General features: G+C 60.2%; 37 protein-coding genes (1 of these 37 only partly in view). 20 read left to right on the forward strand and 17 right to left on the reverse strand.

Going from position 1 to position 45,359, the window contains the following annotated elements; translation table 11 throughout:
• The 4 genes from ACIQ3Q_RS04670 to ACIQ3Q_RS04685 form a co-directional block, all read right to left on the reverse strand.
• Positions 1-636, reverse strand: partial view of an AraC family transcriptional regulator gene (locus tag ACIQ3Q_RS04670; RefSeq protein WP_396267826.1) — the 5' portion only. The gene continues 423 nt to the left of window position 1, outside the view; 636 of the gene's 1,059 nt are visible here — the first part of the coding sequence; it begins with the start codon at positions 634-636; its stop codon lies off the left edge, out of view.
• Between the two features lie 192 nt (positions 637-828).
• The gene (locus ACIQ3Q_RS04675) at positions 829-1,311 is read right to left on the reverse strand and encodes a DUF333 domain-containing protein (RefSeq protein ID WP_396267827.1); all 483 of its coding nucleotides are present in this window, start codon (positions 1,309-1,311) and stop codon (positions 829-831) included.
• Positions 1,312-1,532: 221 nt separating this feature from the next.
• Positions 1,533-2,570, reverse strand: coding sequence for a peptide-N-glycosidase F-related protein (locus ACIQ3Q_RS04680; protein ID WP_396267828.1), 1,038 nt, complete (start codon positions 2,568-2,570; stop codon positions 1,533-1,535).
• Positions 2,571-2,663: 93 nt separating this feature from the next.
• The gene (locus ACIQ3Q_RS04685) at positions 2,664-3,281 is read right to left on the reverse strand and encodes a hypothetical protein (protein WP_396267829.1); all 618 of its coding nucleotides are present in this window, start codon (positions 3,279-3,281) and stop codon (positions 2,664-2,666) included.
• A 158-nt stretch (positions 3,282-3,439) separates the two neighbouring features.
• On the opposite strand from ACIQ3Q_RS04685, the gene ACIQ3Q_RS04690 reads away from it, so the two are divergent.
• Entirely contained in the window at positions 3,440-5,500 is a 2,061-nt protein-coding gene (locus ACIQ3Q_RS04690) for an ATP-dependent helicase (RefSeq protein WP_396267831.1), read from the forward strand.
• Positions 5,501-5,513: 13 nt separating this feature from the next.
• Here ACIQ3Q_RS04690 and ACIQ3Q_RS04695 read toward each other — a convergent pair whose 3' ends face one another.
• The gene (locus tag ACIQ3Q_RS04695) at positions 5,514-6,074 is read right to left on the reverse strand and encodes a superoxide dismutase family protein (protein ID WP_396267832.1); all 561 of its coding nucleotides are present in this window, start codon (positions 6,072-6,074) and stop codon (positions 5,514-5,516) included.
• 261 nt (positions 6,075-6,335) lie between these two features.
• Here ACIQ3Q_RS04695 and ACIQ3Q_RS04700 point away from each other — a divergent pair, with 261 nt between their 5' ends.
• From ACIQ3Q_RS04700 to ACIQ3Q_RS04715, 4 genes are read left to right on the forward strand one after another with little or no spacing between them, the layout of a single operon-like run.
• The gene (locus ACIQ3Q_RS04700; RefSeq protein WP_396267833.1) at positions 6,336-7,097 is read left to right on the forward strand and encodes a hypothetical protein; all 762 of its coding nucleotides are present in this window, start codon (positions 6,336-6,338) and stop codon (positions 7,095-7,097) included.
• Positions 7,098-7,123: 26 nt separating this feature from the next.
• Positions 7,124-7,750 (forward strand): hypothetical protein, encoded by a 627-nt coding sequence (locus tag ACIQ3Q_RS04705; protein ID WP_396267834.1) that lies wholly within the window; start codon positions 7,124-7,126, stop codon positions 7,748-7,750.
• Complete coding sequence (locus ACIQ3Q_RS04710) at positions 7,747-10,542, forward strand: YjbH domain-containing protein (protein ID WP_396267835.1); 2,796 nt, start codon at positions 7,747-7,749, stop codon at positions 10,540-10,542. Before ACIQ3Q_RS04705 ends, ACIQ3Q_RS04710 begins: the two co-directional genes overlap by 4 nt.
• Positions 10,543-10,591: 49 nt before the next feature.
• On the forward strand, positions 10,592-11,236 hold the full coding sequence (locus ACIQ3Q_RS04715) for a DsbA family oxidoreductase (protein ID WP_396267836.1): 645 nt from the start codon (positions 10,592-10,594) through the stop codon (positions 11,234-11,236).
• A 58-nt stretch (positions 11,237-11,294) separates the two neighbouring features.
• Here ACIQ3Q_RS04715 and ACIQ3Q_RS04720 read toward each other — a convergent pair whose 3' ends face one another.
• From ACIQ3Q_RS04720 to ACIQ3Q_RS04740, 5 genes are all read right to left on the reverse strand, one after another.
• Positions 11,295-11,969, reverse strand: a complete 675-nt coding sequence (locus tag ACIQ3Q_RS04720) for a VOC family protein (RefSeq protein WP_396267837.1) — start codon at positions 11,967-11,969, stop codon at positions 11,295-11,297.
• 22 nt (positions 11,970-11,991) lie between these two features.
• Positions 11,992-13,287 carry a glutamate--cysteine ligase gene (gshA, locus tag ACIQ3Q_RS04725; protein ID WP_396267838.1) on the reverse strand — a complete coding sequence of 432 codons (1,296 nt, stop codon included), beginning with the start codon at positions 13,285-13,287 and terminating at the stop codon, positions 11,992-11,994.
• Positions 13,288-13,436: 149 nt separating this feature from the next.
• Positions 13,437-14,975, reverse strand: coding sequence for an ammonium transporter (gene amt, locus ACIQ3Q_RS04730; protein ID WP_396267839.1), 1,539 nt, complete (start codon positions 14,973-14,975; stop codon positions 13,437-13,439).
• Positions 14,976-15,013: 38 nt separating this feature from the next.
• Positions 15,014-15,352, reverse strand: a complete 339-nt coding sequence (gene glnK, locus ACIQ3Q_RS04735; protein WP_396267840.1) for a P-II family nitrogen regulator — start codon at positions 15,350-15,352, stop codon at positions 15,014-15,016.
• Positions 15,353-15,376: 24 nt separating this feature from the next.
• Positions 15,377-16,099 carry a TorF family putative porin gene (locus ACIQ3Q_RS04740; RefSeq protein WP_396267841.1) on the reverse strand — a complete coding sequence of 241 codons (723 nt, stop codon included), beginning with the start codon at positions 16,097-16,099 and terminating at the stop codon, positions 15,377-15,379.
• A gap of 371 nt (positions 16,100-16,470) precedes the next feature.
• On the opposite strand from ACIQ3Q_RS04740, the gene ACIQ3Q_RS04745 reads away from it, so the two are divergent.
• Positions 16,471-18,027 carry a YifB family Mg chelatase-like AAA ATPase gene (locus tag ACIQ3Q_RS04745; protein ID WP_396267843.1) on the forward strand — a complete coding sequence of 519 codons (1,557 nt, stop codon included), beginning with the start codon at positions 16,471-16,473 and terminating at the stop codon, positions 18,025-18,027.
• A 48-nt stretch (positions 18,028-18,075) separates the two neighbouring features.
• On the opposite strand, the gene ACIQ3Q_RS04750 is transcribed toward ACIQ3Q_RS04745, so the two are convergent.
• Both ACIQ3Q_RS04750 and ACIQ3Q_RS04755 read right to left on the reverse strand, forming a co-directional pair.
• The gene (locus ACIQ3Q_RS04750) at positions 18,076-19,086 is read right to left on the reverse strand and encodes a hypothetical protein (protein WP_396267844.1); all 1,011 of its coding nucleotides are present in this window, start codon (positions 19,084-19,086) and stop codon (positions 18,076-18,078) included.
• The gene (locus tag ACIQ3Q_RS04755; RefSeq protein ID WP_396267845.1) at positions 19,083-20,315 is read right to left on the reverse strand and encodes a glycosyltransferase; all 1,233 of its coding nucleotides are present in this window, start codon (positions 20,313-20,315) and stop codon (positions 19,083-19,085) included. Before ACIQ3Q_RS04755 ends, ACIQ3Q_RS04750 begins: the two co-directional genes overlap by 4 nt.
• Before the next feature lie 191 nt (positions 20,316-20,506).
• On the opposite strand from ACIQ3Q_RS04755, the gene ACIQ3Q_RS04760 reads away from it, so the two are divergent.
• From ACIQ3Q_RS04760 to ACIQ3Q_RS04800, 9 genes are all read left to right on the forward strand, one after another.
• A complete protein-coding gene (locus tag ACIQ3Q_RS04760; protein WP_396267846.1) occupies positions 20,507-21,352 on the forward strand; it encodes an ABC transporter permease in 846 nt (281 codons plus the stop codon).
• Positions 21,353-21,362: 10 nt separating this feature from the next.
• Entirely contained in the window at positions 21,363-22,037 is a 675-nt protein-coding gene (locus ACIQ3Q_RS04765) for an ABC transporter ATP-binding protein (protein WP_396267847.1), read from the forward strand.
• Positions 22,034-23,128, forward strand: a complete 1,095-nt coding sequence (locus tag ACIQ3Q_RS04770) for a capsular biosynthesis protein (RefSeq protein ID WP_396267848.1) — start codon at positions 22,034-22,036, stop codon at positions 23,126-23,128. Before ACIQ3Q_RS04765 ends, ACIQ3Q_RS04770 begins: the two co-directional genes overlap by 4 nt.
• A gap of 4 nt (positions 23,129-23,132) precedes the next feature.
• Positions 23,133-24,836 (forward strand): polysaccharide biosynthesis/export family protein, encoded by a 1,704-nt coding sequence (locus tag ACIQ3Q_RS04775; RefSeq protein WP_396267849.1) that lies wholly within the window; start codon positions 23,133-23,135, stop codon positions 24,834-24,836.
• Between the two features lie 172 nt (positions 24,837-25,008).
• Positions 25,009-27,537, forward strand: a complete 2,529-nt coding sequence (locus ACIQ3Q_RS04780) for a glycosyltransferase (protein WP_396267850.1) — start codon at positions 25,009-25,011, stop codon at positions 27,535-27,537.
• A gap of 48 nt (positions 27,538-27,585) precedes the next feature.
• Positions 27,586-31,209, forward strand: coding sequence for a glycosyltransferase family 2 protein (locus ACIQ3Q_RS04785; RefSeq protein ID WP_396267852.1), 3,624 nt, complete (start codon positions 27,586-27,588; stop codon positions 31,207-31,209).
• Positions 31,210-31,327: 118 nt separating this feature from the next.
• The gene (locus tag ACIQ3Q_RS04790; protein ID WP_396267854.1) at positions 31,328-32,176 is read left to right on the forward strand and encodes a glycosyltransferase family 2 protein; all 849 of its coding nucleotides are present in this window, start codon (positions 31,328-31,330) and stop codon (positions 32,174-32,176) included.
• A 2-nt stretch (positions 32,177-32,178) separates the two neighbouring features.
• Positions 32,179-33,870 carry a beta-1,6-N-acetylglucosaminyltransferase gene (locus tag ACIQ3Q_RS04795; RefSeq protein WP_396267855.1) on the forward strand — a complete coding sequence of 564 codons (1,692 nt, stop codon included), beginning with the start codon at positions 32,179-32,181 and terminating at the stop codon, positions 33,868-33,870.
• A gap of 4 nt (positions 33,871-33,874) precedes the next feature.
• Positions 33,875-34,651, forward strand: a complete 777-nt coding sequence (locus tag ACIQ3Q_RS04800) for a sulfotransferase family protein (RefSeq protein WP_396267856.1) — start codon at positions 33,875-33,877, stop codon at positions 34,649-34,651.
• Between the two features lie 262 nt (positions 34,652-34,913).
• Here the strand turns inward: ACIQ3Q_RS04800 and ACIQ3Q_RS04805 are convergent, their stop codons facing one another.
• From ACIQ3Q_RS04805 to ACIQ3Q_RS04825, 5 genes are all read right to left on the reverse strand, one after another.
• The gene (locus tag ACIQ3Q_RS04805) at positions 34,914-36,056 is read right to left on the reverse strand and encodes a glycosyltransferase (RefSeq protein ID WP_396267857.1); all 1,143 of its coding nucleotides are present in this window, start codon (positions 36,054-36,056) and stop codon (positions 34,914-34,916) included.
• Positions 36,053-36,646 (reverse strand): hypothetical protein, encoded by a 594-nt coding sequence (locus ACIQ3Q_RS04810; protein WP_396267858.1) that lies wholly within the window; start codon positions 36,644-36,646, stop codon positions 36,053-36,055. Before ACIQ3Q_RS04810 ends, ACIQ3Q_RS04805 begins: the two co-directional genes overlap by 4 nt.
• A 377-nt stretch (positions 36,647-37,023) precedes the next feature.
• A complete protein-coding gene (locus ACIQ3Q_RS04815; protein ID WP_396267859.1) occupies positions 37,024-38,283 on the reverse strand; it encodes a hypothetical protein in 1,260 nt (419 codons plus the stop codon).
• Between the two features lie 38 nt (positions 38,284-38,321).
• Entirely contained in the window at positions 38,322-39,050 is a 729-nt protein-coding gene (locus ACIQ3Q_RS04820) for a hypothetical protein (protein ID WP_396267861.1), read from the reverse strand.
• A gap of 235 nt (positions 39,051-39,285) precedes the next feature.
• Positions 39,286-39,957, reverse strand: coding sequence for a hypothetical protein (locus tag ACIQ3Q_RS04825; protein WP_396267862.1), 672 nt, complete (start codon positions 39,955-39,957; stop codon positions 39,286-39,288).
• 507 nt (positions 39,958-40,464) lie between these two features.
• Between ACIQ3Q_RS04825 and ACIQ3Q_RS04830 the strand changes: the two genes are divergently transcribed.
• From ACIQ3Q_RS04830 to ACIQ3Q_RS04850, 5 genes are all read left to right on the forward strand, one after another.
• Positions 40,465-41,340, forward strand: a complete 876-nt coding sequence (locus tag ACIQ3Q_RS04830; RefSeq protein WP_396267863.1) for a sulfotransferase family protein — start codon at positions 40,465-40,467, stop codon at positions 41,338-41,340.
• Between the two features lie 39 nt (positions 41,341-41,379).
• Complete coding sequence (locus ACIQ3Q_RS04835) at positions 41,380-42,156, forward strand: sulfotransferase family 2 domain-containing protein (protein WP_396267864.1); 777 nt, start codon at positions 41,380-41,382, stop codon at positions 42,154-42,156.
• A gap of 15 nt (positions 42,157-42,171) precedes the next feature.
• Positions 42,172-42,861 (forward strand): sulfotransferase family 2 domain-containing protein, encoded by a 690-nt coding sequence (locus ACIQ3Q_RS04840; protein WP_396267865.1) that lies wholly within the window; start codon positions 42,172-42,174, stop codon positions 42,859-42,861.
• A 32-nt stretch (positions 42,862-42,893) separates the two neighbouring features.
• On the forward strand, positions 42,894-43,961 hold the full coding sequence (locus tag ACIQ3Q_RS04845) for a hypothetical protein (RefSeq protein ID WP_396267866.1): 1,068 nt from the start codon (positions 42,894-42,896) through the stop codon (positions 43,959-43,961).
• Between the two features lie 146 nt (positions 43,962-44,107).
• Positions 44,108-45,097, forward strand: coding sequence for an alpha/beta hydrolase family protein (locus ACIQ3Q_RS04850; RefSeq protein ID WP_396267867.1), 990 nt, complete (start codon positions 44,108-44,110; stop codon positions 45,095-45,097).
• Positions 45,098-45,359 lie beyond the last annotated feature (262 nt).

Raw genomic sequence — 45,359 nt, forward strand, 5'->3', positions numbered from 1 at the left:
CCCGGGTGTGCCTGCGGCGGACTCCAGCAAGGCTGCGGCCTGCGTGGCCATGAACAACACGCGGCGGGCTAACGACGGCGCCAGCAAAGGCTCAAAGCGCAGATGGCGCCCATCCAGGCCAGGCTGCCACTCCGCCGCCAGACGAGCCATGTCGCTCTTCAGCAAAAAGACCTCCACCATATGGAAGCCTGCGGGCAAGCGGCTGTGCTCCAAATGCGCGGGGTCAACCAAGGCCCCTGCACCGGCGGGAATGGTCAAGGTCTGCCCCTGCAAACGCATGGTGATATCGCCTGCGAGGGGCAAACCGATGGAGTAGCTCAGCGGTGCAGCTTCCGGTCGCTCAAAGTCGATGATCAGCTCGAAATCCGAAGATCGACTCTCCCCCACAAAACACTGCGGAAACCTGGAAGAGGGATGCTCGCTGTAGGGCAGACCGTGACTGTCTCGGTGGACCACCACCGTCTGTGTCAACGCAGCATGGCCACCGCGTTGGACCTGCACCTCTCGCCGGGACACGGGGGCCAGTGCATTGAGTCGCTCAAAGTAGGACTCCACGCCGTCCGCCGAGCCCCAGGCGCGCTCGAATCCACAGGGCAAGAAGGCCCGCGACGCGCTACGCCAAGAAGTCAGCTGCACTGAGCCCATGTGATCCAAGGTTCCCAAATCCACCGAGACGGTGCGCCCCACCTCGGGGTGGGGGCATGTCAGGTGTGATTGTGAGGGCAGCGACCGCATGGGACCAGCGCAGGAAGGGGAATCACCACACAGTTCTGATCCAGACTTTCCCGAACTGCGCCCCCTCAAGGCGGGGCGGGGCGGGGTCACCCGTCAGCGGAGATTGGGCTTGAAGCGCATCACCGTGGTTAGGTCCACCCCGCGTGGCGTGCCCGCTTGGTTGTAAAACAGCGTCCACTCTTCCATGAACGAACCATCTTCAAACATGCACATGCCCGACTGGCCGCCACCGGGCTTCAGGCTCCAGCTGCCATGGAAGGCGGGCGCCGCGCCCAACTGCAGGCAATAGTCCTTGGCCGGGGTGGAGTTGAACTTGCCATCCCAGGCTGGCTTGGCATAGTAGGCCAGGGCCGCCAGCGTGGGCTTGGCCGCATAGAGCGTGGCGAGATCCACCAAGGCGTGACCAAAGGGGTCCGACCCAGAGGCATCGGGGTAGTTGCAGACATGGGCCCGCTTGGCAAACTCGTGGCCCCCACTGTCGTAGAAGCGATAGGTTTCAACCTTGCCGCCCGTGGATTTGCAATAAGCCACTGCCGTTTCACTGACAGCCTGCGCTTGCGCGGACAGCGGGACCATGCCTGCAGCGCAGATCACCCCCAAGGACATCAAGCCAGCCCACAGAAGGGACTTGCGCGGCTGATGAGAGCACCCAACGACGTCATGTGACACAAGAACTCCAAAGGTGAATGTTCAGTGCTTGCAATTTAGGGCATGCGCACCACCGGGACTGCTCCACGCGCAGCAGCGCTGCTCCAAAAGCGGCAATCCGCATTCGGCGCTGCCGCAGGCTCGGGCCCTCAGTGGGGCAACAAGGTGATGGAGGTCCGGTAGTAAGACCCCTCAGGTACCCGCGCGTCACCCATGCCCAGGCTCACAGTGTTCTCGGGCAACAAGCTCACCTTGAAGGCTCTTGCAGCCACGAGGGCACCAGGGCACCAATTGCGCGGATTGCTCGTCTTGTTGTTCAAGAAAATGAAGGGATTGCCATCCGGGCTGTACTGGCGATAGCGCTTGCAGTCCACCATCGTGCTGAAGCTACCGACCACATTGCCGTTGAGGGTCAGCGTGTCGTTCGTGTGCTTGTACTCGTCACCGCCATTGGCGGCACCATGCCCACTGACAATCACCACGGCAGTGCCCGCACTCGCTTGCGCCAAGCGGGCGGCGCCGGCCACCGGCACGGCCGTGTAATCTCCAAATGGAACGGGCATGGCTGCCGTGCTCTTGAGCTTGGGCGTGCCACGCGTCGACGCCAGATCCAAGGAGTAACGGAAGCCCACAGCACGGAACTCCGGTGTCACATCACGGTTTGTGCAGGGGTCACCGGTATAGGGATTAGATCCGCCGTCAATGCCAACCCAGACATCGAGGTTGGGGTTGCGCATCAGGCCCGCAAACGCCGACAGATCGGCATCCGGGAAGGTGTAGGTGGCCTTGACGCCATTCCAGTAATTGCTGAAGGGTGTGATCCAGCGCGCCACCTCGGTGATCGGATCACCGTCCGACAAAGGCACCCCCACTGGCTTGACAATGAGGAACATCGCCCCCAGGCGGTCATAGTTGTCGCATTGGGCGTGATAGGTCACCCGCGCTTTGAGGTCGCTGCCGATCAAGGCACGTTGCGCACTGGTGAGTTGGGTGACAAACCGTGTGCCGTTTCTTTGCATGACCACCCCTGGTGGTGGGGTGTAAGCGGGCGGTGTGCTGACGTAAATGCCGAACATGGGCAGGTCAGAAAACACATTGAAGGTGCCGGGGGCGGCCATCGCACCGCCGACGGACAAGCCCAGCAGCGCTGTCGCTGCCAAACGCTGCATGCAAGAAGATGGGGTCATGACAAACACCTCGAGAAGGGCAGAGGGCAGGCTGCGCCTCATGCGGCGCGGAAAGCGGCTTTGAGGGCCCTCACCATCAAAGCCACTGTCGCTTTAGCGGCGTGTCGTGGGGAACGGGTTCTTCCACTGCAGCACTGTACCGAGGTCAATGCCACGCAGTGCCCCATTTTGCATATAGGTCAGTCCCCAAGCGTCAATGACCGAACGGTCCGAGAAGACACACATGGGTCCATACCAATCTTCCACGGGCTTGACCTGCCACTGCATACCGCGGCCATCTAACTCGCCCGCCTGATCCGTCGTACCCCCCAACTGCTGGCAGTAGACCTTGGCTGGGTTCATGCCCGGCTGCATCTTCGTGGTGTCGAAGGGCACACGTTTGTAGTAGGCCAAAGCGGCCAGCGTGGCGCGTGTGCTGGCCAAGGTTTCAAGGTCAACAGTGATGCTGCTGTTGTAGCCATCACCACCGGGGTCGCCCCGGTATTGGCAACTGCGCAGTGCAGCGCCGAACTGTTCGCTCCCCGCCCAATAGTGCCAGGTCAGCACCTTGCCCCCGGTCGATTTGCAATAAGACGCCGCCGACTCGCTGGCGGATTGCGCCTGTGCGGGCTGCGAGAGCAAGCTCGCCGCCAACAGGGTGCCAACGGACATCAGGCTGGCGCACGCCAACGAGGCCAGGGGGCGAAAAGGCTTGGTCTGGTTCCGAATCATGTTTGTCTCCGAATAGGGTTGGAACAAGCCGCAAAGTCTAGAAAGGCCCGGGTTCACGCAGTGCCCTAAAAAGTGCAGCGCTGCTCCTAAATCCGCAATCGGAGCCGATGGAGGGCCTATCATCCGCCACCCTCCGTTCCCGATCTCGCGTTTTCCCTATGTCCGCTGCCACCCTGAACCCCGCCCAAATGGAAGCCGTGCATTACTTGGGTGGCCCCTGCTTGGTGCTGGCGGGTGCCGGCTCGGGCAAGACGCGGGTGATCACCCACAAGATCGCGCGGCTGCTGCAAACCGGGCTGCATCCCAAACGCATTGCCGCCATCACCTTCACCAACAAAGCGGCGCTGGAAATGCGAGAGCGGGCCAAGTCCCTCGTCGGCCCCAAGGCCGCTAAAGACCTGGCCATCAGCACCTTCCACTCCTTGGGCGTGCGCATGCTGCGCGAGGACGGCGAGAAGCTCGGGCTGAAGCCCAAGTACTCGATCTTGGATGCCGACGATGTGTTGGGCGTGCTGCGCGATGCCGGCTCTTGCACCGACAACGCGCTGGCCCGCCAATGGCAATGGACCATCAGTCTCTGGAAGAACCAGGGCTTGAACAGCAGCACCGCCATGGCCGCAGCCCAGAATGCGGATGAAGAGTTGGCCGCCAAAGTGATGGCGCTGTATGAAGAGCGCTTGGTGGCCTATCAGGCGGTGGACTTTGACGACCTGATCAGCCTGCCGCTCAAGCTGCTGCGCAATAACGAAGAAGCCCGCCGCAAGTGGCAAGACCTGTTTGCCCATGTGCTGGTGGATGAATACCAGGACACCAACGTCGTGCAGTACGAGCTGCTCAAGGCCTTGGTGGACCACCCGGATGAAGACCGGCGCGGCCGCTTTACCGCCGTGGGTGACGATGACCAGAGTATTTATGGCTGGCGCGGCGCGACCATCGAGAACCTGAAGAAACTGCCCGAAGATTTTCCGGCGCTGAAGGTCATCCCACTGGAGCAAAACTACCGCTCCACCAGCTCGATCTTACGGGCCGCCAATGCAGTGATCGCGGGCAACCCCAAGCTGTTCGAGAAGAAGCTGTGGAGTGACTTAGGCGACGGCGAGCCGGTGCGCGTCTCGGAGTGCGACACCGACGAGCACGAGGCCGAGCGCGCGGTGTCCTTCATCCAAGGCCTGCGGGGCAATGATGGCCGCATCAAGTTCAGTGACTTCGCCATCCTCTATCGCACCAACTTCCAGGCGCGGACCTTCGAGAACAAACTGCGCGCCGCCCAAATCCCCTACAAAGTCTCGGGCGGCCAGAGCTTTTTTGACCGCGCCGAGATCAAAGACCTCTGCTCTTGGCTACGCCTGCTGGTGAACCAAGACGACGACCCCGCGTTCTTGCGGGCCGTCACCACGCCCAAGCGCGGCATTGGCCACCAAACCTTGGGCGCCTTGGGTGAGTTCTCGGCCAAGTGGAAGGTCAGCATGTTCGAGGCCCTGTTCTCGCAGAGCCTGGCCACTTCCTTGAGCAAGAAGGCCATCGACTCGCTGCATGAATTTGGCCGTTATGTGAACGACCTCGAATACAAAGCCCGCCACACCGTGGGCTCCGAAGACGCCCGCGCGGTGCTCACCACCTGGCTCACCGAGATCGACTACGAAAAGCATCTCTATGACAGCGAGGACAGCGAGAAGCTGGCCGCCTCACGCTGGGGCAATGTGATGGACTTTGTGGACTGGGTCGCCAAGCGCTGTGGCGGCGAGATCACCGCCGAAGGTGGCGCCACCATCGAGAGTGAGAAGAAAAGCCTGCTGGATGTCGCTCAGACCATCAGCGTAATCTTGAGCTTGGCCGAGCGCGGCGACGCCGAGCAAGACATGGTCACCCTGACCACGCTGCATGCCTCCAAAGGGCTGGAGTGGCCGCATGTGGTGCTGGCCGGCGTGAACGAGGGCATCTTGCCCTTCAAGAGCGACACCGACGAGATGACGCCCGAGCGCTTAGAGGAAGAGCGGCGGCTGATGTATGTGGGCATCACCCGCGCGCAGCGGACTTTGGTGGTCAGCACCGTGCGGCGCCGCAAAAAGGGCCGCGAGATGGTGCCCGGCATTCCCAGCCGCTTCATCAAGGAGATGAAGCTGGATGAAGTGGGCCTCAAAGAAGACCCCAAGGACCGGCTCAAGCGCATCCGCGCTGAGCTGGCCGCTAAGGCGGCAGGAGCCCTGCCGCCCGCCTGAAGGGCGCCCGTGTTCAGTGCGCGGCGATGACGCCGCAGGCGATGCGCGCGCCCGAATTGCCGGTGGGCTGGGTCTTGTAGTCATCCGGCCCAATGTGCACGATGAGGCTGCGGCCATTGATGCTGGTAGGGCCGGCCGCAAGGGTGGGGCCATGCAGCATGAACTTTTGGTCGGCCATGCCTTTGCTGTCGGACTTCAGCGAGGGCATATCCCCCACATGGCGAGCGCCGTCTTGCGGGCCGTGGGGCTTGCCATCCGGGTTGAAGTGGCCGCCAGCGCTGGTGCCATCTGCCGACGCGCAGTCGCCCTTTTCATGGATATGGAAGCCATGCTCGGCATTGGGCTTGAGGCCGCTGACCTTGGCGTGCACCATCAAGTGGCCATCCATCTCGTGGAACATGACCAAACCGGTGACCGCGCTGCCTTGAGTCGGGCCGAGAGAGGCCGTCGCCATGGCCCCCTTACCCATGGCATGTGAGCCATGACCACCCTCGCCGCCCTTAGAGGCACAGCCTCCCAAGACAGCCATCGAGACCACGGTCACAACCAACCCTGCTTTGCTCATGATGGACATGCTCACTCCTTGTGTAGAGGTCAAAAACGCCGACTGTAGCCTTTGCGTGCAGGGCTGACCAGATCGACCTGTCCCGCACGCTACTGTGAATAGTCCGCAAATCTGTCGCTCAGGGGCCTCAGAGGGAGCCCAGGTTGAACACTTCTCCGTTGCCCGGCGTACAGAAACAAAGCCCGCGCGGTGGCATGGTGCGTCCGCTCACTATGCTGGTTGGCATTGCGGTGCCTCGTGCCGCTGTTATTCCTTTGGAGGAACTTCATCTTGACAAGCAAAACTCTGACGCTGTGCGCCTTGAGCGCCACCTTGCTGGCCTGCGGCGCTGCCAGCGCGGCCATGGTCACCGACAGCCACGGCAACGTCGGCTACGACACCGCCGCTGAATGCGATGCGGCTGTCGCCGCTGGCACCGCCAAGTTCTACACCTCCTTCACCCACAAGCCGCCGCTCAGGCGCGCCGGCGAAGCCAGCGTGAAGGCCATGCCCCTGAAAGAGCTGGGCTTGCCCGCCGATGCGGCCATGGCCCTGAACTACACCGGTAAGGATTACACCCGCGGTGCGTGCGACATCGGCGCAGGCCGCTCCGGCGGGCGTGACGGCGTGGCCAAAGAGCTGCAAGGCAAGTACGTGCCCTACAGCCCAGACATGATGGTCAATGTGTACTACAACAAGCAGGGCGTGCCGGTGCGTGCCTCGATGCAGCAGTGCGACAACTGGTTCGGTGCCCGCCTGCCCCGCCCCATCCCCGCGCCAGTGCCCGTGGCCAAGCCGGCGCCTGCGCCCGCACCCGCCCCCGTGGTGACCGCACCGCCCGCGCCGCCGGCACCGCCCGTGGTCCAAGCCCCGGTGGTGCCAAAGCCTGTCGCACCAGCCCCCGTGAAGGCGGCCGTCACCGCCGCCAAGGGGGGCATAGGCTGGACCGAAGTGCTGGGCGCGGCCGCCGTGATCGGCGTGGGTGCCGTGCTGCTGAACAGCGATGGTGACACCGGCACGACGGGCACCACAGGCACCACCGGCACCAACTGACGCAAGCGCCTGCGGCGAGATCGCCAGTGAGCAGTCGAGCACTGGCCACCGCCGTGGCCTGCGTGAGCCTGGGCTTGACGGCTTGCAGCCCCACCATGCGTGCGGGCTGGCAAACCGTGGAGCAAGCGTGGGGTACACCCGCGCCGGTGCGCCACACCGCCCTGAGCCCGGCCTTGCGCTACCTCTTGGTGCAGCAGCAAGGCCGCGAGGCTTTGTTGGTCTGGGTGGGCGATGAGCCCGGCCCCTTAGGCACCACCAGCGTGTGGGTGGGCGCCGACGGGGTGGTGCTGCGCACCGCACAAGGCCGTTTGGTGGGCGTGGCCGAGCCCACGCGCAACTGGCGCTTGATCCGCCAAGCGGCCACAGGCTCTAGCACCGTGACCGACATCGTGGATGTTCAACCCGGCCACCGGATCGGCTTGCGCCAGACCGGGCAGCGAGAAGCGCTGAGTACGGCCCCCACCGCTCACCGATTTGTAGGCGATACAAGGGGCTTGCGCTGGGAGGAAGATCGATGGGCAGACGCCTCCCTGCCACCCGGTCATGTGGCGCTGAATGCCCAAAATCAAGTGGTGTATGGCCAGCGCTGCTTGGCGGCCGACTGGTGCTTGAGCTGGCAAGCCTGGCCCGCCGACCCCAAGATTTCTCCATGAGCGCACTGCTGCAAAAGAGCCTGACGGCACTGGCCTTGGCCGCCGCCCAGGCCGTTCAAGGGCAAGACGCGCCCGCCGCGCTGACCGTGTCACCGCCGCCTGGGCAGCGCCTGGGGGCTTGGCTGACCCAGCATCACGCTGAGGCTGCCGCGCAGTTCTATGAGCCGGGCTTGATGTGGCAGTCCACCGCGGCACGCCAAGCACAGCGTCAAGCGCGCCAAGCCCTGCTGCGCGACATCAGCGCTTGGGCCGCCGACGATGCGCTGCGCAGGGCGCAGACCGCAGCACTGCTGGCCCTGCTGCGCGAGTTACCCATCACCGGCCGCCTGCCTCTGGCCAGCACCGACCCCTGGCGCATGCAAACCGCCTCTGCGCTGGAGCCTTTGACCGCCGACGGCGATGTACTGGTCTTGCCACGCCGCCCCGAGCGTGTTCGCGTCCTGTCGGCAAAGGGTCCGTCGTGCGATGTGGTGGCCGAGCCCGAGCGTATCGCCGCTGATGTGCTGCACGCTTGCGGCAGGAGTGCCGACTGGGTGTGGCTGGTACAAGCCGATGGCAGCACACAGCGACTTGGTGTGGCCGAATGGAATGGCCAGCGCCAGCAAGCCCCTGGCCCCGGCGCTTGGCTGTGGGTGCCCCCAGACACTCAAGACTGGCCCGAACACTTCAACCCACGCATCGCCCAAGTGCTGGCCGAGCAAGGTGTGGCTGAGGGTGCCAATCCCCCCCGGCCCTTGGACAAGCCCCCCAGCCCGCCCCCGCGTGATCTGCCACTCAGCGCCAACGATTGGGGCATGACGGGCCTGTTGCAAACACCCTCGGCGCGCACGCCAGAGGCTGGCCGGGTGGCGCTCACCGTGAGCCGCGCCTGGCCCTACACACAAACCAGCGCCACGCTCAGCCCTTTTGACGGGCTGGAGCTGGCCGTTCGCTACACACACGTCAGCAACAAGCTCTATGGCCCCAGCATCGCGGGTGACCAAGGCTACAAAGACAAGTCCTCCGAGATCAAGCTGAGGCTGTTGGAAGAAGGCCGCTGGCAGCCCGCCTTGGCGCTGGGCTTGCGCGACCCCGGCGGCACGGGCCTGTTTGCAGGCGAGTACCTGGTGGCGTCCAAGCGCTGGGGCGCTCTGGAAGCGAGCTTGGGGCTGGGTTGGGGCTACCTGGGCGCGCGTGGCAACTTGCCCAACCCCTTGGGTGTGCTGGGCGAGCGCTTCAAGCAACGCGCCAATGCGGACGCGGGCAGCGGTGGCACGGCTAACCTCAAGAGCCTGTTCACCGGCCGCACCGCGCTCTTCGGCGGCCTGCAATGGCACACGCCCTGGGAAGGCCTGAGCCTGAAGGCCGAGCTGGACGGCAATGACTACCGACACGAACCCCTCAACAACAACGTTGAAGGCGCGAGCAGCCCCGTGAACGTGGGGCTGGTCTGGCAGCGCGGCCCCTTGGCACTGAGCTTGGGGCTGGAGCGCGGCCGCCAGTGGATGCTGGGCCTGAGTCTGCACACCAACGTGGCCCAGATGTCGCGTATCAAGAGCAGTGAGCCCACGCCCTGGCCGGTCAGCCGCCCCGCTCCAGTGCCAGGCCATCCCGCAGCGAGCCTCACGACAGGCCCCAGCGCCGACACGCTGCAAGCCCTGGCCGCACAGACCGGCTGGCTCGTGGCACGTACTTGGCAAGAAGGTGGCACCTGGGTGGTCGAACTGGACAACAGCCTCGGCCACAGCCTGGACGAGCGTCTAGATCGCGGCGTCGCCGTCTTGCACGAGCATGCCCCGGATGAGATTGAGCAGTTCCAGTTCATCCTGATGCAGCAAGGCGTGGCCATCAGCAGCCGTTCGGTGGCACGCCAAGCCTGGGCCGCACCACGCTGGTCTTGGGCCGGCCATGCGCCAGTGCTGCAGAGCAGGTCAGAGACCGTTCAGCGCCCTGGCCCCGACAGCGCTGACGCGACCCGCCAAGCTCGGCCACGCAGTGGCGGCTTCAGCCTGGGCGTCCAGCAGCACTTGGGCGGCCCCGATGGCTACCTCTATGCACTGAGCGCCCGCGCGCAAGGCCAAATGCCTTTGTGGGCCGGCGCCTGGGCGCAGGGCACGCTGCAAGCCCGCCTGCTGGACAACTACGAGCGCTACCGCTACACCGCACCCAGTGCCTTGCCACGCGTTCGCACCTTGGTGCGGGAATACCTGACCCAGGCCCGCGTGACCCTGCCCTATGCGCAAGCGACCCAGTTGAACCGCTGGGGTGAGGAGGTCTTTAGCTTGGCCTATGTAGGCGCCTTGGAGCCCATGTTTGCCGGAGCCGGGGCCGAGGTGTTGTGGCGGCCCCAAGGTGGGCGGTGGGCGCTGGGGCTGGATGTGAACCGCGTGGCCCAGCGTGACTTTGAGCAGCGGCTGGCCGTGCGCGACTACCGCGTGACCACCGGACACGCCAGCGCCTATTGGGACACCGGCTGGCAGGGCCTGGAGGCCAAGGTCTCGGTGGGCCAATACCTGGCCGGTGACCGAGGCGCCACCGTCGAGATCTCGCGGCGCTTTGCCAACGGGGCGCGCATCGGCGCCTGGGTCACCAAGACCAATGTGTCCTCGGCGGCGTTTGGGGAGGGCAGCTTTGACAAGGCCGTCTATGTGTCCATCCCCTTCGATGCCTTCCTGTCCGCCTGGTCGACGCAAACCATGAGCATGGCCTGGCAGCCGCTGATCCGCGATGGCGGCGCGCGGCTCAACAAGCTGCACACGCTCTGGAGCTTGACCGGCAGCCGTGACCCGCGTGCTTGGCGCCAGCCCGAGTGAGAATCCCTGCGCGAGCAAGCCTCGGCAAGATCGGCTGACAATCGGCGGCATGAAAATCGATCTCGTCTCCGATGTGGTCTGCCCCTGGTGCGTGGTGGGCTTGAAGTCTTTGGACATCGCCTTGCAGCGCTTGGGCCCCAGCTTTGAACCCGTTGAGCTGAGCTTCCAGCCCTTTGAGCTGAACCCGCAGATGCCGCCCGAGGGCGAGGACATCACCGAACACTTGTCGCGCAAATATGGCTTGACGCCCGAACAGGTCAAGACCAACCAGCAAGCCATCCGCGAGCGTGCGGCGGCCGTGGGCTTTGACTTCCGCATGGACAAGCGCAGCCGCACCTGGAACACCTTTGACACCCACCGCCTGCTGCACTGGGCGCACGAGGTGAACCCCACCCAGCAGCGGGCCTTGAAAGAAGCCTTGTTCAGCGCCTACTTCACAGAAGGACTGAACCCCGGCAGCCACGAGGTGCTGCTGCGCCTGTGCGGCGAGGTGGGGCTGGACGGCGACACCGCACAAGCCATTTTGAACAGCGAGCGCTATGCCGCCGAGGTGCGCGAGGCCGAGGCCTTCTGGCAGCAAGCCGGCATCCGCTCGGTGCCGGCCTTCATCATCAATGACAAGCACCTGATCTCTGGCGGGCAGCCGCCGGAGGTGTTTGAGCAAGCGCTGCGGCAGATTGCCGCGCAGGGCTGAGGAGCGCCGCCGCGCAAGGGCGGCGAGGCCGCGGCCAACTCAAACCCTTGGCGCGGCCTTAAGCGGGGACATGACTCGACAAGCTCACCTCACCCTGGGGCGTTGCCAGCGTCACGCTGAGCGCAGCACCGGGCAGAGGCTCTCGCTGTAAGGGCCGCAGGCGCAGCACTTGGGCGGTTTGGTCGGGCATGCCGCGCACGGTGAGTTGCACCAGGCGCACGCCGCTGTCGGGCATGGCCGAGGTGGGATGCGGGCCGCTCCACTGGATGAGCGTGGGCACAGCGCCCCCGGCCAGGGGCAAGCCATCGTCCGGCACCACGATCTGCCACTCCAGCAAGCCCTGCGCCGTTTGGCGGCTGGCCCTGAGCGTGGGGCCAGGCTGAAAGCGGCTGTTGATCAAGCCCCAGCGGTGCATGTCCACCATGGCGGAACGCGCCACATAGCCCACCAACTCAGGCCCTTGCTCGCGCAGCCGCTGCTGCAAAGCGGGCTGGTCCAAACCGAACCAGCGGGCACGGCCCGGATCGGGCGCGGCCGGGTTGATGGCGATGATCTCCAGATAGCACTGCGGCAGCGCAGGGCTGCTGAGATTGAGCAGGCGGTTGTGCGTGCCCATCAACGCATGCTCGCCCCCAGGCAAGCTGGCCACCCCCAACGTGGCCTCGCACCAGGCGGCGCCTTGGGCCAGGCTGTCAGCGGCAATGACCAGATGGTCGATCTCGGTGTGTTGCATCAGACCTCAGGCCACTGTTCGTTCACTCGTAGATTTCGGCATCAGGATCCGTAGCTTCCAGTTCGTAGGCCGCCGCCAACATGGCCAAGCGGCCGATGACACCGTACATGTAAAAGCGATTGGGAGCGCTCGCCCCCGGCCGCTCACCCGGCTTGGGCAATTGGTGGCTGTTGGCAAAGGCCAGGGGCACAAAGCTGGCGCCGGGGGCGTTGAGGTTCTCGTCAATACCCCGGTCCGCATGCACCCGGTAGAAGCCGCCCACCACATAGCGGTCGATCATGTAGACCACCGGTTCGGCCACTGCTTCATTCACGCGCTCATAGGTCGGCACCCCTTCTTGGATGATGACCTCGGTCACGGCTTGGCCGTCCTTCACCACGCCCATTTTGTTGCGGGTGCGGCGGCTGACTTCGTCCAGCTCTTTGGCGTCGCGCACCGTCATGATGCCCATGCCGTAGGTGCCATTGTTGGCCTTGACCACCACAAAGGGCTTGTCGGCAATGCCGTACTCTTTGTGCTTGCGGCGGATCTTGGTGAGCAAGGCATCGACCTGGGTCTGCACGCATTCCATGCCCGTTCCGTCTTCCCAATTCACTTCGCCGCAGTGCGCGTACATGGGGTTGATCAACCACGGATCCATCCCCAAGAGCTTGGCAAATTTCTTGGCCACTTCTTCGTAGCTGCGGAAGTGGTTGGTCTTGCGCCGCGTGGCCCAACCGGCATGCAGCGGCGGCAGCAGGTATTGCTCGTGCAGGTTTTCCAAGACCTTGGGCACACCGGCTGAGAGGTCGTTGTTGAGCAGAATAGTGCAGGGGTCAAAGTGCTTGAGCCCCAGGCGGTGCTTGGTACGCACCAAGGGCTCCAGCGTCAGGCTGGAGCCATCGGGCAGGTCCAGCGCGGTGGGCTCGGTGATGGACTCGTCCAAGGTGCCCAGCCGCACATGCAAACCCGCTTGCCCAAAGAGCTGCATCAGCCGCTGCACGTTCATCAGATAGAACATATTGCGGGTGTGTCGCTCAGGGATCAGCAGCAGGTTCTTGGCCTCAGGGCAGATTTTTTCAATCGCTGCCATGGCCGCCTGCACCGCCAGCGGCAGCATCTCGGGGGTCAGGTTGTTGAAGCCGCCCGGGAAGAGGTTGGTGTCCACCGGAGCCAGGCGATAGCCCGCATTGCGGATGTCCACCGAGCTGTAGAACGGCGGTGTGTGCTCCATCCACTCCAGCCGGAACCAGCGCTCGATGGCGGGCATGGACTCCAGAATGCGCTGCTCCAGCTCGTTGATGGGGCCAGTGAGTGCGGTGACGAGGTGAGGAACCATGATGGCAAGCCGAAGAAGGTGAGCACAGAAGCGCGATTCTTGCAGATCGGTCCGGGAAGCACAGGATTCAAGTCGCCCGCACAAAAAAAACGGGGGAGGCCCTTGCAGGCACTCCCCCGAACTCGCTTTGGAATGTTAATCCGAGATGCTCAGCGGCCGTAGGCCGTTTCGCCGTGAGAGCTGATGTCCAGGCCTTCGCGCTCTTCTTCTTCAGAGACACGCAGACCCAAGGTCATGTCGACCAGCTTGAAGGCGATGACCGAGACCACGGCCGACCACACCACGGTGATCAGCACAGCCTTGGCTTGCACCCAGACTTGTCCCGCAATGTTGTAGGCATCCGGCGCGATCATGGTGACCGTGGTCCAGTCCGCGACGGCGCTGGGGCCGCCCAGGTTGGGGCTGTTGAAGATGCCAGTCAACAGGGCACCGACGATGCCGCAGACGCCGTGCACGCCGAAGACATCCAGGGAGTCGTCCGCCTTCAAGATGCGCTTGAGACCCGACACGCCCCACAGGCCCGCAAAGCCTGCAATCGCGCCGATGATCAAAGCACCACCCACACCCACATTGCCAGCCGCCGGCGTGATGGCCACCAAGCCTGCCACAGCACCTGAGGCCGCACCCAACATGGAGGCCTTGCCCTTGTGCAGGGCTTCGCCGATGGACCAGGTCAGCACCGCAGCGGCGGTGGCGATGAAGGTGTTGACGAAGGCCAGTGCAGCAAAACCGTTGGCTTCCAGCGCCGAGCCAGCGTTGAAGCCGAACCAGCCCACCCACAGCAGCGAGGCGCCGACCATGGTCAAGGTCAGGCTGTGCGGTGCCATGGCTTCTTTGCCGTAGCCCACGCGTTTGCCCACCATATAAGCACCCACCAAGCCCGCTACCGCAGCGTTGATGTGCACCACCGTGCCACCGGCAAAGTCCAGCGCACCCATCTGCCAGATGTAGCCGGCCTTGGCCGTCATGGCATCGGCCACTTCAGCGCTGGTGTAGGCGTCGGGGCCCATCCAGAACCAGACCATGTGGGCAATCGGCAAGTAGCTGAAAGTGAACCAAAGCGCAGTGAACAGCAGCACGGCCGAGAACTTGATGCGCTCGGCAAAGGCACCGACGATCAGGGCGCAGGTGATGCCGGCAAAGGTGGCTTGGAAGGCCACGAACACGATCTCCGGAATGACCACGCCCTTGCTGAAGGTGGCGGCGTTGGTAAAAGTGCCAGCGACGTTGTCCCAGGTGCCCTTCAGGAAGAGGCGATCAAAGCCCCCGATGAAGGCGTTGTTCTCGGTGAAGGCCAGGCTGTAGCCGTAAATGGCCCAGAGCACGACGATCATGGAGAAGGTCACCAGCACCTGCATCAGCACGGACAGCATGTTCTTGCTGCGCACCAGGCCGCCGTAGAACAGGGCCAAGCCGGGCACGGTCATCAAGATGACGAGCAAGGTGGCCACCATCATCCAAGCGGTGTCACCCTTGTTGGGGGTGGGCGCAGCGGCAGCCGGGGCTGCGGCGGCCTCGGCCACAGCGGCTGAAGCGACGGCGGCTGGTGCGGAGGCAGCCTCCACCACAGCAGCCACCACAGGGGCGGCCGCTGACGCGGCGGAAGCGGCGGCGTCTTGCGCCGACGAGGTCATCGCGAATCCCAGGGCCGCCAGCCCGAGCGCGATGTGAGCGATCAGAGTTCTCATAGCAAAGTTCTCACGTCTAGGTTCAATGGGGGTCGCGGTCAGAGGGCGTCTTTGCCGGTCTCGCCGGTGCGGATGCGCAGCACTTGCTCCAGAGAGGCGACGAAGATCTTGCCGTCGCCGATCTTGCCGGTGCGGGCGGCGCCTTCGATGGCCTCGATAACCTGATCGACCACGTCGTCAGCGACGGCGGCCTCGACCTTCACCTTGGGCAAAAAATCGACCACGTACTCGGCGCCGCGATACAACTCGGTGTGGCCCTTTTGGCGCCCGAAGCCTTTGACTTCGGTGACGGTGATGCCCTGCACGCCAATGGCGCTGAGGGCTTCGCGAACTTCGTCAAGCTTGAAGGGCTTGACGATGGCGGTGACCATTTTCATGAGATGTCTCCAGTGTTGTCGAAATCAGAACGCATACTTCACAGCCAAGACCGCGCCGGTCTTGCCCAGGTTCTTGGCATTGGCACCCACATAGGCGTCCGTGTTGGTGCTCACCACCGTCAGGCTCGGCACCCAGCCCGAGAAATCCTTGCTCAAGGAGACCGAGTAGTCGGTGTAGCTGGCCGCACTGTTGTTCTTGACGCTTTGACGCCCGATGTGCGGTGCCAGCATCAGGCCCCCACCAAGGTCAAAGCTGGCGCTCAGGTCCAGATAGCCGCTTTGCTTGCTGTCGGCAAAGCCAAACAGATTGGTCAGGCTGTGCGAGTACTTGAGGGTGAACATCTCGTAGCTCAGCGCGCCGTAGATCTCCCCCGTGTTCGGGCTCACCGCCAGGTCGTGACTCGGGTACACATAGGCCAAGGCGCCCACATCCAAGGTCAGGCCCTTGGCGACTTCCCCCTTCCATCCGCCATACAGATCGACCTCGACATTGGCGCCACCGCCGCTGTCCTTGACCCACTTGATCGTCGAGGCCCAAGCGCCGGCGTACAGGCCATTGGGGCCAGCCAGGTCGACACCGCCTTGCAACGCGGGCTTCAAGCGCGACTGCGAAATGCCGCGATAGCGGTAGTCGGTGGTGGCGCTGAGGTTGTAGCTCAGCGCGAAGTCATCGGCAGCCATAGCGGGCGCGGCAGAGGCACCGAGAGCGGCCACAAGACTGAGGGAGAGCATGGAAGGCTTGAACATGGTGGACTCCGGGAGTTGATGGCAAAAACAGGGTTTGCCCGGAGAAAAGCAGCTTCCGTGCCAGCGATCTCCGCACCACCCAGCCCCCCATCAAGGTGGCAATCAGCCCACTGCGGCTGTGGGCCTGCGCGCTCTTGGAAGATCCCCAAGACCGTGCGCGCTCGTGGTGCATAGCCCTGCACGCCCGTCCGAGTGCACACCGATGGTGCATTTCTGGTTTACCCGTTCCCCCAAAATCCCCCATTTGGGGGGAGTTGCGAGCAAGACCACCCCGACCACAATGGATCTCGCAGTTGAGGAGCACGTGCGGGAAGGCACAGCCTCCGAATAACAGGGAGCCGGGCAAACGCCCAGGCCGGGAGGAGGCAGCGATGTCGCTGGCGGTGGTCAGGAGCAGGGCACTCGATGGGTTGTCCGCACCTGAGGTGCAAGTGGAGGTGCACCTGGCCAATGGTCTACCCAGCTTTACGCTGGTAGGCTTGGCCGACACCGAAGTCAAAGAGGCCCGAGAGCGCGTTCGAGCTGCCCTGTCCGAAAGTGGTTTTGCCTTTCCGCACAATCGCCGGATCACCGTGAATCTGGCCCCGGCCGACCTGCCCAAAGAGTCCGGCCGCTTCGATCTGCCCATTGCGCTGGGCATCTTGGCCGCCCAAGAGTTGCTGGACAACTCACTGCTGGCCCAATGCGAGTTTGCAGGCGAGCTCTCCTTGGCCGGCGAGCTGCGCCCCATTCGAGGTGCGCTCCCCCTGGCTTTGGCTTCTCGGCAAGCGGCTGCAGGGCGCATCCTGGTGCTGCCCCAAGCCAGCGCTGTAGAGGCCGCCCGCGTGGAGGGCGTGGATGTGCGCGGCGCACGTCATTTGACCGATGTCGTGGAAGCGCTGCTGCCCAGACCACCGGAAGAAAACTCCAGCGGCAAGGCCACCGAGCTGCGCTTACCCCGCCCCGCGGCGTCCCCACGCCGCACCCGCCGCGACGCGCTGGACCTGGCGGATGTGCGCGGCCAAGCCCAGGCCAAGCGCGCCCTTGAGATTGCCGCCGCCGGGGGCCACAGCCTGTTGCTGGTCGGCCCGCCGGGCTCGGGCAAGTCCATGTTGGCGCAGCGGCTGGTGGGCCTGCTGCCCGACATGGCCGACGATGAGGCCCTGGCCAGCGCCGCCTTGGCCAGTGTGTCGGCCAGCGGCTTTGACCCGGCGCAGTTCGGGCAGCGGCCTTTTCGCAGCCCGCACCACAGTGCCAGCGCGGTGGCCTTGGTGGGCGGGGGCTCACCACCGCGCCCCGGTGAAATCTCCCTGGCGCACGGCGGCGTATTGTTCTTGGACGAGCTACCCGAGTTCCCCCGCCAAGCCTTAGAGGCGCTGCGAGAACCCCTGGAGACCGGCCATGTCACCATCTCGCGCGCGGCACGCCAGGCGCATTTTCCGGCCCGCTTTCAATTGATTGCCGCGATGAACCCCTGCCCTTGCGGTTGGCTCGGTGCAGGCAGCCACGCGGCCAAGGCTTGCCGCTGCAGCCCAGATGTCGTGGCCCGCTACCAAGGCCGGCTCTCAGGCCCCCTGCTGGATCGCATTGACATGCAGGTGGAGGTGCCGGCCGTGTCGGCCAAAGAACTGCTGAGCGCAGCCCCTGCCGACGAGCCCAGTGCGGTGGTGATGGCACGCGTGGCCCACGCCAGAGGCTTGCAGCAGGCCCGCCAAGCGTGCACCAACAGCCTGCTCGCCCCCGCCGACTTGGAGCAGCACAGCAGCCTACACCCCAGCGCGCGCAGCTTGTTGGAAGCGGCCGCCATGCGCCTGGGCTGGTCGGGCCGCAGCCTGCACCGCGTCATCCGCCTCGCCCGCACCATTGCAGACTTGGGTCAGAGCGCGGCCGTGGAAACGCCGCACATTGCAGAGGCCATTCAGTACCGGCGCGCGCTGCCGGGGGGATGACTGGAGCGGCCCAGCGCGGGCCTCCAGCGCAGCCAGTGCCGACAGTGGTCAGCCCGCCCCACGCTGCGCCCGGGCTTGCGCCCCCTGTGCCAAGCGCTGACGCAGATCAGCGTCTTGACTCAGCTGCAACAAGGTTTGCACCCACACCTCGGCGTCCATGGGCAGCAGCAGTCCGTCTTGGCCATGCTGCACAAAGCCCCGGTAAGGCGGCACATCGGCATAGACGCCAAAGGCGCCCATGCGCGCGTAGTCGTAGAACTTCACCGCCCCACGCCCCTGGTTGAAGGCCGTGGGCTGCAGAGGCGCCAGGCCAATGTCCAGCCGATGGCTGGCGGTGTAGTGCTGGTAGCGCTCCCAACTCATGGGGTGCAGGATGGAGACGCGAGGCAGGTCGCGGAACTGACGGTTGATGGCCAAGTCACCGAACAACTCCACATGCAAGGTGGTGCTGCGGGCCATCAGGGCAGCCAGGACTTGGTGCAGCCAGGCCATCTCGGTATGGTGGGAGGCCGTGCCGTGATAACCCAAACGCAAGGCCTCTGGCTGCGCTCTGGACAGTGCAGGTGGCGGCGCCAGAGGCAGCAATACGGGCGTATGCGCCGCATATTTGTCAGCCAATGCCTGGGTGGACACCCACAGTTGAGCCTGCATCTGCGTGCACCAGTTGCGGTGGCGCAAGGCATGGCTGCTGATCTTGCGGGCATAGGTTTTGGGCAGGCCTTGCAAGACCGCCGGGTCCCACAGGTCGTCGTCCATGAACCAGGCCAAACCCGCGAGGTGGGCGCGCGCTTGGCTTAAGGGCTTGAGCCAAGCGGCGGGCAAATAGCGCAGGATCACGACAAAGTCGCCAGGCTGCAGAAAACCGGCCTCGGGCGGCTGCCTTGAATCGCAGCGCAGCACGGCCAACCCACGCTGCGCCAACCACGGGTAAAGCAGGTAGTCACCACTGGGGCTGGCGCCTTCCTCCAGGACCACCACGCGCCGCGCGGCTTGCAGGTCACTGGGCGGCGGACTGGCCAGAGGGGCCCGCAAACGTCGTAGAAGCTGTCGCACCGTCACACCGGACTCCCCATGGTGCGAGACAAGACGGACCGCCATTGGGGCAGGCAGACCGCGTGCAGGTCGCAGCGGCTGACGGCGGTCTGCCGGGCCGCTCGGCGCAACGCGCCGTCCTGCCCGCGCTGCGCCAAGGCGCGAATCATGGCCTCGGCCAGCGCCTCGGTGTCGAAGAAGTCCACCAAATGGCCATTGACCCCGTCTTCAATGTATTCCTGCACGGGCGCGGTGCGGCTGCCAATGACATGGCAGCCCAGGCTCATGGCCTCCAGGCAACTCCAGGACAGCACAAAGGGGTAGGTCAGATACACATGCGCCGCCGAGACTTGCAGCAGCTTTTGGTAATCCGCATAGGGCTGCTGGCCGACAAAGTGGACGCGGCGGGCCTCCAGATGCTCAGCCACCTCGCCCCAGTAAATTTGCTTCCAAGTCTGGCCCTTGGGTGCAGGAGCGCCATAACTCACCCCATCGCCGCCCACCACCACCACCTGCGCCTCGGGGCAGCGCTTCAGCACCGCAGGCAATGCCCGCAGAAAGCGGTGGTAGCCCCGGTAGGGCTCCAGATTGCGATTCACAAAGGTGATCAAGGGCGCGCCCGCGCTGAAGGACAAGCCTTGGGCTGGCAGCTCAAAGCGTGCCGTCGGGTCAGGCTGCAGCACCTGGGTGTCGATGCCGTCAAACACGACATCAACCTTGGCACGAAAGGCTTCTGGCAGGCGTGAGGCTTGCCAAGCCGTGGGCGCGACGCCCTGGTCCATGGCCAAAAGGGCCTCGGTCAGGGCCATGTTCTTCATGCGCTGGCGCAGGCGAGACTCCACGCCCCCCATCGGGAATTCGGGGTCAAAGCCCACATCGGCATCAGGTGTGCCGTAGAAAAACTCCATCAAGCAGACCAGGCGGGTCGCCGGGAACACATCCTTCACATACAGCGCCTCGCCCCAGGCCGGGTTGCAAATCACCAAATCGGGCACAAAGCCCTCTCGCGCCAAGGCCAGCATGGCTGCCGCACAGGCATCGCCCCGCAACACCTTGGCCTCACTCTCGCGCAGCAAGGCGTGCTGGCCGGCCACGGGCTTGCGCTGCACCGCGTAGGTTCGCTGATCCACCCCCTTGAGCCCCGGGCGGGTATTCATGCCCAAGGCCACGACGCGGTGCCCAGCCGCCGCAAGGGTAGGCGCCAAGTGCCGAAACTGCCCAGGGAAGTTCTGATGGATGAACAGGATGTTGAGCATGGCCAGATTGTCAGCCCGCCAAAGACCAGTGTTTACCCGCACAATCCAGACCTTGGGGTGTCCATCCCCTGTTTATTGGCGGCAGCCGCCCATCGACTCCGCCACAATGCGCCCCGGTGCTCCAATGGGAGGCATTGCGTCACCGTGAGCAGGTCGCACCCTTGTGCTGGCTCTCAGCCACCCCTGCAAACTTGGTCCCTCTGGTGATAGTCCTCGCCCACTTTTTGGGGCGCAATTGTCAAGTCACAATGAAAAGAACGCCGTTTCAGATCCAGAAAGCCGTGTGGCTTGCGCTCATCCTCAGAGAGCTCAAGACCCGGTTTGGCGGGCGCCTGATCGGCTTGTTCTGGGTGCTGATAGAGCCCTTGATTCACATCGGTTTGATGCTGGGCTTGCGCGTCGCTCTGCGGGACCGCTATGTCGGGGTGATGATTGAACCAGCCGTCTACTTGGTCGTGGCCATGGTCCCATTTTTTGCCTGTCGCAACATGTGGATGCAAGGGATGGCGGCCATCGAGGCGAATGGCGGCCTGCTGGGCTATCGACAAGTCAAGCCACTGGACGCGATGGCGTCTCGATGGGCCATGGAAGGCATTTTGTACGGGTTCGTCTTTGTGGTGCTGTCGCTCGGGTTCGCTTGGTGGGGCTACCGGTATTTTCCGCACCAGCCGTTAGAGTTCATAGGCATCTGGGCCTTGTTCGTGATGTGGGGCATTGCGCTTTCAATGATCTCGGCGGTGGTTGGGCATCGTCGCCCCGGCGTGAAGTTCTTTATTCGCGCGTCCTCGACGCCGCTCTATCTGATGTCTGGGGTGCTGATTCCGCTATCCAGCTTTCCGCCGTTCATCTACGAGTACTTGCTGTGGAACCCGTTCTTGCATTTGGTCGAACTCAGCCGGGTGTATTACTTTGCGACCTACGTTGCGCACCATGGCATCAATCTGGAATACCCACTGTATTGGGGCTTGGCCTTGCTTTTTGTGGGCGCGGTGCTCTACCACATCAACCGGATTCGCTTGCTGTCCAAGACCACCTAAGGCCTAGACCATGATCGAAATCCGAAACCTGACCAAGTCCTACCCCACCCGGGCCGGGCGACGCTACGTCTTTAGAGATTTGAGTTTCACGTTGCCCACGGGATCGGGCATTGGTTTGATTGGGCGCAACGGTGCAGGCAAGTCAACCTTGTTGCGCCTGCTCGGCGGAATTGATGCGCCGGACAGTGGTCAAGTGATTACCGATCAGAGTATTTCCTGGCCGGTCGCCTTAGGGGGAGGATTTCAAGGCTCCCTGTCGGCGCGCGACAACGTCCGCTTTGTCTGCCGGATCATGGGCGCCACTGGCCCTGCCATGAAAGAAAAGATCGCATATGTCGAGCAATTCGCTGAGATCGGCGACTGGTTTGACCTACCCATGAGCAACTATTCCCCAGGTATGCGGTCACGCGTCACCTTCGGGACGAGCATGGCTTTTGACTTCGACTACTACTTGATTGACGAGGTGCTGGCGGTTGGAGACCCTACCTTTCGTCAGAAAGCCTCTCGCGTGTTCAAAGAAAAGTTGGAGCGTGCCGGGGTGATCTTGGTGAGCCACAACCAAAAGGAGATCAAGGATCTGTGTAGTTCGGTCATCCTGGTGCACAACGGGCAAGCCATGGCCTATGACGATGTTGATGAGGGCTTTGCCGCCTTCAATGAAATGATGGAGGAGTCCAAATCATGAAGGCTGCGTCTTTCACCCCCAAGCGTTTGCAGTTGGCCCTGATAGCCCTGCCCATGGCCTTGGCCACGATCTACTACACCATGATCGCCTCAGACCGCTACGTCAGTGAGTCGATTGTGGCGGTCGGTTCTGCGTCGGTGGCCAGTGGATCTTCACCGCTGTCCGTTGGCACGGGGACGAGTTTGGCCGCCTATGTGGACACGCTCTACTTGATCGACTACATCCAGTCGCAGGCCGTTTTGCGCGAGTTGGATGCCAAGCTCAAGTTGCGTGACCACTACTCGGCGCCTCGGGCAGATTTGTTGTTTCGGCTATGGCCAAGTGCCAGCCAAGAATGGTTTCAGCGCTACTGGAAATCGCGTGTGGAATTGGAGTTCAATGACCTGAACGGTCTGCTGAAGATCCGAACCCAAGGCTTTGACCCGGCCACCGCAGAAGCCATCAACCTGGCCTTGCTGGAGACCTGTGAGCGCTTCGTTAACGAGTTCTCCCGCCGCATTGGGCGCGAGCAAATGAAGTTCTCCGAGGCTGAGTTGGCCAGTGCCTCGGCACGATTACAGGCGGCCAAAGACAAGGTCGTACAGTTTCAAAGCACGCACAAAGTGCTAGACCCCCAGGCCCAGCAAACCGCAGCCAACGCCTTGACGGCGGAACTGCAAACCACCATCGCGCGCCTGGAAGCCGACCTGAAGAACAAGCAGGCCTTCATGCAGAACGATGCGCCAGCCGTGCAGGCCGTGCGCGACCAAATCGCCGCGAACCGCGCACAGCTTGAATCGGAGAGAGCCCGCACCACCTCCACGCAAGCGGGCGACAAGATCGGCGCCTTGAGCGTGGAGTTCCAAAACCTCCAGCTTCAAGCCGCCTTCGCCGAAGACGCTTATCGCTCCGCCAACACGGGGCTGGAAGCAGCCCGCATTGAAGCCAGCAAGAAGCTCAAGAGCCTGATCGTCGTGGGGGCTCCCGCCAAAGCGGAGACCGCAGCCTACCCCGCCAAGCTCTACAACCTCTTCACCATTTTGGTGCTCTGCATCATTGTCTACACCGTCGTGCGACTGATGGTCGCCGCGATCCGTGAACACCAGGACTGAAGCCATGACCGCTATGAAGAATCGCCTCATCATTGCCCTGGCTTTGGGCAGCAGCCTTTGCGCCGCCCTGCAAGCCCAGACCCCCGTCACCCCAACGGCGATGGGTGCCATCACCACGCCACAAGCCCCCGCTGCCACAGCACCGACACCGGCGCCCACCAGCAGCACGGCCATGTTGCCCGGTCCTCTGCCAGCACAGCCCAACGCAGGGGCGGGGCTACCGGTGATGTTCGGCTCGCAAATGTTCAGCGGGCGTTTTGGCTCGGTGACCTTCACCGGCTTTAACCCCGACTACACCCTGGCGACGGGCGACCGTGTGCTGGTGCGCCTGTGGGGCGCGGTGACGCATGAGTCCACCCAGTTGGTGGACCCGCAAGGCAATATCTTCATTCCCAATGTGGGCCCGGTGAAGGTGGCTGGCGTGCGCAACGGCGAGTTGAACCAGTCGGTCGAGACCACCATCAAGCGCGTGTTCAGAGCCAATGTGGGGGTCTATGCCACGCTCGAAGCGGCACAGCCCGTCAAGGTCTATGTCACGGGTTTTGTGCGTGCCCCCGGCCTCTACGGCGGCTTATCGTCTGACTCAGTGCTGTACTACCTGGACAAGGCCGGTGGCATCGACACCGAACGCGGCAGCTATCTGAGCGTGGACGTGATGCGCAACGGCAAGCTACGCTCGCGACTGAACCTCTATAACTTCCTGCTCAAAGGCCAGATCGAACAGATGCAGCTGCAAGACGGCGACACCGTGGTCATCGCGGCGCGCAAGCACACCGTCACCGTACAAGGTGAAGCCCAGAACGCCTACCGCTTTGAGCTGGCCGAGGCCCGCATCAAAGCGGCCGACCTTCTGGCCATGGCCTCGCCCACGCCCAATGCGACACACATCAATATCGTGCGCTCCATTGGCCCAGAGAAGCGCAGCGAGTACCACCCCCTGGCCAAGGCCAACGAGGTGATGGTGGAGGCAGGGGACGAAGTCACGCTGACGGCCGACAAGTTCCCCTCCACCATCCAGGTACGGATAGATGGCGCCCATCAAGGTGAGCGCACCTTCATCCTGCCCTACGGCGCTCGCCTGAAGGACGTGATCGAGCGCATCAACCCAGCGCCCCAAGCCAATATGGACGCGCTGCAGTTGTATCGTCGCTCGGTGGCACAGCGTCAAAAGGAAAACCTCGATGCGACCTTGCGCGGCCTCGAAGCGGCAGCACTGACGGGTCGCTCTGCCACCAACGAAGAAGCCACGTTGCGCAAGAGCGAGTCCGAGATGATCATGCAGTTCATCGAGCGCGCCAAGACCATCCAGCCCAAGGGCCAGGTGGTGTTGAGCTCCAAGGAAGCCGCCGCCGAAACCCTGATGGAAGACGGCGATGTGGTGCGCCTACCTGAGCGCAGCAATGTCGTGTCGGTGTCCGGCGAAGTGCTGTTCCCCAACACCATGGTCTACACACCCAATGCTGCGGCAGCTGACTATGTGGAGTTGGTGGGCGGATTCACCCAACGCGCCGATCGCAACAAGCTCTTGATCTTGAAGACCAACGGCACCATCGACACCAATGGCGGCACCCCCAGCCCTGGGGACGAAATCATGGTGTTCCCGAAGGTGGAAACCAAGTGGGTTGAAGTGGCGCGGGGCATCACTTCGGTGCTGTATCAGTTGGCGGTCTCGGCAGGCGTCTTGAACGGCTCCATCGCCGCAAAGTAAGCTCCGAATCAAGGTACGCCTAGAGCAGTAGCAGGCGGTCATGGGCGTCGTTGTCATTGAGGTTCCACGCAAGCGCTCACACGCACGGATCATGCTGCAGAGCATTCGTGCCTTGCGCTCTGCGGGCAGGCTCCTGGGTCGACGTCACACTCTGATCGACTTTGAGGTCAAGTTGACCCGAAGTCTGGGTCTGTTTGATCGCAAGCACTACCTGACACAGGTCAACTCGGTCGACCTGAAGGGCCTTTCCGCTCTACGTCACTATGTGCTTTTCGGGGATGCTGCTGGACTCACCCCTAGCCCGCTGTTTGACCTCAAGCACTACGACGCCCATTGCGGTGAACGCCACGGCATCAACCGACTGCTGCACTATGGCCTAGTGCTCCGGCATCAAGGCATCTATCCGACCGCTTGGTTTGACGGTGAGTACTACCTGCAGGCCAACCCTGATGTGATGCAGTCAGGTCAAGACCCTTTGGAGCATTTCCAAAACTGGGGTTGGCGGGAAGGGCGCAATCCGCTACCGGGGCTGGATCTGCGTCGGCTAATGAACAGCCAACCGCAGCTTCGTGTGGCCAAAGACAGCCCACTGACCCTGTTGGCCAGTGGAGCCCTGGCACACCTTCTCCATGAACAAGCCGCAGCGGCACATGAACCCAGGCCCGGGCAACCCTCATCCGCCAACCACTCATCGGATCCGGACGAAGAGGACCAAAATCTTCTGGACCCCACGTTCTGGGTTGATCTGCAGCCCAGAGTTTGGGCCAGCGCACCCGTCGTGGATGTGATCATCCCGGTGCACAGCGGCGCCATTGAAACGCTACGTTGCCTCTGGTCGGTCCTGACGGCCCCCGTTCAGACGCCACACCGCGTGGTCGTGATCAACGATGCCGGCCCGGACCCTATCCTCAACGCCAAGCTTCGCAATCTGGCGGCGCGAGACCTTTTCACCCTAGAGCACAACAAAACCAATCTCGGTTTTGTCAAAACGGTGAACTTAGGGCTGAGGATGCAACGTGACCGAGATGTCCTCATTCTGAACAGCGACACCGAGGTGTATGGCGACTGGTTGGATCGATTGGTCAAGCATGCTGAGCGACGCTATGAACTGGCCACCATCACACCGCTGTCCAACAACGCAACGATCTGCAGCTACCCTGAACCGCAAAGCGACAACCGCTTCGCGATCGAAGTCAGCCATACCGAGATAGATGCCATCGCCAGCCAGGTCAATGCCGGCGAACTGGCCTATGCACCGACCGGTGTCGGGTTTTGTATGTTTATTCGTCGCACGGCCCTGAACGAAGTGGGTTTGCTGGACGAGCGTCGCTTCGGCCGCGGCTATGGCGAAGAGAATGACCTTTGCCAACGAATGTTGCGCCAAGGCTGGCGCCACGGGATTGCCTGCGATACCTATGTGCGACACGTGGGCTCCGTCAGCTTCAAGGCTGAAGCCTCTGCGCGCACGGCACTCGCGCTAAAGACGCTGAACAAGCTTTACCCCAGCTACGAAGCCGATATTCAGCGGCACATCGCCACTGATCCCGCCGGGCTCTATCGAGCCCGCATTGATTTGGCTCGACTCAAGAAAGTCGCTGAAAGCAGCAATGTGCTGCTGGTCTGCCACAACCGTGGCGGCGGCACCGAGCGACATATCGTTGAGCAGACTAAGGCGCTGCAAGACCAAGGCAAGGGGGTGTTTGAGCTGAGGCCTTCACACCAGTCCGGCCGCGTAGCGGTGATGAATCCTGCCCTGCACCGTCTCAACAATTTGGCGGTGCTGCCCACGCTGCCCACCGAATTTTTTGATGAGGTGCTCAAGACTTTGGCCATCGATGAAGTGCATGTACATCACTTGATCGACTTTCCAGTGAGCTTGGGGAATCAGCTGATCGCTACTTGTCGACGGCTAGGTCTGCGCCTGCGCATGGCGATACACGACTACTACTTTGTCTGCCCAAGGGTCAACCTCGTGAATGCAGATGGGCAGTACTGCGCTCAGCCTGCGGCAGCCACCTGCAACGCTTGCCTGGCCAAAGATGGCTTGATTGAGTCGACCGGCACCATTGAGCAATGGCGTTCTGGCTCACTAGGCCTGCTGGAATCAGCAGACCAAATTGTGGTGCCGTCTCTCGATGTGAAGCGAAGACTGCAAGAGCTGGCACCGCAGCTTCAATTGGAGATTGAGCCTCACGAGGAAATCAAGTCCGCCTTGAGGCTTCAAGGCTCACTGCCCGCGCCTGGTGAGCGCCTGCGTGTTTTGGCGATTGGTGCCATCAGCAAGATCAAGGGGTTTGATGTCTTGTGCAAGCTAGGGACGGTGATTCAGGAGCGCGCGTTACCCATAGAATTGGCCTTGCTTGGCTACTCCATGGACGACTCCCAACTCGGCGACTGCGGCGTCAAGGTGCTGGGCCGGTATTTTGATCAAGAGTTGCCTGAACGCATTCGGGAACACGCTCCGCATCTGATCTTCGTCCCCTCGATTTGGCCAGAGACATATTGCTATGTCGTTTCCGCCGCCTTGCGCAGCGGTCGCCGTGTTGCCGTGTTTGACCTGGGTGCCCAAGCCGAACGGGTCAGAGAGCACCACCCGGGGCACCTCACTCTGCCGCTTTGGCTCTCCACTGCGCCAGCCGAGTTAGCACTCCGTCTTTTGAAGGTACCGGACACGGTCGAGTCTCCGGAAGTAGAGGCATAGACAATCCATGAGTTGGTATTGCTTGATTTACATCTCGGTATCACAGCCATGAACGCGCTGCACGTGCTCGAACGGGTTGTCGGCCTCCAGGTTTTAGGCTGGGCCGCTGCGAGTGCGCCTGACCAACAGGCGGAGATCTTGGTGCTGGTCAACGGCAGGCCCGTAGCCGCCAAAGTCACTCGTCACGCTCGAGATGATGTCGCGACAGACTTGGGACTCAAGGCTGAGGTTTTGTATGGATACTCCGTTGAGCTAAGTGCTGAGATCTGGAATTCGTCTGGACAACTTCTACCGGTTCAAATTTCGGCCGCAGGAGTGACGCTCGATCTCCCTCACGGGCCAGACATCCTCAAGGCCATAGACAGCACGCTGTCGCAGCCGCCGTCGGCCAAGGAAATCGAAGCCCTTCCGCCTCTTCTGGCTCACCTCCAGTCGATGCCAGCCACCCCGCAGGTGTGCGCCGCAAGACAACAATTAGGCCCATGGCTTCGAGCTTTGGGCTGGTCTCTCGAAGGCCCCTGGGATGCGCCGGAGGCGGTGCAGGGCCACGTCGATCGTTTTGACGAGCTACGTGTAGAGGGCTGGGCGAGGGACTCCTTGACAGCGACCTGCCGATTCAGTCTTTGGCATGCTGGCCGCCTTTGGGAAGTGCAGCCGCATCGGTTTCCCAGACCAGACCTCCATGAGGGAGATCTACCCCATGGATTCGCGCTGGACATTCCGTCCGCGATCTGGGCTGTTTTGCCGAATGAAGCCGTTGAGATCAAGATTGTTGTCAATGGGCAGCTCTTGTATGGCCAATCCGTCATTCTGGATGCCGCCGCAGTTGATGCACGCATGCGCATCAGTGACTCAACGCTGCCAAAGCCTTTGCCTGAACGCTCTGTCGCTGAGCAAATGCTGGCGCTGCGCTGGATGAACCATGCTTTAGCCCTGCATGGTCAAGCGAGATTAAGCGCTTCAGCCATCAATGGTCTGATGAGTCGAGGCGTGGCCGAAGGGTTGTTTGTCGCGCCGTTTCACTCAGGCCTCTCTGGCACGATACCGCTGCCGCAGACGGCGACGGATTCAGCACTGTGGCAAGCCTTGAAGGCGCTGAACTTGTCATTGTCTGGTGCTGAAAGTGATGCCCAAAGCCTAGCGCAGGCGATTTCGGCGGCACCCCATGAAGTCAAGCAGCGCCTCTTGCTCGCGATAGCACCATGGAGTTGCGTCAACCAGCTGTTCTCCGTCATCTTTCCCCAGATCTCCGAGTCGACATGGTTGAGCTTGGAGGCCGATCACTCGCCCTGGGCAGACTCCGTCAGGCTGCCCTGGTTGTTGCTGTCGCACCGCGTTGATGGGGCTGTTAGAGCGTGCGAGCGACTCGCGAAGTCCTCTCCCGGCTGGCTCAATACTGAATGTTTGCGCTGGTCCATGGAAGCTCTTTGCGGCCAACGCCCAGATGATTTAGGCCCGGACCCCGCCTGGGGCACCGTTCGACATGCCCTGCTTGGAGCAGTGCTTTGTGCCGGCTCGTCAGGTGAGCGGCAACACGACCACCATCTCCTTGTGTCTCTTTGGACTTGGTTGGCTCATACGGATGCCAACGATCCGTCTGCCAGCCTGATCGATGTGCACAAGGTCTTGTCACATCAAGGGCTTAATCCTGGTTTCTGGGCACAAAGAAATCGGCTGGGCATTGAGTTAACGGGAACGCTCTCTGCCACGCTGGACCAAGTCTACGAAGCCGTTGCGCCCCTGCTTCAGGCGCCTCCATCTCAGTGGACTGAGGTGCCGGCCCCAACCCAAGCCTTGATCAGCCGCTGGTGTGAGCAGTCTGGCGCGGCAGGACGAGAGGCCAGACGCATTGTGAGGGAATGGGCTAGTCACTTGAGCACCACCCACGAGCTGTCACCAGGTCATGCTGCGGTGGCTGAGTGGCTCAATCGACTGGGGCCCACAGAGGGCCTGAGATGGCGGCAAGCCCCTCTGGTCGACTGTGCTGCGTTGCTCCCCCCGAAACCGGACGCATTGGCACAGGTCTATCAGTTGCCCCGCCTGAGCGCGGCAGCGGCCGCGACACCGGCTCCAGCAAAGGCATTGCGCGTGGTCTGGATTCCTGAGGACAGCGAAGATGAAGCACCCGAGGATGCCCCTGGACTGGGGCGCAGCGGCATTGTGGCTGACTGGACTGTTTGGAGGATCGCTTGCGCCCATTCAAGCCCTGACCTGCCGCCATGGGAGGCCCGTCAGAGTCTGGCCATGCGCTGGTTGCGCACGATTGCGTGGTTCGTGGAATGTACCGAGGAGCAAGCAGTCTGCATCCTGCCTTGGTCCGGCCGAATTCATATCCCCACCTTGCAGCAGCTTCTGAACGAAGACCTACCCGCCTACTGCGGCCCGACTGAGCACTGGGTGAGCGCTCCACGCCGCCCTGTTTCGTTGGCATGGGACACCCAAATATCCCCGGCCCCGGATGTCAATCGTTTCTTGGGCGACCCGACGGGCTGCCTTCTGACGCGCGAGACGGCCACAGCTCTGATCCGAAGCTGCGCCAGCCTGCTCGCGCAAGACTTGATGGCCGCCTGCACGGGGCCTGATCATTTGATCCGCCTGCTCTTGGCCGAACTCGGAGTGACGCCTCATGCGCTGAGCCACACATGGCTACATCCTCAAGTAGTTGAGCACCGGCGCGCATGGGACCGCGATCAATTGCTGCCGTCTTTAACTCTCTGGCCGAGTGATAGCCCGCCGAGCGGCCCTTCCCCCAACACAGCGAGGACCTTGCGTCTACTCAGTCCCGCTGAGACCCTTCAGGAGTTCGGTCACCCTGACGTGCTGGTCGTGTGCGTGGTGCGCAATGAAATCGTCATGCTGCCGCACTTCTTGGAGCACTACCGTCGCCTCGGTGTTACCCGCTTCATCTTCATTGACAACCTCTCCGATGATGGGACCACTGCACTACTCTTGGCCCAACCCGATGTGATGGTTTACAGCGCCAATGCGGACTACCGCTCAGCGCGCTACGGCGTCACCTGGCAGCTGACCGCCATGGCCCACCATGCCATGGGCAAGTGGGTCATTGCGGTGGACGCCGACGAACTATTGGTGGTTCCGAGCCTGCAAGCGGGGGGCATTGCAGCTTGGCTGCAAGAGGTGGAACGCTCCGGGTGTACCGCCTTGCAAACGCCGATGATCGACATGCTGCCCGAGGGGGCACTGGCAGAGGCCGACTTCACTCAACACCCTCCCTTTGAAGCCGCCCCCTACATCGATACGCCAGCAGTGTTGCCGTGGCGTCTAGGCTCTGGTCAGTTCTCGAACCAGTCGAGCTATGTCAGCGCATTGCGACATCGCCTCGTGCCGAGTTCACCCCCTAATGCCTTTACCTCTCAAAAAATCTCCATCTTTCGATATCAGCCTTGGATACACTTTGCCGAAGGCCTTCATTACGCTTCGAACGTAGAGGTCGGAAAGCCATCCGCTTGGCTGGCGCACTTTAAGTATCACGCAGGCTTTGCGGGAAAGGTACAAGAGGAGGTCGTGCGTCAACAGCATTTCGCGCAGGCCGCTGAGTATCAGATCTATGCCCGAATGATTGCTGAAACGGGGGGCATTTTCCGCTCTGAGCAGCATTCAAGGCTGCATGATTGCGCGCATCCCTTGGCAGATATTGATGAGACTCTCTGACCTTTCCGACTGGCAGCGAATTCGGCGCCATGGGCGTGATCTAGTGCCTGCACATGTCAGGTCTAAGTCCATAGCCTCAGCGTGGTGCATAGCGGTGTGCTGTGTTCGCAATGAGATGATGCGTATCCCCAAGTTTCTTGCCCACTATCGACAGTTGGGTGTCGAACACTTCTTGTTTGTCGACAACGACTCCGTGGACGGCCTATCCCACTATTTGGAGCAACAGCCTGACTGCTCGCATTGGCGCGTCAGCTCCAGTTATAAGGCCGCCAATTTCGGGATGGATTGGTGTAACACATTGCTTGATCAATATGGACCAGGCAAATGGTGCTTAACGGCCGACCCCGACGAGTTCTTGGTATACCCATACTCGGAAGATCGGGGATTACTTAGTTTAACGCGACAGCTTGAAGCCATCGAGCAGGACAGTCTGTTGGCTGTCATGATTGATGCCTACAGCGATAAATCAATTTCCCAAACCCCTCTAGACTCGACAACCGACCCGTTTGACCTCTGCCCTTACTTTGACCGATTTAATTTGACTCAATCTTTCAATCCAGATCATCACAATTTCTGGATTCAAGGTGGCTGTCGCGCTCGGGTTCTCTTTGCGCATTCACCCAGTCGTTCCCCAGCACTAAATAAAGTGCCTCTCGTTCGATGGCGAAAGGGTCTGCGTTATATATCATCAATGCATCATCTCAACGACCCCAAGCTCAATGGTGACTTGCGCACACGCCCTGAGGCCGTATCAGGCGCATTATTTCACTTTAAGTATGTCAATTTACTCCAAGGCAAGGCCAAGGAAGAGCTAGTTCGTGGTGAGCACTATGACGCCAGTTTCGAATACAAAGCTTATGCGGAAGCTGACGATTTAATTCTATTTGATGCCAACGTTTCTTTGCGCTATGAGGGCACCTCGCAGCTCAGTAGATTAGGATTCATCCAGGCTGGCCTGTGGTTCTGAAAATGAAGATTGCCCTACTGATGCTGTGTCACGAGTCTCCGAGCATCATTGCGGAGGCACTGCAGTCCCCCTTCTACGCGGACTCCGAGATCAAGGTATATATTCATTATGATCAGGCTCAGTCCACTGACAACCTGCGCCAACTAAAAGCCCTCCTGCCGCCCGGTGTCCAAGTTTTTTGGCTTGAGCAGCGCGTGCGGTGCCGATGGGGTGAGTACTCTTTGGTGGAAGCAACGAAGAAACTCATGGAGTCGGCGCTTCATGACGAATCATTCGGCGCAGATCGCATGATTTTAGTGAGCGGGAGTTGCGTTCCTATTCGCCCAGCGGAGAGCTTGCGGGCGTTCTTGATGCAGTTTCCTGAGACAGAGTTTATCGAAGCTGTCGACGCAGAGCGCCATCGTTGGGTACAGGACGGACTGCAGCAGGAGCGATACCAACTCTATTTTCCTTTCAACTTCAAGTCACATCGACGCTGGTTTGAGCGCTTCGTTTGGCTTCAGAAGCAGTTGGGGGTGCGTCGACGCTTGCCTTCAAAACTGCGGATCCATTTTGGCTCGCAATGGTTCTGCCTGACTCGTCGCACGGCGGCGCATGTCGTTAGCCGCTTGAATGATGATCGTCACCAACGGTTTTTCAAGACGTGCTGGATTCCCGACGAGTTCGTCATTCAAACCTTTGTCGCAGAAGCCGTATCGTCGACACAGATTAGCGGGCACAGCCTCACCTATTACGAGTTTGACCCATGGGGCCGACCGATGGTTCTGGACAACGGTCATTTCGAGCATCTGATGGCGCAACCTTTCTTCTTTGCGCGCAAGCTAGCGCCGAGCGCACAGACCTTGAGAAGCCAGCTCAACGACGCCGTCAGCCGAGTTGAGCCTTCAAACAACTACTTTGAGCGAGTAGGCACTCCGACACCAGAGTACCGCTGCTATTTGGCAAGAGCCACCAGCGTCAAATCTGCGCGTGGACACATTGGCACGCTGGAGGATGACTGGCGCGGTGTCATGGACCGCAACGAGCGTGCCTACCTCGTGCTCTGGTCATCATGTTTACCCTATGCCAGGTCCCTCATAGCAGCCGCCCAGCGCGAAGCGCAAACTGACTTGTTGATCCTGGATCCACTTGCTCCGCCAGACTTGCCCGTTCACAAAAAATCGCCTAGTGGAGAGACGCACACGCCCTCAAATGAATGGTTTGAGTATGCGCCCGCCGCAGCACTCTACGAATTCGTGAACTCCCACCCCACCCAAATGTCGGCGGTGTTAGTCGACACCAGTACAGACAGTTGGCTTAGAAATTTTGTACCCTGGGATTGCAACGCGACGCTTGTATGCCTAGATCCTCCTCATCTCACCAAAATTCAGCGCGCGGAAGCCGCCCTGCGCTTTGCCCCTCGCCATTGGAACTCAAGCCTAGTCAAATCGATTTATCATGCCGCGTTCACTAACGCTTGGCTGCCACAAGAGCACTTCCCAAAGCTCGCTTCAGAAAAGGCGATTTACGCGAATTTACATAATTTGGCAGAGGTGGCACGAAACACACCTGCTCAATCTATCCATTTTCTCGCACGTGCTCAGAAAGCGCTGCCAGAAGAACAGTTTTTTAATACTGATCACTTAGCCTGGCTGCAGTTACGTCGAGCACGTCCTGCGTTGAGCAAGACACACTCTTCAACCCCAAACTCTTAATCGTATGCCCACCACTTCTGCCAAAAACATCAGCCCTTTCTTCATCTTAGGTTGCGTTCGATCTGGTACTACGATGCTGCGTGATGCACTCCGGCTACATCCCAACCTAGCCTGCCCAGAGGAAACACATTACTTTCGATGGTCTGAGCCGTTTGGGACGGAGTCCATGATCAAAACCTTGGTGAACAACCCCATCCTGAAGCGCCACCGTCAGTTGGACGGCATCACAGAAGATGAGTTCAGCACCATCATAAAAAAGGCTGAATCTCGGCGCGATGTGTATCGGCAGTATATGGCCCTTTACCTTGAACGCAATAAACCAGAGGCTAATCGCTGGTTTGATAAGACACCTCAAAATGTTTACGGCGCCTTTTTGGCTGCGGCTCAGTTCCCACACAGCAAGTTTGTGCATATTGTTAGGAACCCTTTGAATGTTGTTGCAAGCCTCCGCATTGGCAAGGTCATGAGCGTACCCAGCATCGTTGGTGCTACCAATTATTGGACCGAAGCAGTTGCTGTCATCAAAGGCCTGAAGAAGGCCTTCCCTAACCGGATTCATGAGCTCAGGTATGAAGATTTCGTTGCATCCCCAACGCAAGAAATTCATTGCGTACTAGATTTTCTTGGCGAGCCATTTTCCGCAGTTGATTTTGCTTCCTTCAAATCAATTGAGAGTGACCACCAGAGCAAAGGCATACTTACACCTGCCGAGGTTCGGCAAGTCATAAGAATATGCGGACCGAGCATGGCTCAGTATGGTTACACCAACAACCAAGCCTGAATTCCCCATTGTTTCGTCAATTAATTTTTGACTAAGCTTTATCGAACTGCGTCCTGGTTACATTAATTTGTCAGCCAACGATCTGCAGACGGCCCGCTTATATTTTTCCACCGCCGCAATAGGCCAAGGGAGGGGATTAAGCACCGCCGCCATGAGTCAATGCAGTGGGGCCGTGATCGGACATTGCCACTGCGCTGCGTGGTTCGCGCCAGAGCCAAACAGGCTGAGCTGGTGATCATCATGTCGCGCAAGATGCTGCAGATCAATTCAGGCGGTGTTTCAGCCATCGACTGAATCTATCAACCTGCGCGAGGTATTCTGCCTCAAGGGCTTCGCGAGTGGCTTGGGCTTGGGCAATCAGCTGCTTGATTCCAGTGGAGTTGGGGCCATTGAAGTGCTCGACTAAATAGCTCAGCAATTCTTCGGCATCTTTCAGTATGGGCTGCTGCCAAAGGTGCGTGAGCCCCTGCGCGCCCGAAGGCGTAGTGATTACTGGCTTTCCGTAACGTAGCGGTTCGACAGTCTTGATCTTGAGTCCCGTTCCGCCCACCATGGGATTAATGGCGACATCAATCGCATCATAAAAGGTATGCAGCTCCTTCACAAAGCCTAATTTTATGATGCCCGGCGTCTCTCTGACATGTTTAGATACGCCACCCGCCACAATGATCGGGAATGGGAATCTTTCTTTTCGACGCCTCATTTGCGCCACCAATTCCCGCATGCTCAATATATTCCAGTCGTTTCCGCTTCCCAAATAGCCTAATGTCAGTGGGCGTCGTCCAATTTCAGGACTGGTAAAGTCGCGACTGGCGAGCTCCACGTAGGGGAAATAAAGTATATTTTGATGCCCGCGCTCGACCATTTCCGCTGCTTCTTCTTTTTGAATGGCGAGCGCTGCGTCTGCAAGCCTGATTGCGGCATCTTCTTCGGCTCGACTGGTACTGAACCATTGAGGCAGCATACCGGCGCGCTTGTACTTGTCGGCGCGGTCAGCAAAAACGTCGTGCGTATCTAAGACCTTGATGACATCTGGCCCAAAGTGCTGAAATATCGGGGCATACCAAACATAGTTGACATGGACAATTTGGTAGCCATGCAAACGATGCAGGTGCTGGCACATCTGGCCGATGGCCGGGTCATACCAATCGTCAATTCGACAAATGTGCTCTGGTTGACGGATGTGCTTGGGTGCACTTGATTTCACCACCACCACGCGACTGAATAACAGGTGCAAGGCATTGGCGAGAGCAGGATCAAAACCTTCTTCGTTGTGATAAACAAGATCTATCTCATAGCCCTTTTTCCGATAGAAGCCCACGAGTTGGAGGATGCGGCGCGCATTGCCTTGATCGGCGGGCGCCAATCGATTGAATGTGACCAGCAGGACGCGAGGAGCGCTCATTCAAGTTCCGCAGAAAACTCAGCCGCCCCGATATCGCAGAAGCCATCAGCAGGCACCGCAGAGCGAGAGATTGAAAGGTGAAGGCCTGCTGTGCGGCCATGCGTTATCGGCGGAAGCTGCACGGTCAATCGAGCCCCTTGCTCGGTGTAGTCGACGTAGGACACTCGCAAGTCTGCTTCATCTACTGCTATCTCAGCGTCATCGACACGATCTCGCACATTACGCAACAAGAAGCGCGCTTGGTGGCAGCAATCCCAAGGCAGCATCACGGAAGCCAATCCACGCGGGTTGAAAAGCGCCCGCCCCTCAACCATGATGTGATGCGCCAGCGAATCGGACGCTGCAGCAATGAAGTTGAGTGGATCGGCTCTGAAGCGCAGGCGGATGCGGCTGCCGGAGATTTCAAACTTCACGGTCGATGCGAACACGCCATGAAACCGCTGAATCAGTAAATGGGCAAAGCGAGTGTCGAGCTTAGTCGGCAGGGACAGATCGACCAAGCGATCTCGCGCTACGGGGTTGAGCGCGAACAATCCGCGGCCGCCCGTGTCCATCATCGTCCAGTTCGAACTCGACTCAGTGCTGAGCATGTCCGACCAGCCTGGGCTTTCTTCAGGGCCATACAGCAGCACCGCTGAAGCTGGACTCCTGGAGGCCACAAGATCCCGAAATGCGCGGACCGCCGTTGGCATTTGGGGGACGCAGACGATCACCAAGCCACTGCGTGTGATGAGGCGAGATGCATGCCCCTCGCCAACGACCAATCTCTCTCTGCGCAGCGGCTGCCCCGCAGCTATTCGGCAGAAGTCGGTCAACTCCGGGCGGCTCGCGTGGATCCAAGCTGTCGAGGCTCTTGCTTCCACAAGGGGAAAAACTCGCTGCGCTTCATGCAAAACAGCGACCGGCAAGCTTCGGCTTTGGTGCGCCAGCGCACAGGCAAGAAGGTCTGCCCAAGGCTCAATCCCCCTCATGACCTCATACCCCATGAAGCATCCAGCAAACCCTTGAGCCTGCCGTATAGCGCATGAGGCAGCAAGCGCTCTAGGCGACGCGCTTCGTCAAGGCGTCGCTGTCCACGATTGACACCTTGTGACCACCGCCCATACGAAGCCTGAATAGCGGCCACTAACTGCGAGACGACATGCCGCCCCACCGCCACGGTTGTGACAAGGGGCGACTCAAACTCCGGATACGCGCCAATATCAACGGTGACGACATCCCCGCCCCCCATTGCTGCACGGGGCAAAATGCCTGACGACTCGCCGTAGGTTGGATAGCGCAACACAAATGACAAATCGGCGCGCCCCAACAAAATGTCGAGTTCTATGGCATCAAGGTACCCTGTTACTTTCGGAGCCTGAGCGTGAGGCCAGCGCTGCGAAATTCGCTGAGAAAGCGGGTACTCCGACGCACGCTCTTCACCGGCAAAAACCAGCTTCAGGTTCGGTAACTCGTGAAGCACTTGGTCGTACGCCACCATGACTTCGTAGAGCATCTTATTGCCCGTCAGAAAGCCAGGAACCAACATCAAGAAATCACCATCTTGTACGTCAAATCGCTCCAGCACTTGGCTGACGTGGTGAGCGTCAAGTTTCGGAGGCGGGAGCACAAAATGGGGAATGCGAACCAGTGGCTTACCAGCCGCGCTGCCTATCGGTATGTCCAGAGCCCCACCCCGCAGTCGTTGTTCTGCATAGTTGGTATGCACCATCAAGCCTTGAGCAGACGCCACAATCTCTCGCAGCATCAGGCACTCTTGATACAAGGTTCCGGGGGTACGGGTCAGTGACCCGTCTGGCCCCATCAGATCATCAGGCAGCAGATATTGGTCACGAACTAGCCAAGAGCCCAATGCGCTATTCAAGCGTCCAGAGTGGGCCGCAACTTGGTGCAGATAGAAGAGTGACACGTCATGCACGATCACGACGCCTGGCCAACGATGAACATAGTCAAGCATGTAGGCACAGTCAACGTTGTTACCAACGTTGTAGAGTGTCTGCGCGTCAGCCTCCGGCTGCCGAGCAAGAAAGTGCGCCTCGTCGATGACGGTCAGGGCCGGCACATGCGCAAGCGCCTGTCTGGCACCTGCTGCAAGACCACTCTCGGACACCAAGTACACATCGAATTGAGTAGTCAAGTACGGAAGGTACTCAACAATATAGTCCGCCAAGCCATTGCGCTGTGGCGGCAATGGAGAGAACAAGTAAAGACGCCGACGCTTGCTCATCTGACGAACTGCATTGGGGAGAATAAGTCCTTGAAAGGTCAATTCGGCTTGTTGTCGGCCTGAATGCCCTTGCGTAACTGGCCCAGTACCTCACGCTCCAGATTGACCCGCTGCAGCGCCAGCATGTCGGAGCAGATGTTGACTATTTCGCCCTTCATCAGAGCCAAGCGGACATTCATCGCCTCACTACTCTGATTGAGCAAGAGGTGCTTGAGGAAAGCCACCTCCGCCTCGAGCGCGCCGAGTCTTCTGTCCGTCTCTCCAGGATGAACGCTGCCCATCTGAATAGGGAAGCTCGCCATGGTGTGACCGGCAGGGGTTTGGACATGAACATGGTTCACGCCACCTAGAAGGCGGTCCGCCCGTAATGGCACGGCAAAGCAATGAATACCACCGTCGGCAGAACTGTTGTAGATCGACAAGGGATCCGCCGGTCCGTCATTGAAGCGAACCAGTAGTGCTGGCCGCAGGCCTGTACCGTAGATGTCCTCGACGATGCCATGAATCGCACCGTCCACCACCTGCTGAAAACGCACCCGATACATCAAATCCGTCGGCGTGCCTTCTGTCAGGCGCAGCAACTCATGCGGACCCTGCAACTCATGACGGAAAATCACTGCGTCACTGGCTGAGCGCAACTCAAGAACAACCTCCCCTGAGCGGAGGTGGCCCGGCAACAGGCTCTGTTGAGGGACTCGCAGCTCGAACCCTGAATGCTCAGTGGAGGGCAGGCGCAAGCCCACCAAGTCCTTGGCGAGTTCAAACACAGATCGATTGGCAATTGCTGAGTGAATGCAGCACCCGTCGAGGAAGAGCCGAACCACATCGAAAGCGGCGTGCTCATGCTCGGGGACGGAAAACCCAATCAATCTACCCTTTGACCAATCGATGCGAGCCTCGGAGCTAGATGGGACGGAAGTGGTATCAAAGGATGTGTGCGAAATAGTCATGGGGATTACGTTGCACCACAAGAACAGCCAATCGCCATGCTCAGGCCCGCCTTCATTCGAACACGTTCTCAGGAACGGCTATAACGGCAGGCATGGGCTGGACCCTGAGGGTCAGAGCCATGCGGCGGACCTCGATGCTCCCCCTGGCATCAGGATTGAACATGAGGTGGATATCCAGCGCGCCCACCAAGTCCGGATCAAACCGCTCGATCTCAACGGATGACGTTGACACTTGGTTAGATCGAACGGACAACTGGCGCTCACTCCAAGCATCAGCGACGCGCCATGCCACCTTTGCAAAGAACGCACAATGCTGACCACAGCTCGTCTCAATGACCAACTCTAGCGTCGCTTTGCCAGCAGACTGCACCGTCAGGAGTTCCCGCGCATCAATCACCAGCGACAGCAAGTCGCCATCAAACTCTGCGTAGTTGATGATCAGACCGTAACGCGAGAACGCATGCCGAGGCATGGCCTGTTGAACGACTTGCACCAAACTCTGCCGATGGTTGCTATAGAACCGCGTGTCCGCGCAAAGCGCTTGACCATCACTCGGCTCATGCACAAACGGCGCTTGATGCGGTAACTCCAAGAATCGCGGCGTAAAAACCCGCTCTAACGCGCCACTCTTGGGCAATCCGCCTTGCAGCAGAGCAGCCGCCTCAGGCCGACCCACCAGCTCGCAGAGCTGGTCTACGGTGTGATTCATCTGGCTTTGCAACAAGCGCAACTCAGCCACAAGCTTGTGCACTTGCCCCAGCCGATCCGGCAAGTCAGACTGATTCATTCAATCGGTTTCCCCATGGAGGTTCATCTAAAGAGCCGACCCAACGCTTGCCCAATCACGCGCGACTCTCGCCGAAGACGGTAGAGCGTGCCAGGGCGCACTGAGTCAATAGGACGAACACTACGATCAAGCAGAGGAACCGAGAGCCCCGCAGCAAGATCACTCTTGTTTGCTGTTTACTATACTTCGCCGATGGCCTGAATGGACCCTCAAGAGCCCGCAGAAAAGCCGCTGGACCTCCGTATGTTAGGGGGGCGAATTTAGGGGGAGGCCTGCGCTGCAGCCCCCTCGCGAGCAGGCACGGCTTGAAAGATCCGCCTTTGCGCCGCCAAGGCACGAGCCCCCCCTGACTCATCAGGAGGAGCTACCCAAAGTGCAGTCACAATGCTAGGCTTGCTGTCTAGAGTTGTAGACAATATTTATGTTGAAGTACGAGGGATGCGGATGACGGGATTACAGGACATTCGCCAATGGGCGAAGAACGCACGTCCAGTATTTATATGCGGACTGGAGCGCTCCGGAACGTCGATATTGCAACTCTCATTGAGCCGTCACCCAGACCTGTTTGCGGTCAAGGATGTCTATGAGACGTTTGTCTTTGTGAAGCCTCGCGCCGTTCTGGAGAACCCACCACCCCAGATGGTGTTGGCCTACCTCCAGGGCAAAGACAATGCTGAGCAATTCAGGCATCTGGTGGCCAGCCTTACGCCAGACAAAGACGAAGTGTCAGACGCAGACCTCATTCGTGCGTTCTTCTATTTCAGCGCCCACCAAGTTTATGGAGGCCGCCGCCCTCTGGAAAAGACACCTGGACATGTGCGCCGAATCAACCGAATGCTCGAGTTGTTCCCGCAGGCCAGAGTCATAGTTTGTACGCGTGACCCGGTCAGTATCGTCGCGTCTTACTGGAAGCGACTGGCCGCGGAGAAGGCTCTTGGCAAAGGCGCAGACTCTTGGGCTTGGATGGACAAAACAGCTGAGCAGTTGATCGCTCACTTCCAGGACGTGACAGACCACATTGTTCAAGCAAGGGCCTTGTGGCCACAACAGTTGTTTGTCGCACCTTATGACTGGATCACCGACAAGCCAGAGGAGTCGCTCCAAGCGCTCTGCGCATTCGCGGGGCTGCCTTTTGTCCGCCAGATCATGCAGCCCAAAGAGGTTCTTGGCCGCGAAGTTGATCTGCTGCTGTCCGCACCCATTACCAAACGCGACCCAGACGATGACAAGTTCGTGGACGCACAGACGCAGCAACTCATTCGCAAGAACACCCAATCACTCGAGGCGATTTGGTCTACCCCCGGCATCTTGGGGGGCTGAACCGATGCATCACTCGCCTCGAACAGAGCTCATCACCAAATGATCATTTCGCCCAACAGACACTTTGTATTTGTGCATGTCCACAAGTGTGCAGGTACAAGCATTGAGATGGCCTTATCTAGTCGACTAACGGTCAATGATCTCGTCATTGGATCGACGGAAGATGGCGAACGACACAAGAGTTTCTTTAGCCAGTGCATTCGACTCAAGAAGCATTCCTCGGCACTAGAGGCTCAGCAGATTTTGGGCGACGCGCTGTGGAAGAGCTATTTCACATTTGGGTTTGTGCGTGAGCCTGTAGATCGGCTACGGTCGTTGCACTCCTATGTTCTCGGTTTGGCGAATCGCAGCCCCTTGACGGATGCAGAGCGAGCGACATTCCAGAGCAGCGGCAAGCTCCCAAGCCGAGCCCCCTATAAGTTCAAGGCGGTTCAGTCAGCGATGGCTTCCACAGATTTCGACGCGTTTGTCCGCAACCCTCTCACTTGGCAGGATGTAGGTGCCAAGCCCCAGTGGCAGAGCCTCTGCGACGGTGAGGGTGCGCTCATCGTCGACTTCGTCGGCAAGGTGGAGCACATGGAAAGAGATTGGCCGAAGGTACTGAAACGGCTGAATCTGGACGTTAGCCTCGGCAATGAGAATCGAAGTGCCTCATCCAGCGAGCGCAATGCAGAGCTGTCGCCTGAGGCTTGGCGACAACTGCGTAAGCATTGCTTGCGTGACTACCGAGTATTTAAGTATCCGATTCCTGCCCCTATTCAAGCCCTCGCACCAGCCAAACCCGGCAAAGCACCCTCCCAGCCCATCAACTGCTGATCAAGACGAAACGACATGGCTGTTTACTCCAAAAAACACAATTTCTTGTTTTTGGCGAGCCCGCAAACGGGCAGCAAGGCCATCAACAAAACCTTGATCGAGCAGCTCGAAGGCGAGCAAATCCCGAAGGCGGATGTTCGAAAGAATGGCAAGGTCGTGGCCAACAAGCACCACACCACGATCAAGATGCTGCTTAACTCAAAGCTATTGACTCAAGAAGAAGTCAAACAAGCCTTTAAGTTTGTCGGCGTCCGGAATCCGTATGACCTCTTGGTCAGCCGCTACATGAAGCTGCGGGGCAGATTTGCCGCATCAGGCGAGAAAGCGAATTGGGCCCAAAAGAACGAGGCTCTGGCCACGCGCGTCACGATGGCCAATGAGATGACGTTTCCCGAATGGCTCAAAGAGGTTCACTCTGAGTTTCTTTCCGGCGAACGCACTTTCAAAGGCCCTATGCTGTACTTGGAAGGCGTTGACCACGTGATCCGGTTCGAGAAGCTCCAAGAAGGCTTCGATGAAGCCATGCAGCGGATAGGCGTTCCAGGCAAGATCGAGGTCGCTCAGTTCAACGTCACCACAGAACGCGTTGACAGCGGCAAGAAGAGAGACTTCCGCGAGTTTTACGACGCCAGCAGCATCGAATTGGTACAAAAGCTTTACGCCCCTGTCATCGAACGATTCGGCTACCAGTTCGACCAAGCCTGACAGGAAGCCTAGCCATGAAGCACATCTTGCATGTGGGCATGCCCAAGACTGGAAGCTCATCCATACATCGCACCCTGCTCCATGTCCCGCCTCAACTTGGCGTTAGGTATATGCATGACCACGGTGTCAACCTCAGCCGTGTGTTGGCGACCATATGTATGGAGGAGCCAGAGGAATTCCCCGCCAACAGGCGGCGTGGCCGCACCCGCACTGAATTGCTGCAAGAGAGAAAAAAGCTTCAGCAAGCGATCGCAGAAGGCTTGGCAGACCCACAGGCAAGTGCCGTCATCATGTCGGCGGAGATGCTCACAGGGCTAGAAGCCGGCGCCATCAAGACATTGGCTGATTGGTTGAGACCTTTGGCGCCGGAGCTGCAAGTGGTGAGCTACGTGCGCGACCCATTCAGCTTTGTCGACAGCATGTTTCAGACGGCTGTGCGCAACGGCAAAGGCAAGTTCAACCTGGGGTCTCATTACCCTGACTATGCCAAGCGATTCCGTAAGCTTGAACAGGCGTTTGGACGAAAATCCATCCGATACTTTGCTTATGAGCCCGCGACCTTCGTACAGGGTGACGTCGTTCAAGACTTCGCGGCTCGCCTCAACTTAGACGCCTCAGATTGGCAAACGCGACGCACCAACGTCAGTATGTCCAAAGATGCGGTGTGCCTGCTGTACATGTACCGCAAGCTTGGCCCCGCTGAACCGCGTGGCGCCGAGGCTGTCCAAGCGACCGCCAGATTCATGCGACTTCTGGAAACCCTTCAAGGCAACAAGGCCCGGCTGGCCAGAGAAGTTGTGCAGCCCGTGATCGACGAAAAGGCCAAAGACATTGCTTGGATGGAAAAACGACTGGGGGCGCCTTTCGCCGCCTTGCCGGACAAGCAGGATGAGCGCGCCATTCGTAGCGAAGACGATCTCTTGGTGCTGACCGACAACGCCTTTGAATGGCTCAGGCTGCAAGGCGAGTCCTTGAGCAGTTTAGGAACTCCCGCTAAGCCGAATGTGCCAGCCATCTCCGAGGCCATGCACCGCCTGTATTTATCGGCCTTTGAGCAGCGCTCCCCACCTAAAGTGAAGCCGCTGCAAAAAACACTCTAGGCCCTAACGCCGGTACACTACTTTTTTGGGGGACTGCTCAATTCTGTTTGTGAGTGTGCTTTGCTCGACATTCAGGCGCTCCACCTGTGGAACAAATCTGACATCCCCCTTCCGATATTTGCCTTCTTTCTAGGGAGTTGCGTTACATGTTACGTCTCGAAGCCCAAGCCGGGGCCATGGTTCCAAAGTTGCCTGACCAAGGCAAGGTAGTTGCAGTCGCAGCCGAAGAGATCAGCACCCTAGACGCCCCTTGGAAACTGGAAGAAGGTGCCATTACGACCCTTCGCGTCAAGACCGGGCATTTCACGCTCAATGCCAGTTTGAACTTGCGTCGTAAGGCAGATCGTCTGGTCGTCACCTTTCACGGTGCTCGCCGAAGCAAAGCCGGTGACACGAAGAACACAAGCCCCATGTTCATGCGTCATGACTGGGATGAGGCTTATGAGTGTCCTATCTTGTCGATCTCGGACCCATTGGGCGAACAGAATTGGGGCGCGGGTCTGCCACGGCCATCGCTGTATTTCGGAGACTTTGAGCACGACCTGGTTCCTGAAGTCATCGCACTGATTGACAAAGCATGCGACGAGATCGGCGTAGCACGCGATAACGTGGTGCTGTACGGCGCATCATCAGGCGGCTCTGCTGCCCTGTGTGTAGGCGCTCGCCGCGCCAGCAAAACAGGGGTGATTGCGGTGTGCCCCTACCTGCGCCCCAAAAAGTACCGCGAGCAAGTTGTCAGAGTTGTGGCGAAAGCGATGGGGGGCGACCTGGAGGCATGGAACAACTGCATCGAAGAGGCGCCTGAGCGACTCAATCCAATTGCCGCAATAGATCTCGCATTGGAAGCCAATCATGATTTCCACGCCGTGATTGTTCAGAACACGCTAGATGCCGCACTGCTGAACCACCACTTCCCGATCCTTTGGAAACACTTTGGTATGGATCTGGAGGGCGGGCTGGATGCCAGTGGCCGCATCATGTCTGCGCTGTACACCGCAGACGCTGGCCATGGCCAGGAGCCCGATGAGCTGGTGTTGCCGCTCTATCAGATGGCTCTCAAGCACTTTCAATCACCCTTGAGCCCGCAACCCATCACCGTGGGTGCCGGCATGGGCAAAAAAGAGAAGAAGAAGTAAGCTCATGAGCGCCCACGTCAATGAGACGGGGCGACTTACAAACTGCGTACTGCAGCTTCTGAAGGGAAGAGCCTCTCCATTGAGAGGCTCTTCTTATTGGAGGGCTGGTTTTGCGGAGGCGCGACCCTGCAGCACCGTAAGCGTCCGCCCAACCCACCTTGCCCCTGAGTCTTGGATGTAAGAGCCTCGCGTCCACTTAACTCAAGTGGACACTTATGCAAGCGAATCAAGAGAAGGTCAGGCGGCGGCGGACGTACAGCGT

The organism is Ideonella sp., from assembly GCF_044358605.1.
GTDB lineage: Bacteria > Pseudomonadota > Gammaproteobacteria > Burkholderiales > Burkholderiaceae_C > Ideonella.

What these genes read in the sequence shown, in the direction of transcription:
- ACIQ3Q_RS04675 (WP_396267827.1), bottom strand. Translation starts at nt 1,311, where the DNA reads ATGGTCCCGCTGTCCGCGCAAGCGCAGGCTGTCAGTGAAACGGCAGTG.
- ACIQ3Q_RS04680 (WP_396267828.1), bottom strand. Translation starts at nt 2,570, where the DNA reads ATGACCCCATCTTCTTGCATGCAGCGTTTGGCAGCGACAGCGCTGCTG.
- ACIQ3Q_RS04685 (WP_396267829.1), bottom strand. Translation starts at nt 3,281, where the DNA reads ATGATTCGGAACCAGACCAAGCCTTTTCGCCCCCTGGCCTCGTTGGCG.
- ACIQ3Q_RS04690 (WP_396267831.1), top strand. Translation starts at nt 3,440, where the DNA reads ATGTCCGCTGCCACCCTGAACCCCGCCCAAATGGAAGCCGTGCATTAC.
- ACIQ3Q_RS04695 (WP_396267832.1), bottom strand. Translation starts at nt 6,074, where the DNA reads ATGTCCATCATGAGCAAAGCAGGGTTGGTTGTGACCGTGGTCTCGATG.
- ACIQ3Q_RS04710 (WP_396267835.1), top strand. Translation starts at nt 7,747, where the DNA reads ATGAGCGCACTGCTGCAAAAGAGCCTGACGGCACTGGCCTTGGCCGCC.
- ACIQ3Q_RS04715 (WP_396267836.1), top strand. Translation starts at nt 10,592, where the DNA reads ATGAAAATCGATCTCGTCTCCGATGTGGTCTGCCCCTGGTGCGTGGTG.
- ACIQ3Q_RS04720 (WP_396267837.1), bottom strand. Translation starts at nt 11,969, where the DNA reads ATGCAACACACCGAGATCGACCATCTGGTCATTGCCGCTGACAGCCTG.
- gshA (WP_396267838.1), bottom strand. Translation starts at nt 13,287, where the DNA reads ATGGTTCCTCACCTCGTCACCGCACTCACTGGCCCCATCAACGAGCTG.
- amt (WP_396267839.1), bottom strand. Translation starts at nt 14,975, where the DNA reads ATGAGAACTCTGATCGCTCACATCGCGCTCGGGCTGGCGGCCCTGGGA.
- glnK (WP_396267840.1), bottom strand. Translation starts at nt 15,352, where the DNA reads ATGAAAATGGTCACCGCCATCGTCAAGCCCTTCAAGCTTGACGAAGTT.
- ACIQ3Q_RS04740 (WP_396267841.1), bottom strand. Translation starts at nt 16,099, where the DNA reads ATGTTCAAGCCTTCCATGCTCTCCCTCAGTCTTGTGGCCGCTCTCGGT.
- ACIQ3Q_RS04745 (WP_396267843.1), top strand. Translation starts at nt 16,471, where the DNA reads ATGTCGCTGGCGGTGGTCAGGAGCAGGGCACTCGATGGGTTGTCCGCA.
- ACIQ3Q_RS04755 (WP_396267845.1), bottom strand. Translation starts at nt 20,315, where the DNA reads ATGCTCAACATCCTGTTCATCCATCAGAACTTCCCTGGGCAGTTTCGG.
- ACIQ3Q_RS04765 (WP_396267847.1), top strand. Translation starts at nt 21,363, where the DNA reads ATGATCGAAATCCGAAACCTGACCAAGTCCTACCCCACCCGGGCCGGG.
- ACIQ3Q_RS04770 (WP_396267848.1), top strand. Translation starts at nt 22,034, where the DNA reads ATGAAGGCTGCGTCTTTCACCCCCAAGCGTTTGCAGTTGGCCCTGATA.
- ACIQ3Q_RS04775 (WP_396267849.1), top strand. Translation starts at nt 23,133, where the DNA reads ATGACCGCTATGAAGAATCGCCTCATCATTGCCCTGGCTTTGGGCAGC.
- ACIQ3Q_RS04785 (WP_396267852.1), top strand. Translation starts at nt 27,586, where the DNA reads ATGAACGCGCTGCACGTGCTCGAACGGGTTGTCGGCCTCCAGGTTTTA.
- ACIQ3Q_RS04790 (WP_396267854.1), top strand. Translation starts at nt 31,328, where the DNA reads ATGCGTATCCCCAAGTTTCTTGCCCACTATCGACAGTTGGGTGTCGAA.
- ACIQ3Q_RS04795 (WP_396267855.1), top strand. Translation starts at nt 32,179, where the DNA reads ATGAAGATTGCCCTACTGATGCTGTGTCACGAGTCTCCGAGCATCATT.
- ACIQ3Q_RS04800 (WP_396267856.1), top strand. Translation starts at nt 33,875, where the DNA reads ATGCCCACCACTTCTGCCAAAAACATCAGCCCTTTCTTCATCTTAGGT.
- ACIQ3Q_RS04805 (WP_396267857.1), bottom strand. Translation starts at nt 36,056, where the DNA reads ATGAGCGCTCCTCGCGTCCTGCTGGTCACATTCAATCGATTGGCGCCC.
- ACIQ3Q_RS04810 (WP_396267858.1), bottom strand. Translation starts at nt 36,646, where the DNA reads ATGCTCAGCACTGAGTCGAGTTCGAACTGGACGATGATGGACACGGGC.
- ACIQ3Q_RS04815 (WP_396267859.1), bottom strand. Translation starts at nt 38,283, where the DNA reads ATGAGCAAGCGTCGGCGTCTTTACTTGTTCTCTCCATTGCCGCCACAG.
- ACIQ3Q_RS04830 (WP_396267863.1), top strand. Translation starts at nt 40,465, where the DNA reads ATGACGGGATTACAGGACATTCGCCAATGGGCGAAGAACGCACGTCCA.
- ACIQ3Q_RS04835 (WP_396267864.1), top strand. Translation starts at nt 41,380, where the DNA reads ATGATCATTTCGCCCAACAGACACTTTGTATTTGTGCATGTCCACAAG.
- ACIQ3Q_RS04840 (WP_396267865.1), top strand. Translation starts at nt 42,172, where the DNA reads ATGGCTGTTTACTCCAAAAAACACAATTTCTTGTTTTTGGCGAGCCCG.
- ACIQ3Q_RS04850 (WP_396267867.1), top strand. Translation starts at nt 44,108, where the DNA reads ATGTTACGTCTCGAAGCCCAAGCCGGGGCCATGGTTCCAAAGTTGCCT.